The organism is Burkholderia guangdongensis, assembly GCF_013403875.1.
Lineage (GTDB): Bacteria > Pseudomonadota > Gammaproteobacteria > Burkholderiales > Burkholderiaceae > Burkholderia > Burkholderia guangdongensis.
Window position 1 is genome coordinate 1 of the sequence record NZ_JACBNX010000017.1, and the last position, 56,404, is coordinate 56,404.

Annotated in this window: 53 protein-coding genes and 1 pseudogene (1 of these 54 cut by a window edge); 39 read left to right on the forward strand and 15 right to left on the reverse strand. The window is 65.0% G+C overall.

Features of this window, described 5'->3' with window-relative positions:
* The 8 genes from bamA to HZI36_RS16965 form a co-directional block, all read left to right on the forward strand.
* On the forward strand, positions 1-1,476 hold a 1,476-nt coding region (gene bamA / locus HZI36_RS16930; RefSeq protein ID WP_179403812.1), incomplete at its 5' end, for an outer membrane protein assembly factor BamA.
* A gap of 67 nt (positions 1,477-1,543) precedes the next feature.
* A complete protein-coding gene (locus tag HZI36_RS16935; RefSeq protein ID WP_179403813.1) occupies positions 1,544-2,056 on the forward strand; it encodes an OmpH/Skp family outer membrane protein in 513 nt (170 codons plus the stop codon).
* 17 nt (positions 2,057-2,073) lie between these two features.
* A complete protein-coding gene (lpxD, locus tag HZI36_RS16940; RefSeq protein WP_179403814.1) occupies positions 2,074-3,168 on the forward strand; it encodes a UDP-3-O-(3-hydroxymyristoyl)glucosamine N-acyltransferase in 1,095 nt (364 codons plus the stop codon).
* 116 nt (positions 3,169-3,284) lie between these two features.
* Entirely contained in the window at positions 3,285-3,752 is a 468-nt protein-coding gene (fabZ, locus tag HZI36_RS16945; RefSeq protein ID WP_179403815.1) for a 3-hydroxyacyl-ACP dehydratase FabZ, read from the forward strand.
* 62 nt (positions 3,753-3,814) lie between these two features.
* Positions 3,815-4,603, forward strand: a complete 789-nt coding sequence (gene lpxA, locus HZI36_RS16950) for an acyl-ACP--UDP-N-acetylglucosamine O-acyltransferase (RefSeq protein ID WP_179403816.1) — start codon at positions 3,815-3,817, stop codon at positions 4,601-4,603.
* Between the two features lie 3 nt (positions 4,604-4,606).
* Positions 4,607-5,776, forward strand: a complete 1,170-nt coding sequence (lpxB, locus tag HZI36_RS16955; RefSeq protein WP_179403817.1) for a lipid-A-disaccharide synthase — start codon at positions 4,607-4,609, stop codon at positions 5,774-5,776.
* Complete coding sequence (gene rnhB / locus HZI36_RS16960; protein ID WP_179403818.1) at positions 5,773-6,429, forward strand: ribonuclease HII; 657 nt, start codon at positions 5,773-5,775, stop codon at positions 6,427-6,429. Before lpxB ends, rnhB begins: the two co-directional genes overlap by 4 nt.
* Positions 6,426-7,208, forward strand: coding sequence for a TrmH family RNA methyltransferase (locus tag HZI36_RS16965; protein WP_179403819.1), 783 nt, complete (start codon positions 6,426-6,428; stop codon positions 7,206-7,208). The genes rnhB and HZI36_RS16965 overlap by 4 nt, the downstream gene beginning before the upstream one ends.
* 169 nt (positions 7,209-7,377) lie before the next feature.
* Here HZI36_RS16965 and ppsR read toward each other — a convergent pair whose 3' ends face one another.
* Complete coding sequence (gene ppsR / locus HZI36_RS16970; protein WP_179403820.1) at positions 7,378-8,193, reverse strand: posphoenolpyruvate synthetase regulatory kinase/phosphorylase PpsR; 816 nt, start codon at positions 8,191-8,193, stop codon at positions 7,378-7,380.
* A 378-nt stretch (positions 8,194-8,571) separates the two neighbouring features.
* On the opposite strand from ppsR, the gene ppsA reads away from it, so the two are divergent.
* The 3 genes from ppsA (at position 8,572) to HZI36_RS16985 (ending at position 12,575) form a co-directional block, all read left to right on the forward strand.
* Positions 8,572-10,971 carry a phosphoenolpyruvate synthase gene (ppsA, locus tag HZI36_RS16975; RefSeq protein ID WP_179403821.1) on the forward strand — a complete coding sequence of 800 codons (2,400 nt, stop codon included), beginning with the start codon at positions 8,572-8,574 and terminating at the stop codon, positions 10,969-10,971.
* A gap of 181 nt (positions 10,972-11,152) precedes the next feature.
* Positions 11,153-11,593 (forward strand): NfeD family protein, encoded by a 441-nt coding sequence (locus HZI36_RS16980; RefSeq protein ID WP_179403822.1) that lies wholly within the window; start codon positions 11,153-11,155, stop codon positions 11,591-11,593.
* Positions 11,594-11,624: 31 nt separating this feature from the next.
* Positions 11,625-12,575 (forward strand): SPFH domain-containing protein, encoded by a 951-nt coding sequence (locus tag HZI36_RS16985; RefSeq protein WP_179403823.1) that lies wholly within the window; start codon positions 11,625-11,627, stop codon positions 12,573-12,575.
* Between the two features lie 27 nt (positions 12,576-12,602).
* On the opposite strand, the gene smpB is transcribed toward HZI36_RS16985, so the two are convergent.
* Positions 12,603-13,055 carry an SsrA-binding protein SmpB gene (smpB, locus tag HZI36_RS16990; RefSeq protein ID WP_179403824.1) on the reverse strand — a complete coding sequence of 151 codons (453 nt, stop codon included), beginning with the start codon at positions 13,053-13,055 and terminating at the stop codon, positions 12,603-12,605.
* Positions 13,056-13,142: 87 nt separating this feature from the next.
* Here smpB and HZI36_RS16995 point away from each other — a divergent pair, with 87 nt between their 5' ends.
* Both HZI36_RS16995 and HZI36_RS17000 read left to right on the forward strand, forming a co-directional pair.
* Positions 13,143-13,580 (forward strand): type II toxin-antitoxin system RatA family toxin, encoded by a 438-nt coding sequence (locus tag HZI36_RS16995; protein ID WP_179403825.1) that lies wholly within the window; start codon positions 13,143-13,145, stop codon positions 13,578-13,580.
* Between the two features lie 4 nt (positions 13,581-13,584).
* Positions 13,585-13,908 (forward strand): RnfH family protein, encoded by a 324-nt coding sequence (locus HZI36_RS17000; protein WP_179403826.1) that lies wholly within the window; start codon positions 13,585-13,587, stop codon positions 13,906-13,908.
* A 68-nt stretch (positions 13,909-13,976) separates the two neighbouring features.
* On the opposite strand, the gene HZI36_RS17005 is transcribed toward HZI36_RS17000, so the two are convergent.
* Complete coding sequence (locus tag HZI36_RS17005; RefSeq protein ID WP_179403827.1) at positions 13,977-14,945, reverse strand: DMT family transporter; 969 nt, start codon at positions 14,943-14,945, stop codon at positions 13,977-13,979.
* Between the two features lie 285 nt (positions 14,946-15,230).
* On the opposite strand from HZI36_RS17005, the gene guaB reads away from it, so the two are divergent.
* The 3 genes from guaB (at position 15,231) to guaA (ending at position 19,054) form a co-directional block, all read left to right on the forward strand.
* Positions 15,231-16,691, forward strand: a complete 1,461-nt coding sequence (gene guaB / locus HZI36_RS17010; RefSeq protein WP_179403828.1) for an IMP dehydrogenase — start codon at positions 15,231-15,233, stop codon at positions 16,689-16,691.
* 6 nt (positions 16,692-16,697) lie between these two features.
* On the forward strand, positions 16,698-17,321 hold the full coding sequence (locus HZI36_RS17015) for a hypothetical protein (RefSeq protein ID WP_179403829.1): 624 nt from the start codon (positions 16,698-16,700) through the stop codon (positions 17,319-17,321).
* Positions 17,322-17,434: 113 nt separating this feature from the next.
* Positions 17,435-19,054 (forward strand): glutamine-hydrolyzing GMP synthase, encoded by a 1,620-nt coding sequence (gene guaA, locus HZI36_RS17020; protein WP_179403830.1) that lies wholly within the window; start codon positions 17,435-17,437, stop codon positions 19,052-19,054.
* 705 nt (positions 19,055-19,759) lie between these two features.
* Here guaA and HZI36_RS17025 read toward each other — a convergent pair.
* The 3 genes from HZI36_RS17025 to HZI36_RS17035 all read right to left on the reverse strand — a co-directional run bounded on the left by HZI36_RS17025 (position 19,760) and on the right by HZI36_RS17035 (position 23,345).
* On the reverse strand, positions 19,760-21,472 hold the full coding sequence (locus HZI36_RS17025) for a type I restriction enzyme HsdR N-terminal domain-containing protein (RefSeq protein WP_179403831.1): 1,713 nt from the start codon (positions 21,470-21,472) through the stop codon (positions 19,760-19,762).
* A 476-nt stretch (positions 21,473-21,948) separates the two neighbouring features.
* Positions 21,949-22,695 carry a hypothetical protein gene (locus tag HZI36_RS17030; RefSeq protein ID WP_179403832.1) on the reverse strand — a complete coding sequence of 249 codons (747 nt, stop codon included), beginning with the start codon at positions 22,693-22,695 and terminating at the stop codon, positions 21,949-21,951.
* Positions 22,692-23,345, reverse strand: coding sequence for a hypothetical protein (locus tag HZI36_RS17035; RefSeq protein WP_179403833.1), 654 nt, complete (start codon positions 23,343-23,345; stop codon positions 22,692-22,694). Before HZI36_RS17035 ends, HZI36_RS17030 begins: the two co-directional genes overlap by 4 nt.
* 536 nt (positions 23,346-23,881) lie before the next feature.
* Between HZI36_RS17035 and HZI36_RS17040 the strand changes: the two genes are divergently transcribed.
* Positions 23,882-24,220, forward strand: a complete 339-nt coding sequence (locus HZI36_RS17040) for a helix-turn-helix domain-containing protein (RefSeq protein WP_179403834.1) — start codon at positions 23,882-23,884, stop codon at positions 24,218-24,220.
* On the forward strand, positions 24,213-25,460 hold the full coding sequence (locus tag HZI36_RS17045; protein WP_179403835.1) for a type II toxin-antitoxin system HipA family toxin: 1,248 nt from the start codon (positions 24,213-24,215) through the stop codon (positions 25,458-25,460). The genes HZI36_RS17040 and HZI36_RS17045 overlap by 8 nt, the downstream gene beginning before the upstream one ends.
* A gap of 312 nt (positions 25,461-25,772) precedes the next feature.
* Here HZI36_RS17045 and HZI36_RS17050 read toward each other — a convergent pair whose 3' ends face one another.
* Together HZI36_RS17050 and HZI36_RS17055 are read right to left on the reverse strand one after the other, a co-directional pair.
* Positions 25,773-26,786, reverse strand: coding sequence for an aldo/keto reductase (locus HZI36_RS17050; protein WP_179403836.1), 1,014 nt, complete (start codon positions 26,784-26,786; stop codon positions 25,773-25,775).
* Between the two features lie 174 nt (positions 26,787-26,960).
* Complete coding sequence (locus HZI36_RS17055; RefSeq protein WP_179403837.1) at positions 26,961-27,869, reverse strand: LysR family transcriptional regulator; 909 nt, start codon at positions 27,867-27,869, stop codon at positions 26,961-26,963.
* Positions 27,870-28,011: 142 nt separating this feature from the next.
* On the opposite strand from HZI36_RS17055, the gene HZI36_RS17060 reads away from it, so the two are divergent.
* Both HZI36_RS17060 and HZI36_RS17065 read left to right on the forward strand, forming a co-directional pair.
* Entirely contained in the window at positions 28,012-28,749 is a 738-nt protein-coding gene (locus tag HZI36_RS17060) for a carboxymuconolactone decarboxylase family protein (RefSeq protein WP_179403838.1), read from the forward strand.
* A gap of 44 nt (positions 28,750-28,793) precedes the next feature.
* Positions 28,794-29,606 (forward strand): shikimate dehydrogenase family protein, encoded by an 813-nt coding sequence (locus HZI36_RS17065; RefSeq protein ID WP_179403839.1) that lies wholly within the window; start codon positions 28,794-28,796, stop codon positions 29,604-29,606.
* A gap of 14 nt (positions 29,607-29,620) precedes the next feature.
* Here HZI36_RS17065 and HZI36_RS17070 read toward each other — a convergent pair whose 3' ends face one another.
* On the reverse strand, positions 29,621-30,523 hold the full coding sequence (locus HZI36_RS17070) for a LysR family transcriptional regulator (protein ID WP_179403840.1): 903 nt from the start codon (positions 30,521-30,523) through the stop codon (positions 29,621-29,623).
* Between the two features lie 104 nt (positions 30,524-30,627).
* Between HZI36_RS17070 and HZI36_RS17075 the strand changes: the two genes are divergently transcribed.
* Together HZI36_RS17075 and dkgB are read left to right on the forward strand one after the other, a co-directional pair.
* Positions 30,628-31,800, forward strand: coding sequence for an MFS transporter (locus HZI36_RS17075; protein WP_179403841.1), 1,173 nt, complete (start codon positions 30,628-30,630; stop codon positions 31,798-31,800).
* A 16-nt stretch (positions 31,801-31,816) separates the two neighbouring features.
* Positions 31,817-31,897 (forward strand): annotated as a pseudogene (gene dkgB / locus HZI36_RS17080) (2,5-didehydrogluconate reductase DkgB); the annotation flags it as partial.
* Positions 31,898-32,049: 152 nt separating this feature from the next.
* Here dkgB and acnB read toward each other — a convergent pair.
* Positions 32,050-34,635 carry a bifunctional aconitate hydratase 2/2-methylisocitrate dehydratase gene (gene acnB, locus HZI36_RS17090; RefSeq protein WP_179403842.1) on the reverse strand — a complete coding sequence of 862 codons (2,586 nt, stop codon included), beginning with the start codon at positions 34,633-34,635 and terminating at the stop codon, positions 32,050-32,052.
* A gap of 382 nt (positions 34,636-35,017) precedes the next feature.
* On the opposite strand from acnB, the gene HZI36_RS17095 reads away from it, so the two are divergent.
* Positions 35,018-36,709 carry a hypothetical protein gene (locus tag HZI36_RS17095; protein ID WP_179403843.1) on the forward strand — a complete coding sequence of 564 codons (1,692 nt, stop codon included), beginning with the start codon at positions 35,018-35,020 and terminating at the stop codon, positions 36,707-36,709.
* A 26-nt stretch (positions 36,710-36,735) separates the two neighbouring features.
* Here the strand turns inward: HZI36_RS17095 and HZI36_RS17100 are convergent, their stop codons facing one another.
* Positions 36,736-38,118: a YadA-like family protein gene (locus HZI36_RS17100; protein WP_179403844.1), complete on the reverse strand. Its 1,383-nt coding sequence runs from the start codon at positions 38,116-38,118 to the stop codon at positions 36,736-36,738.
* 306 nt (positions 38,119-38,424) lie between these two features.
* A complete protein-coding gene (locus HZI36_RS17105) occupies positions 38,425-39,204 on the reverse strand; it encodes a hypothetical protein (protein WP_179403845.1) in 780 nt (259 codons plus the stop codon).
* 349 nt (positions 39,205-39,553) lie between these two features.
* Between HZI36_RS17105 and HZI36_RS17110 the strand changes: the two genes are divergently transcribed.
* Both HZI36_RS17110 and HZI36_RS17115 read left to right on the forward strand, forming a co-directional pair.
* Positions 39,554-39,763, forward strand: coding sequence for a DUF3311 domain-containing protein (locus HZI36_RS17110; RefSeq protein WP_179403846.1), 210 nt, complete (start codon positions 39,554-39,556; stop codon positions 39,761-39,763).
* A 10-nt stretch (positions 39,764-39,773) separates the two neighbouring features.
* Complete coding sequence (locus tag HZI36_RS17115) at positions 39,774-41,183, forward strand: sodium:solute symporter family protein (RefSeq protein ID WP_179403847.1); 1,410 nt, start codon at positions 39,774-39,776, stop codon at positions 41,181-41,183.
* Between the two features lie 117 nt (positions 41,184-41,300).
* On the opposite strand, the gene uraD (HZI36_RS17120) is transcribed toward HZI36_RS17115, so the two are convergent.
* Both uraD (HZI36_RS17120) and HZI36_RS17125 read right to left on the reverse strand, forming a co-directional pair.
* Positions 41,301-41,825 carry a 2-oxo-4-hydroxy-4-carboxy-5-ureidoimidazoline decarboxylase gene (gene uraD / locus HZI36_RS17120; protein WP_179403848.1) on the reverse strand — a complete coding sequence of 175 codons (525 nt, stop codon included), beginning with the start codon at positions 41,823-41,825 and terminating at the stop codon, positions 41,301-41,303.
* Between the two features lie 155 nt (positions 41,826-41,980).
* On the reverse strand, positions 41,981-42,928 hold the full coding sequence (locus HZI36_RS17125; RefSeq protein WP_179403849.1) for a LysR family transcriptional regulator: 948 nt from the start codon (positions 42,926-42,928) through the stop codon (positions 41,981-41,983).
* 395 nt (positions 42,929-43,323) lie between these two features.
* On the opposite strand from HZI36_RS17125, the gene HZI36_RS17130 reads away from it, so the two are divergent.
* The 14 genes from HZI36_RS17130 (at position 43,324) to HZI36_RS17195 (ending at position 55,776) form a co-directional block, all read left to right on the forward strand.
* Positions 43,324-44,664: an MFS transporter gene (locus HZI36_RS17130; RefSeq protein WP_179403850.1), complete on the forward strand. Its 1,341-nt coding sequence runs from the start codon at positions 43,324-43,326 to the stop codon at positions 44,662-44,664.
* A gap of 1 nt (position 44,665) precedes the next feature.
* Positions 44,666-45,235 (forward strand): hydroxyisourate hydrolase, encoded by a 570-nt coding sequence (locus HZI36_RS17135; RefSeq protein ID WP_179403851.1) that lies wholly within the window; start codon positions 44,666-44,668, stop codon positions 45,233-45,235.
* Between the two features lie 29 nt (positions 45,236-45,264).
* Positions 45,265-45,603, forward strand: a complete 339-nt coding sequence (gene uraH, locus HZI36_RS17140; RefSeq protein WP_179403852.1) for a hydroxyisourate hydrolase — start codon at positions 45,265-45,267, stop codon at positions 45,601-45,603.
* A 227-nt stretch (positions 45,604-45,830) separates the two neighbouring features.
* Positions 45,831-46,232, forward strand: coding sequence for a DnaJ family domain-containing protein (locus tag HZI36_RS17145; protein ID WP_179403853.1), 402 nt, complete (start codon positions 45,831-45,833; stop codon positions 46,230-46,232).
* Complete coding sequence (gene tadA / locus HZI36_RS17150; RefSeq protein ID WP_179403854.1) at positions 46,229-46,900, forward strand: tRNA adenosine(34) deaminase TadA; 672 nt, start codon at positions 46,229-46,231, stop codon at positions 46,898-46,900. Before HZI36_RS17145 ends, tadA begins: the two co-directional genes overlap by 4 nt.
* Before the next feature lie 55 nt (positions 46,901-46,955).
* Positions 46,956-47,894, forward strand: coding sequence for a muramoyltetrapeptide carboxypeptidase (gene ldcA / locus HZI36_RS17155; protein WP_179403855.1), 939 nt, complete (start codon positions 46,956-46,958; stop codon positions 47,892-47,894).
* A gap of 310 nt (positions 47,895-48,204) precedes the next feature.
* Positions 48,205-48,912 carry a GntR family transcriptional regulator gene (locus tag HZI36_RS17160; protein ID WP_179403856.1) on the forward strand — a complete coding sequence of 236 codons (708 nt, stop codon included), beginning with the start codon at positions 48,205-48,207 and terminating at the stop codon, positions 48,910-48,912.
* Positions 48,913-49,131: 219 nt separating this feature from the next.
* Positions 49,132-50,631, forward strand: a complete 1,500-nt coding sequence (locus HZI36_RS17165; RefSeq protein WP_179403857.1) for an NCS1 family nucleobase:cation symporter-1 — start codon at positions 49,132-49,134, stop codon at positions 50,629-50,631.
* A 12-nt stretch (positions 50,632-50,643) separates the two neighbouring features.
* Complete coding sequence (locus HZI36_RS17170) at positions 50,644-51,459, forward strand: aspartate/glutamate racemase family protein (RefSeq protein WP_179403858.1); 816 nt, start codon at positions 50,644-50,646, stop codon at positions 51,457-51,459.
* A gap of 148 nt (positions 51,460-51,607) precedes the next feature.
* Positions 51,608-52,561, forward strand: coding sequence for an allantoinase PuuE (puuE, locus tag HZI36_RS17175; protein ID WP_179403859.1), 954 nt, complete (start codon positions 51,608-51,610; stop codon positions 52,559-52,561).
* On the forward strand, positions 52,558-53,079 hold the full coding sequence (gene uraD / locus HZI36_RS17180; protein ID WP_179403860.1) for a 2-oxo-4-hydroxy-4-carboxy-5-ureidoimidazoline decarboxylase: 522 nt from the start codon (positions 52,558-52,560) through the stop codon (positions 53,077-53,079). Before puuE ends, uraD (HZI36_RS17180) begins: the two co-directional genes overlap by 4 nt.
* Positions 53,080-53,157: 78 nt before the next feature.
* Complete coding sequence (gene alc, locus HZI36_RS17185; RefSeq protein ID WP_179403861.1) at positions 53,158-54,171, forward strand: allantoicase; 1,014 nt, start codon at positions 53,158-53,160, stop codon at positions 54,169-54,171.
* Positions 54,168-54,683: an ureidoglycolate lyase gene (locus HZI36_RS17190; RefSeq protein WP_179403862.1), complete on the forward strand. Its 516-nt coding sequence runs from the start codon at positions 54,168-54,170 to the stop codon at positions 54,681-54,683. The genes alc and HZI36_RS17190 overlap by 4 nt, the downstream gene beginning before the upstream one ends.
* Before the next feature lie 73 nt (positions 54,684-54,756).
* Positions 54,757-55,776, forward strand: coding sequence for an alpha/beta hydrolase family protein (locus HZI36_RS17195; protein ID WP_179403863.1), 1,020 nt, complete (start codon positions 54,757-54,759; stop codon positions 55,774-55,776).
* Between the two features lie 83 nt (positions 55,777-55,859).
* Here the strand turns inward: HZI36_RS17195 and HZI36_RS17200 are convergent, their stop codons facing one another.
* On the reverse strand, positions 55,860-56,404 hold the end of the coding sequence (locus HZI36_RS17200; RefSeq protein ID WP_179403864.1) for a urate hydroxylase PuuD. The gene runs 649 nt beyond the window's last position; the window shows 545 of its 1,194 coding nt (coding positions 650-1,194); its start codon lies off the right edge, out of view; it ends in the stop codon at positions 55,860-55,862.

Genomic DNA, 56,404 nt, shown 5'->3' on the forward strand with positions numbered 1-56,404 from the left:
AAGCTCGGCGGCAACCTGCTCGACCGCGAGGCGGAACTGCAGAAGCTCGTGAAGGTGAAGGCGGGCGACCGCTTCTCGGCCGAGAAGCTGCAACAGACGACGAAGGCGATCGTCGACAAGCTCGGCGAATACGGCTACGCGTTCGCGACGGTCAATGCGCAGCCGGAGATCGATCAGCAGCATCACACGGTCGCGCTGACGCTGGTCGTCGATCCGAGCCGCCGCGTGTACGTGCGCCACGTGAACATCGTCGGCAACACGCGCACGCGTGACGAGGTCGTGCGCCGCGAGATGCGCCAGCTCGAAAGCTCGTGGTTTGATTCGAGCCGCCTCGCGCTGTCGAAGGATCGCGTGAACCGTCTCGGCTACTTCACGAACGTCGACGTGACGACGGTGCCGGTCGAAGGCACGAACGATCAGGTCGACGTGAACGTGAAGGTCGAGGAGAAGCCGACCGGCGCGATCACGCTCGGCGCCGGCTTCTCGTCGACGGACAAGGTCGTGCTGTCGGCGGGCGTGTCGCAGGACAACGTGTTCGGCTCCGGCACGAGCCTGTCGGTGAACGTGAACACCGCGAAGAGCTACCGCACGCTGACCGTCACGCAGGTCGATCCGTACTTCACGGTCGACGGGATCAAGCGGATCACGGACGTCTACTACCGCACGTACCAGCCGCTGTACTACTCGACGTCGTCGAGCTTCCGGATCATCACCGCGGGCGGCAACCTGAAGTTCGGCATTCCGTTCTCGGAAGTCGACACCGTCTATTTCGGCGCGGGCCTCGAGCAGAACCGTCTCGACGTCGATTCCGCGACGCCGCAGAGCTATATCGACTACGTGAACGAGTTCGGCCGCGTGTCGAACACCGCGCCGCTGACGGTCGCGTGGTCGCGCGACGCGCGTGACAGCGCGCTGATCCCGAGCAAGGGCTACTTCACGCAGGCGAACGTCGAGTACGGCGCGCCGATCGGCAAGATCCAGTACTACAAGGCGGATCTGCAGGCGCAGTACTACTACTCGTTCGCGCGCGGCTTCATCCTGGGCCTGAACCTGCAGGGCGGCTACGGCGCCGGCATCGGCAACACGTATCCGATCTTCAAGAACTACTACGCGGGCGGTATCGGCTCCGTGCGTGGCTACGAGCCGAGCTCGCTTGGGCCCCGCGACACGACGACGAACGATCCGATCGGCGGCTCGAAGATGGTGGTCGGCAACATCGAAATGACGTTCCCGCTGCCCGGCACCGGCTACGACCGCACGCTGCGCGTGTTTACGTTCCTCGACGGCGGCAACGTGTGGGGCAACGCGCCCGGCGGCACGAGCACCGGCGCGAACGGCCTGCGCTACGGCTACGGCGTCGGCCTCGCGTGGATTTCGCCGATCGGTCCGCTCAAGCTGAGCCTCGGCTTCCCGCTGCAGAAGCACACGGGCGACCAGTACCAGAAATTCCAGTTCCAGATCGGGACGGCGTTCTGACCGCGCGGCACATCACAACAGCATCGAGAGGGTAATTTTGCGAACCGGTACGTTTTTGAAACGCGTGATGGGTGCGGTGGCCGTGACAGTCGCGCTGGGCGCGTCGGTGGCGCATGCGCAGGACGTCGCCCGCATCGCGGCGGTCAATTCGGATCGGATCCTGCGCGAGTCCGCGCCTGCGAAGGCCGCGCAGATCAAGCTCGAGGCCGAGTTCGCGAAGCGCGACAAGGATCTGCAGGACATGACGCAGCGCCTGAAAGCGATGTCGGATGCACTCGACAAGAACGGCCCGTCGATGTCGGCGGCGGATCGCGCGCAGAAGCAGCGTGACCTCGCGCAGCTCGACACCGATTTCCAGCGCAAGCAGCGCGAATTCCGCGAAGACCTGAACCAGCGCCGCAACGAGGAGCTCGCGGCGGTGCTCGACAAGGCGAACAAGGTCATCAAGCAGATCGCCGAGCAGCAGAACTACGACCTGATCGTGCAGGAAGCGGTGTACGTGAGCCCGCGCATCGACATCACCGACAAGGTGCTCAAGGCGCTCGCGGCGAACGGGGCGTCCGGCGTATCGGCGAACTGAACGGAGCGGATCGAAGCATGGCATTGACGCTTGAGGAACTCGTAGGGCGATTCGGCGGCGAGATCGTCGGCGATCGCCAGTGCCGGGTCGGCGGCCTCGCGCCGCTCGATCAGGCCGGCCCGCAGCAGCTCGCGTTCCTCGCGAATCCGAAGTATCTGTCGCAGGTCGAGACGACCGGCGCCGGCGCGGTGCTGATCGCGCCGAAGGATCTCGAGAAGCTCGGCGCGGCCGCTACCGCCCGGATGGGCGGCTCTCGCAATTTCATCGTGACGCCGAATCCGTACGCGTATTTCGCGCGCGTCGCGCAGATGTTCATCGATCTCGCCACGCCGCCGCGCGCGGCGGGCATCCATCCGAGCGCGACGATCGATCCGGCCGCGAAGGTCGCCGCGAGCGCGGTGATCGGCCCGCACGTGACGATCGACGCGGGCGCGGTGATCGAGGACGGCGTGCAGCTCGACGCGAACGTGTTCGTCGGCCGCGGCACGACGATCGGCGCCGGCTCGCACCTGTATCCGAACGTGTCGGTCTACCATGGCTGCCGGATCGGCCCGCGCGCGATCGTTCACGCGGGCGCGGTGATCGGCTCGGACGGCTTCGGCTTCGCGCCGGACTTCGTCGGCGACGGCGACGCGCGCACCGGCACCTGGGTCAAGATTCCGCAGGTCGGCGGCGTGTCGATCGGGCCGGACGTCGAGATCGGCGCGAACACGACGATCGACCGCGGCGCGATGGCCGACACGGTCATCGAGGAATGCGTGAAGATCGACAACCAGGTGCAGATCGGCCACAACTGCCGCGTCGGCGCGTACACGGTGATCGCGGGCTGCGCGGGGATCGCGGGGAGCACGACGATCGGCCGCCACTGCATGATCGGCGGCGCGGTCGGCGTCGCCGGGCACGTGACGCTCGGCGACTACGTGATCGTCACCGCGAAGTCGGGCGTGTCGAAGTCGCTGCCGAAGGCGGGGATCTACACGAGCGCGTTCCCGGCCGTCGATCACGGCGAATGGAACCGGAGCGCCGCGCTCGTGCGCAATCTCGAGAAGCTGCGCGACCGGATCAAGGCGCTGGAGACCGCGCTCGCCGCGCGCGACGGCGGCGGCGCCTGACGCATTCATCATGAGCCGGGCAGCCACTGCGCGTGCCGTCCGGCCGGACCAGCAGGGCCGCGCGACGGCCCGCATCTGCATCACCACCGCGCAGCCACTGCGTGAGACGAACCATCATGAGCACTGAAAAAATCAATCTCGACATCCACAAGATCCTCACGCTGCTGCCGCACCGCTACCCGATCCTGCTCGTCGATCGCGTGCTCGAACTCGAGCCGCACAAAAGCATCAAAGCGCTGAAGAACGTGACGATCAACGAACCGTTCTTCACCGGGCATTTCCCGAAGCGGCCGGTGATGCCGGGCGTGCTGATTCTCGAGGCGCTCGCGCAGGCGGCCGCGCTGCTGACGTTCGCCGAGGATGACAAGCAGGATCCGGAGAACACGCTCTATTACTTCGTCGGCATCGACGGCGCGCGCTTCAAGCGCGTCGTCGAGCCGGGCGATCAACTGATTCTGAACGTGTCGTTCGAGCGTCACATCCGCGGGATCTGGAAGTTCAAGGCCGTCGCGGAAGTGGACGGCAAGGTCGCGGCGGAAGCCGAGCTGATGTGCACGGTCAAGACGGCCGACGCGGCACCCTGAGCCTGAGCAGCATCGGTATCGGCCAACGCAACGCGACTATTCACACGGAGAGGCAACGGCGCATGAGCAGGATTCATCCCACGGCAATCGTCGAGCCGGGCGCGCAGGTCGACGCATCGGTCGAGATCGGCCCGTACGCGATCGTCGGTCCGCACGTCACGATCGGCGCGCGCACGACGGTCGGTTCGCACAGCGTGATCGAAGGGCATACGACGATCGGCGAGGACAACCGCATCGGCCATTACGCGTCGGTCGGCGGCCGGCCGCAGGACATGAAATATCAGGACGAGCCGACCCGGCTCGTGATCGGCGACCGCAACACGATCCGCGAATTCACGACGATCCACACGGGCACCGTGCAGGACGCCGGCGTCACGACGCTCGGCGATGACAACTGGATCATGGCGTACGTGCACATCGGCCACGACTGCCGCGTCGGCAACAACGTGATCCTGTCGAGCAACGCGCAGATGGCCGGGCACGTCGAGATCGGCGACTGGGCGATCATCGGCGGCATGTCGGGCGTGCACCAGTTCGTGCGGATCGGCGCGCACGCGATGCTCGGCGGCGCGTCGGCGCTCGTGCAGGACGTGCCGCCGTTCGTGATCGCGGCCGGCAACAAGGCGGAGCCGCACGGGATCAACGTCGAGGGGCTGCGCCGCCGCGGCTTCTCGGCCGACGCGATCTCCGCGCTGCGCAGCGCGTACCGGCTGCTGTACAAGAACGGCCTGTCGCTCGAGGAAGCGAAGGCGCAACTGCGCGAGCTGTCCGAGGCGGGCGGCGAAGGCGACGCGCCGGTCAAGGCGCTCGTCGATTTCATCGACGCGTCGCAACGCGGGATCATCCGGTAACCGATGCCGCTTACGTCCAATCAGCTCCGGCTCGCGATGGTCGCGGGCGAGCCGTCGGGCGACCTGCTGGCGGCGTCGCTGCTCGGCGGGCTGCGCGAGCGGCTGCCCGACGACACGCGGTATTACGGAATCGGCGGGCCGCGGATGATCGCGAACGGCTTCGACTCGCACTGGCCGATGGAAACGCTGACCGTGCGCGGCTACGTCGAGGCGCTGCGGCACATTCCGGCGATCCTGCGGATTCGCGGCGAGCTGAAGCATCAGTTGCTCGCGGAGCCGCCCGACGCGTTCATCGGCGTCGATGCGCCGGACTTCAACTTCGGCGTCGAGCACCGGCTGCGCGACGCGGGCATCCCGACGATCCACTTCGTCTGCCCGTCGATCTGGGCGTGGCGCGGCGGCCGGATCAAGAAGATCGTGAAGTCCGTCGACCACATGCTCTGCGTGTTCCCGTTCGAAACGGCGCTGCTCGCGAAGTCGGGCGTGGCCGCGACGTACGTCGGCCATCCGCTCGCCGACGAGATTCCGCTCGAGCCCGACACGCACGGCGCGCGGGTCGCGCTGGGATTGCCGGCCGACGGCCCGGTGATCGCGGTGCTGCCCGGCAGCCGGCGCTCGGAGATCGAGCTGATCGGGCCGACGTTCTTCGCGGCGATGGCGCTGATGCAGCAGCGCGAGCCGGGCGTGCGCTTCGTGATGCCGGCCGCGACGCCCGCGCTGCGCGAGCTGCTGCAGCCGCTCGTCGCCGCGCATCCGCAGCTCGCGCTGACGATCACCGACGGCCGCTCGCAGGTCGCGATGACGGCCGCCGACGCGATCCTCGTGAAGAGCGGCACCGTGACGCTCGAGGCGGCGCTCCTGAAGAAGCCGATGGTGATCTCGTACAAGGTGCCCTGGCTGACCGGGCAGATCATGCGCCGGCAGGGCTATCTGCCGTACGTCGGACTGCCGAACATTCTGGCCGGGCGCTTCGTCGTGCCCGAGCTGCTGCAGCATTTCGCGACGCCCGACGCGCTCGCCGACGCGACGCTCACGCAGCTGCGCGACGACGCGAATCGCCGCACGCTGACCGAGATCTTCACCGAAATGCATCTGACGCTGCGGCAGAACACGGCCGCGAAAGCGGCCGAGGCGGTCGCGAGCGTGATCGAGCAACGCAAGGGGCGCGCATGACGGTTGCTCGCACGACGCGGCGGCGCGCGCCGTCCGCGGCGGCCGCCGCACAGGACGGCTTCGACTTCAGCATGCCCGGCGAGATCGTCTGCGGCGTCGACGAAGCGGGGCGCGGGCCGCTCGCGGGCCCGGTCGTCGCGGCCGCGGTGATTCTCGATCCGGCGCGGCCGATCGACGGGCTCGACGATTCGAAGGCACTCTCCGCGAAGAAGCGCGACGCGCTGTACGAGCTGATCGTCGCGCGCGCACGCGCGTACTGCGTCGCGTCGGCGAGCGTCGAGGAGATCGACTCGCTGAACATCCTGCACGCGACGATGCTCGCGATGAAGCGCGCGGTCGAAGGGCTCGCGGTCGTGCCGACGCTCGCGCAGATCGACGGCAACCGCTGCCCGACGCTCGCTGTGCGCAGCGAGGCGATCGTCGGCGGCGACGCGCTCGTGCCGGGCATCTCGGCCGCATCGATTCTCGCGAAGGTCACGCGTGACCGGATGCTCGTCGAATTGCACGAGCAGTTCCCGGTCTACGGCTTCAACGTTCACGCGGGCTACGGCACCGCGAAGCATCTCGCCGCGCTGCGCGAGCACGGGCCGTGCGTGCATCATCGCCGTTCGTTCGCGCCGGTGCGCGACGTTCTCCATCTTCTGAAACGATGAAAGCCATCACGTCCCGCGACAATCCGCTGTACAAGCGCGTGAAGGCGCTCGCGGGCTCGACGCATCAGCAGCGCAAGAGCGGTCAGGCGCTGCTCGAGGGGTTCCATCTCGCGAGCGCGTATCTTGATACCGGTGCGGTGCCCGAGCTCTGCATCGCGACCGAAGGCGCGCTGAAGCACGACGAGGCGCAGCGAATCGTCGCGCGGATCGACGCGCACCGGCTCGTGACGCTGCCCGATGCGTTGTTCGGGCAGCTGTCGAGCGTCGTGAACGGCGTCGGGTTCCTGCTGCTCGTCGACTGCCCCGAGCACGCGCTGCCCGCCCGCGTGACGGAGACCGCGCTCGTGCTCGACGGCGTGCAGGACGCCGGCAACGTCGGCTCGATCCTGCGCAGCGCGGCGGCGGCGGGCGTCAAGCACGTGTTCTGCGCGCCGGGCACCGCGTACGCATGGTCGTCGAAGGTGCTGCGCTCGGGGATGGGCGCGCATTTTCTGCTGTCGATCCACGAGGACGTCGCCGCCGAGGCGCTCGCCGCGCGGCTCGCCGTGCCGGTCGCGCTGACCGATTCGCATGGCGCGCAGGCGATCTACGACTGCGATCTGTCGGGGCCGGTCGTCTGGGTGTTCGGCAACGAAGGGGCGGGCGTGTCGGCGTTCTGGCGCGACTCGGCGACGCATCGCGTGACGATTCCGCAGCCGGGCGGGATGGAGTCGCTGAACGTCGCGGCCGCGGCGGCGGTCTGTCTGTTCGAGCAGTGCCGGCAGCAGCGGCGGGGCTGACGCCGCAACATACACGTCAAGCGCACGTCGGGCGCGCACGCAAAAAAGGCCGCGTTCGACGCGGCCTTGTCGTTTCCGGTGGATCGTTTCTCAAGAAAACGCCGGGCCGCCCCAAGTTTTCTTGACCCCCTCGGGGGGCCTGACGCGAAGCGGCAGGTCTGGGGGGCGCTCAATACGACTGACGATCGAGCCGGATTTCCTGCAGGATCGTCGTCGCGATTTCCTCGATCGACTTGTGCGTCGACGACAGCCACTTGATCCCTTCGCGGCGCATCATCGCCTCGGCCTCGTTGATCTCGAAGCGGCAATTCTCGGGCGCCGCGTACTTGCTGCCGGGGCGCCGCTCGTTGCGGATCTCGGACAGCCGTTGCGGATCGATCGACAGCCCGAACAGCTTGTCGCGATGCAGCGCGAGCGCGGACGGCAGCTTGCCGCGCTCGAAGTCCTCCGGAATCAGCGGATAGTTCGCGGCCTTCACGCCGTACTGCATCGCGAGATAGAGGCTCGTCGGCGTCTTGCCGCTGCGCGACACACCGACCAGGATCACCTCGGCTTCGTTCAGGTTGCGGTTCGACTGGCCGTCGTCGTGCGCGAGCGAGAAGTTGATCGCCTCGATCCGCGTCTTGTATTCCTCGGTGTCGGCGGCCTGGTGCCCGCGGCCCATCGCGTGGCTCGATTTCAGCTGCAGCTCCTGCTCGAGCGGCTCGACGAAGCGCTGGAACATGTCGAGCACGAGCGCGTTCGAGCGCTTGACGATCTCGTTCGACTCGCCGTCGACGAGCGTCGTGAACACGATCGAGCGCCGGCCGTCGTGCGTGGCGGCCTCGTTGATCTTCTCGACGGTCGCATACGCCTTGTCGAGCGAATCGACGAACGGCACGCGCACGAGCCGGAATTTCTGGTCGAACTGGGAGAGGATCGAGTGCGCGAAGGTTTCGGCGGTGATCCCGGTGCCGTCGGAAACGATGAAAACGGTGGGCAGCATCAATCTGGACGTGGAACGTGAAGGGCGGTTGCGTGGGCGGACTGGAGGCCGCATTCCAGACGCAATCCTCAGGTCGCGCCACATCCGGCAGCCGGCACGGTAGAATAGCGGCAACCTGTTGGATAAGCAATTGCGGCAGGCGGGCCCGACGGCGCCGTCTTCATGTCGCGATCGATCATAAATTCCCGGCAAGTTCGGCGATTCTTCCGTTTTTATCGCCCTTCTGCCGGGATTTTTGTCAATCGGGGGCGGAGCACGCTCCGCGCGCGGCGATCGCTTATCTAACAGGTTGCACAAGACGCGTCGCGCTTTTTTGCAAGCGCCCGCGATCAAGCCCACTTGCGCGATCGAGCATTTTTTTCACACTTAGGGGCTTGTATGACTAACGCAGCAAACGTCGCAAAGGACCTGGCGTATGTAATTCCGTTCGAGCAGTTGCGGATGACCGATGTGGAGATCGTCGGCGGCAAGAATGCGTCGCTCGGCGAAATGATCAGCCAGCTTGCCGAGGCAGGCGTGAGCGTGCCCACCGGTTTTGCCACGACCGCGCTCGCCTTTCGCGATTTCCTCCAGCACAACGACCTCACCGATCGCATCGCCAAACGTCTCGAGTCGCTCGACATCGACGACGTGAAGGCGCTCGCCGAGGCCGGCGCGGAGATCCGCAAGTGGATCGTCGACGCACCGCTGCAGCCGCGCCTCGAGGACGAGATCCGCGCGCAGTTCGAAATCCTGCAGAAGAGCTCGCCGGGCGAGCTTTCGTTTGCCGTCCGCTCGTCGGCCACGGCCGAAGACCTGCCCGACGCATCGTTCGCCGGCCAGCAGGAGTCGTACCTGAACGTCGTCGGCGTCAACGACGTGCTCGACCGCATGAAGCACGTGTTCGCATCGCTCTATAACGACCGCGCGATCTCGTATCGCGTGCACAAGGGCTTCACGCACGCGGAAGTCGCGCTGTCGGCCGGCGTGCAGCGGATGGTCCGCTCGGACGTCGGCGCGGCCGGCGTGATGTTCACGATCGACACCGAATCGGGCTTCAAGGATGCCGTGTTCATCACGTCGAGCTATGGCCTCGGCGAGACGGTCGTGCAGGGCGCGGTGAATCCGGACGAGTTCTACGTGTTCAAGACGACGCTCGCGCAGGGCAAGTACCCGATCATCCGCCGCTCGATCGGCTCGAAGCTGATCAAGATGGAGTTCACGCAGCCGGGCGAGCCGGGCCGCGTGAAGACGGTCGACGTCGCGCACGAGCAGCGCAACCGCTACTCGATCACCGACGACGACGTGATCCAGCTCGCGAAGTACGCGGTGATCATCGAGAAACATTACCAGCGTCCGATGGACATCGAGTGGGGCAAGGACGGCCGCGACGGCAAGCTGTTCATCCTGCAGGCGCGCCCCGAGACCGTGAAGAGCCAGGCGAGCGGCAAGGCCGAGCAGCGCTTCAAGCTGAAGGGCCAGTCGAACGTGCTCGCGACCGGCCGCGCGATCGGCCAGAAGATCGGCGCGGGCCCGGTCCGCGTGATCCAGGATCCGTCGGAGATGGAACGCGTGCAGCCGGGCGACGTGCTCGTCGCCGACATGACCGACCCGAACTGGGAGCCGGTGATGAAGCGCGCGGCCGCGATCGTCACGAACCGTGGCGGCCGCACCTGCCACGCGGCGATCATCGCGCGTGAGCTCGGCGTGCCGGCGGTCGTCGGCTGCGGCGATGCGACCGACATCCTGAAGGACGGCGCGCTCGTCACCGTGTCGTGCGCGGAAGGCGACGAAGGCAAGATCTACGACGGCCTGCTCGAGACCGAAGTCACCGAAGTGCAGCGCGGCGCGCTGCCGGAGATTCCGGTCAAGATCATGATGAACGTCGGCAACCCGCAGCTCGCGTTCGACTTCTCGCAGCTGCCGAACGCGGGCGTCGGTCTCGCGCGCCTCGAGTTCATCATCAACAACAACATCGGCGTGCACCCGAAGGCGATCCTCGAGTACCCGAACATCGACCAGGATCTGAAGAAGGCGGTCGAAAGCGTTGCGCGCGGTCACGCGTCGCCGCGCGCGTTCTACGTCGACAAGCTCGCGGAAGGCATCGCGACGATCGCCGCGGCGTTCTATCCGAAGCCCGTGATCGTGCGTCTGTCCGACTTCAAGTCGAACGAGTACAAGAAGCTGATCGGCGGCTCGCGCTACGAGCCGGACGAGGAAAACCCGATGCTCGGTTTCCGCGGCGCGTCGCGCTACATCGCCGAGGACTTCGCGCTGGCGTTCGAGATGGAGTGCGTCGCGCTCAAGCGCGTGCGCGACGAGATGGGCCTGAACAACGTCGAGATCATGGTGCCGTTCGTGCGGACCGTGAAGCAGGCGGAGCGCGTCGTCGGCCTGCTCGAGAAGTTCGGCCTGAAGCGCGGCGTGAACGACCTGCGCCTCGTGATGATGTGCGAAGTGCCGACGAACGCGATCCTCGCCGAAGAGTTCCTGCAGCACTTCGACGGCTTCTCGATCGGCTCGAACGACCTGACGCAGCTGACGCTCGGCCTCGATCGCGATTCGGGCATGGAGCTGCTCGCGGCCGACTTCGACGAGCGCGATCCGGCAGTCAAGTTCCTGCTGAAGCGCGCGATCGACACGTGCCGCAAGATGGGCAAGTACGTCGGCATCTGCGGCCAGGGCCCGTCCGATCATCCGGACTTCGCGCAGTGGCTGACCGACGAGGGCATCGTGTCGATCTCGCTGAACCCCGACACGATCATCGATACGTGGCAGGCGCTCGCCGCGCGCAAGTAACGGTCGAGTAGCGGCCGAGTAGCGGCCGAGTAGCGGCCAAGGACCGGCGAAGTAACGGCCGGTAACGATTCCCGGTCCGGACCGCCTGCGGCATGGGGTCCGGATGCAGGCAAATCGCAAGCTTCGTGCTATAAACACCCCGGTATGCACCGGGGTGTTTTCGTTTGAAGGGGACTACAAGATGTCCGCGCATCTGTTCTGGTGGATCGGGGTGGGCGTGCTCGTCGTCGCCGAGTTGCTGACGGGCACGTTCTATCTGCTGATGATCGCGCTCGGCTTCGTTGCCGGCGGCGTGCTGACCGTGCTCGGCGCTACGCCGTCCGCGCAGATCGCGACGGCCGCCGCCGTCGCGATCTGCGCGGTGATCGTGCTGCGCCGCTCGGGGCTCGGGCGCAAGCAGAAGCGCGATGCGTCGGAGAATCCCGACATCAATCTCGACATCGGCGCGACCGTCTCGGTCGACGCGTGGCGCGGCCGCCGCGCGCGCGTCCAGTACCGGGGCGCCGAATGGGACGTCGAACTCGCCGACGGCGAGCGCGACGACGCCGGGCTCTACGAAGTGCGCGCGGTGCGGGGAAGCTGCCTCATCGTGGCCGCGGTGGCCGCGAAGCCCGCGCACTGACCTGATCGTCCGTCAACAACAAGGAGGAACAATGGACTTGCTGATCATCTGGGCTGTGCTGTTCTTCATCGCGATCGTGATCGTGATGCAGACGGTGAAGATCGTCCCGCAGCAGCATGCGTGGGTGCTCGAGCGCTTCGGCCGCTATCACGCGACGCTGTCGCCCGGCCTCAATATCGTGCTGCCGTTCGTCGACCGGATCGCGTACCGGCACGTGCTGAAGGAGATTCCGCTCGAGGTGCCCAGCCAGATCTGCATCACGCGCGACAACACGCAGTTGCAGGTCGACGGCGTGCTGTATTTCCAGGTGATGGACGCGATGAAGGCGTCGTACGGCTCCAGCAACTTCGTGTTCGCGATCACGCAGCTGTCGCAGACGATGCTGCGTTCGGTGATCGGCAAGCTCGAGCTCGACAAGACGTTCGAGGAGCGCGATTTCATCAACCACAGCATCGTGTCCGCGCTCGACGAGGCGGCGTCGAACTGGGGCGTGAAGGTGCTGCGCTACGAGATCAAGGATCTGACGCCGCCGAAGGAGATCCTGCACGCGATGCAGGCGCAGATCACGGCGGAGCGCGAGAAGCGCGCGCTGATCGCGGCGTCCGAAGGGCGCAAGCAGGAGCAGATCAACCTCGCGGCCGGCGCGCGCGAGGCGGCGATCCAGAAGTCGGAGGGCGAGCGGCAGGCCGCGATCAACCAGGCGCAGGGCGAGGCGGCGGCGATTCTCGCGGTTGCCGAGGCGAACGCGCAGGCGATCCAGAAGATCGCGCAGGCGATTCAGTCGCAGGGCGGCATGGATGCGGTGAACCTGAAGGTCGCCGAGCAGTACGTCGGCGCGTTCTCGAATCTCGCGAAGCAGGGCAATACGTTGATCGTCCCGCAGAATCTGTCGGATCTCGGCACCGCGATCGCGTCGGCGCTGACGATCGTCAAGCGCGCGACGCCGGGCGCGGCCGGCGTCGCGCCGACCGGCAAGGGTTGACGTGCCGGCGCTCGCTCGGGTGCCTGCTCAGGTGCCCGCGCCCGCGCGCATGATCCGCGCCTTTTCGCGCTCCCAGTCGCGCTTCTTCTCGGTCTCGCGCTTGTCGTGCAGCTTCTTGCCCTTCGCGAGGCCGATCTCGCATTTCACGCGGCCGCCCTTGTAGTGGAAGTTCAGTGGCACGAGCGTGTAGCCGCGCTGCTCGACCTTGCCGATCAGCTTCTTGATCTCGTCGCGATGCAGCAGCAGCTTGCGCGTGCGGACCGGGTCGGGCTGGATGTGCGTCGACGCCTCCGGCAGCGGGCTGATGTGCGTGCCGATCAGGAAGATCTCCGCGTTCTTCACGATCACGTAGCCTTCCTTGATCTGCCCGCGCCCCGCGCGCAGCGCCTTCACTTCCCAGCCCTCGAGCACGAGCCCCGCCTCGTAGCGTTCCTCGATGTGATAATCGAAGAACGCTTTCCTGTTGTCGATGATGCTCATGAAGGGAACTCGTTTAAAATCACGATTCTAGCAAAGCGGGCGGGGGTCGTCCGGCTTGCGTCCTCACCTAAGCGTGCCGCGCGATCTATGGCAGACGTCCAAAAAACCGTGTTGATCCGTCATTCGGCGGAGCAGATGTTCGACCTCGTCACCGACGTCGACGACTATCCCAACTTCCTGCCGTGGTGCGGCGGCGTCGACATCCGGCACCGGGACGACTCGAGCATGGAGGCGCGGATCGACATCAACTTCAAGGGCATCAAGCAGCACTTCGCGACCCGCAACACGCAGGAGCGCCCGACCCGCATCGACATGGAGTTCGCGGACGGGCCGTTCAAGAAATTCACCGGCAAGTGGCGCTTCACGCCGCTGCGCGCCGACGCGTGCAAGATCGAGTTCGCGCTGCACTACGAGTTTTCGAACATCCTGCTCGAGAAGATCATCGGGCCGGTGTTCAGCCACATCGCGAACACGTTCGTCGAGTCGTTCGTGAAGCGCGCGGACCAGCGCTACGGGAAGGGGTGACGCGATGCTGTCGATCGAAGTCTGCTACGCGCTGCCGGACCGCCAGACGCTGATTCCGCTTGAGCTGCCCGATGGCGCGACCGTCCGCGACGCGATCGATGCGAGCGGGATCGCCGCGCGGCATCCGGAAATCGATGTCGCGCACGCGAAGACCGGCATCCACGGCAAGCTCGCGCTCCTCGACGCGGTGCTCGCGGATCACGACCGCGTCGAGATCTACCGGCCGCTGATCGTCGATCCGAAGGTCGCGCGCCAGCGCCGCGTCGAGAAGTCGCGCCGCGAAGGCTCGATCGAGGGCCGCAAGTGGCTGCCGAAGGATTCGCGCTGAGCGGTGCTTCCCTGTTGTTCGGTCTGCCGATATTCGTCCGATGATATTCGTCCGATGAAACGCCGCGCTCAGTGCGCGGTCAGGTTCGCGTCGAGCGGCTCGCCGGCCGCATGCGACGCGCCGTGGCGGCGCACCGAGCCGTACACGCCCGCGAGCAGCAGCGCGAGCGCGACGAGCTCGAGCACGCGCGGTAGCCGGTGGTCGTAGACGAATCCGTACAGCAGCGCGAACACAGTTTCGAACACGATCAACTGGCCGGACAGCGTCAGCGGCAGGCGCTTCGACGCCGCGTTCCACAGCCCGTTGCCGAGCCACGACGCGCCGATCGCGAGCCCGAGATTCAGCAGCCAGAACAGATGCCAGCGCGAGGCGGGCAGCGCCGGTTGCAGCGTGCCGAGCGGCAGCGCGGCGATCGCGACCCAGCAGAGCCCGCCGATCAGCCCGGTGACGACGCCCCACAGCACCGACCATTCGTTGCCGTCGAAATGGTGATGGCGCTGCAGATAGCGCGCGTTCGCGACCGCGTACCAGGTCCAGCTCGCGAGCGCGCCAAGCGCGCACGCAATGCCGCCGAGCTTCTGCGCGAGCGTCGTGTCGTGCGCGGCGGCCGACGTGAACAGGTCGACGTTGATGCATGCAATGCCCGCGACGACGAGCGCGAGCGGGCCGGCGAGGCGCTTCAGCGGTACCGCGCCGTGGTCGCCGAGGCCGGCGAGCGTGACCGTGACCGGCAGCACGCCGACGATCAGCGAGCTCGGCGCGATGCCGATCAGGTGGACCGCGCCGGACAGCAGCATGTAGTACGCGACGTTGCCGATCAGTGCGAGCGTGACGAGCGCGACGAGATCGGCGCGCGTCAGGCGCGCGGCGAGCGAGCGTGCGGCGGGCAGTGCGGCCGCGAGCGCGACGAGGCCGTACATCGCGTAGCGGCCGGCGCTCAGCAGCACCGGCGAGAAGTCCGACAGCAGGCGCGGCACGAGGAACACCATCCCCCATAGGGCGCCCGCCAATACTCCGTACACCACACCGCGCTGCATCGACTTCTCCGGCTGATTCTCGACATGCGCGAATCTTAGCGAGGCCGATGCCGATGCGTCTTGTTCATTCCTGCACTCGGCCGGAATCGACCGGTCAGTCGCGCGGTGCGCGGGGCGCGAACGGACGCAGGCGGACCCGAAACGAAAACGGATCGAAAACGACCCGAGCGAGGAACCGAACGGCGCGGACCGGGCACGCGAGCAAGTGCGGCTAAACCCTTGTTCATGTTGTGAAATTTAATCGAGGTTCGCGTATAATTCGCTTTTGCGCCCATAGGATTTGCCATGCGTCTGATCCAAAAAGCACTCACGTTCGATGACGTGCTCCTCGTCCCGGCGTTCTCCGACGTTCTGCCGCGCGACACCAGCCTCAAAACCCGGCTGACCCGCAACATTTCCCTGAACATGCCGCTCGTGTCCGCCGCGATGGACACCGTCACCGAAGGCCGGCTCGCGATCGCGATGGCGCAGCAGGGCGGTGTCGGCATCGTTCACAAGAACCTGACGCCCGCCGAGCAGGCGCGCGAAGTCGCGAAGGTCAAGCGTTTCGAGTCCGGCGTCGTGCGCGATCCGATCACGATTCCGCCGCAGATGACGGTCCGCGACGTGATCGCCCTGTCGCGCCAGCATGGCATTTCGGGCTTCCCGGTCGTCGAGGGGCCGCAGCTCGTCGGCATCGTCACGAACCGCGATCTGCGCTTCGAAACCCGCCTCGACGAGCCGGTCAAGTCGATCATGACGCCGCGCGAGCGCCTGGTGACGGTCAAGGAAGGCACGCCGCTCGCCGACGCGAAGGCGCTGATGCACAGCCACCGCCTCGAGCGCGTGCTGGTCGTCAACGACGCGTTCGAGCTGCGCGGCCTGATGACCGTCAAGGACATCACGAAGCAGACCGAACACCCGGATGCGTGCAAGGACGAGCACGGCAAGCTGCGCGTCGGCGCGGCGGTCGGCGTCGGCGCCGACAACGAGGAGCGCGTCGAGCTGCTCGTGCAGGCGGGCGTCGACGTGATCGTCGTCGACACCGCGCACGGCCACAGCAAGGGCGTGCTCGAGCGCGTGCGCTGGGTCAAGCAGAATTTCCCGCACGTCGAGGTGATCGGCGGCAACATCGCGACGGCCTCCGCCGCGAAGGCGCTCGTCGAGTACGGCGCGGATGCGGTCAAGGTCGGCATCGGCCCGGGCTCGATCTGCACGACGCGGATCGTCGCGGGCGTCGGCGTGCCGCAGATCAGCGCGATCGCGAATGTGTCGGACGCGCTGAAGGGCTCCGGCGTGCCGTGCATCGCCGACGGTGGCGTCCGCTTCTCCGGCGACGTGTCGAAGGCGCTCGCCGCCGGCGCGAACGCGGTGATGATGGGCAGCATGTTCGCGGGCACCGAAGAGTCGCCGGGCGACGTGTTCCTGTATCAGGGGCGCCAGTACAAGTCGTATCGCGGCATGGGCTCGGTCGGCGCGATGAAGGACGGCGCGGCCGATCGCTACTTCCAGGACAATTCCGCGAACATCGACAAGCTCGTGCCGGAAGGGATCGAAGGGCGCGTCGCGTACAAGGGCTCGGTCAACGCGATCATCTTCCAGCTGATCGGCGGCGTGCGCGCGAGCATGGGCTACTGCGGCTGCAAGACGATCGACGAGCTGCACGACAAGGCGGAATTCGTCCAGATCACCGCGGCCGGGATGCGCGAGTCGCACGTGCACGACGTGCAGATCACGAAGGAAGCCCCGAACTACCACGTGGACTGATCGCCTATGAAACCGCTGCTGCGCGCCGTGCTGATCGTCGATGCGTTGCTGTTGATCGCGGTCGGCGGGCTCTGTCTGCTGTCGCCGTGGCGCGCGCTGTTCGACGCGCTGCAGCTCGCGAGCATCGAACCGCCGATGGTGGGCCAGGCGCTCGGCATCGCGCTCGTCGGGCTCGCGTGGCTCGCGCTGCATGCGGCGATCGACGGCGATCTGACCACCAGCATCGCGCGCGCGGTCAGCCACGTGAACTGGCTGACGGGCGCGCTGATGCTGGTCTGGGTGATCGCGCTGCGCGATCCGTCCCTGTCCGGGCTCGGCCAGCTCGTGTCGGTCGTCGCCGGCGCGGCGCTCGTGATCGTCGGCTTCGGCGGCGCGCGGCTCGCGGCGGCGGTGCGCCGGCGCGAGAGGGCGCAGGCGCTCGATGCGGCGAAGACGGCGCAGGTGGCGAAGGGTGTTAAGGGCGCGAGGGGCGTGAAAGACGCGCCCGAGCCGGCGCTGAACACAGCGCCGCGCGTCGAACCGGGTGTCGAGCCGAGCATCGCGCCTGCTTCGTCGGCGGCGTGGCCCGAGCCCGCGGAGTCGCGCGTCGTCGCCGATTTCGACGCGCCGCGCTCGTCGCAGCAGAATTGACCGGCTTGCCGTCGCATGCGTGCGCGTGGCGCGCGCATGCCGGAATCGCCTTCGACGCAGCGCCTGAGTGCGCTGCTTTTGTTATCCGTTTGTTCTAGTTCTCGTCCGCTGCCATGCACGACAAAATTCTGATTCTCGACTTCGGTTCGCAAGTCACCCAATTGATTGCGCGGCGCGTGCGCGAAGCGCACGTCTACTGCGAAATCCATCCGAACGACGTGTCCGACGACTTCGTCCGCGAGTTTGCGCCGAAGGCCGTGATTCTGTCGGGCAGCCATGCGAGCACGTACGAAGATCATCAGCTTCGCGCGCCGCAGGCGGTCTGGGATCTCGGCGTGCCGGTGCTCGGCATCTGCTACGGGATGCAGACGATGGCCGTGCAGTTGGGCGGCAAGGTCGAGTGGAGCGATCATCGCGAGTTCGGCTACGCGGAAATGCGCGCGCACGGCCATACGCGCCTGCTCGACGGCATCGAGGATTTCTCGACGCCGGAAGGCCACGGGATGCTGAAGGTGTGGATGAGCCACGGCGACAAGGTTGCCGAGCTTCCGCCGGGCTTCAAGCTGATGGCGTCGACGCCGAGCTGCCCGATCGCCGGGATGGCCGACGAGGCGCGCGGCTACTACGCGGTGCAGTTCCATCCGGAAGTCACGCACACGGTGAAGGGCCGCCAGATGCTCGAGCGTTTCGTGCTCGGCATCGCCGGCGCGAAACCGGACTGGATCATGGGCGATCACATCGAGGAAGCGGTCGCGAAGATTCGCGAGCAGGTCGGCGACGAGGAGGTGATTCTCGGCCTGTCGGGCGGCGTCGATTCGAGCGTCGCGGCCGCGCTGATTCATCGCGCGATCGGCGACCGGCTCACCTGCGTGTTCGTCGATCACGGCCTGCTGCGCCTGAACGAGGGCAAGATGGTGCTCGACATGTTCGAGGGCCGGCTGCATGCGAAGGTCGTGCACGTCGATGCGTCCGAGCAGTTTCTCGGGCATCTCGCCGGCGTGACCGATCCGGAAGCGAAGCGCAAGATCATCGGCCGCGAGTTCGTCGAGGTGTTCCAGGCCGAGGCGAAGAAGCTCTCGAAGGCGAAGTGGCTCGCGCAGGGCACGATCTATCCGGACGTGATCGAGTCGGGCGGCGCGAAGACGAAGAAGGCGACGACGATCAAGAGCCATCACAACGTCGGCGGGCTGCCGGAGACGCTCGGCCTGAAGCTGCTCGAGCCGCTGCGTGATCTGTTCAAGGACGAAGTGCGCGAGCTCGGCGTCGCGCTCGGCCTGCCGCCGGAGATGGTCTACCGCCATCCGTTCCCGGGCCCGGGCCTCGGCGTGCGGATTCTCGGCGAAGTGAAGCGCGAGTACGCGGAGCTGCTGCGCCGCGCGGACGCGATCTTCATCGAGGAGTTGCGCAACACTGCCGCGACCGCGCAGGATGCGGCCGCGGGCCTGTGCGGCGAAGCGGACGTCGGCAAGAGCTGGTACGACCTCACGAGCCAGGCGTTCGCGGTGTTCCTGCCGGTGAAGTCGGTCGGCGTGATGGGCGACGGGCGCACGTATGACTACGTGAGCGCGCTGCGCGCGGTGCAGACGACCGACTTCATGACCGCGCATTGGGCGCATCTGCCGTATGCGTTGCTCGGCCGCGTGTCGAATCGCGTGATCAACGAGGTGCGGGGGATCAATCGTGTTGTTTATGACATCTCGGGGAAGCCGCCGGCGACGATTGAGTGGGAATAAGAATTCTCTTTAATTCCATTTAAAATCAATGGCTTATGACGAGTAATAAATAAGCCTCGCCCAATTCTAAATTGGTCGAGGTAGGTCTGTAAGCTCTTGAGAAATATGGGAATTCTTGAAGCACCACTGCCCCTGCGGAGAGCCAAGGCAACCACAATTTGACGGTATTTCTGACGGTATACGCGGGCAGCATGCGCAGCGGCTCGCTTGATACCGTCAGCGGCGTTGACGGTATCTGCAAGCGGTGAGATAGACGCTGGGTGTCTTTCGGATGACTGCGAGAGACCAGAATTGCAGCGATGCTCGGGAGCGCGATCAAGATCTCAACCGGCGGGTACTCAGAATTGCGGCGCAATGAGGGCTTCTCGCGCGGCGATCACCTTTGCCGGACCTCGTGTTCGAACCGGCTTGGGGCATGGGGCAACAACCGGCCGAGGCTGTGTCAAAACGCAAGCCGAACGCTCCGGCCGAAAAACTTGGCTCTTCAGATCGCTCTGTATCGGCTTCGCGGCAGCCCGGGAATGGTAAAGCGACACCCGGAAACCGAGTAGTTTCGCGTTTTCACACAGCCGCGGCCAGCTCCTGCCATGCGCCCTTGCGCTCAGAATGACATTCGAATGTCGGTTCCGCAAACGATAATAGACGCTCGATCCACGTTTCGGCTATTTTCCAGATAGTCTGCAAACCTTACCGATGACGGAGAGCTCAAGTAACTGCGGCTACCGCATTCCCATTGTATCTGGCGCGCAGGAGCCGAAGAGTTTCCACGTCACCGAGGAAAAACCTGTCGGCGAGGAATTGATCATCCGGTGCTTCGATTTGGTCGCTGATATCCATCCCCAACAGTTGCTTCGCGGCCCACGACTGTAGTTTCGCGAGGGCTGTGACCTCTGGAAGGTGATTCTGAAGGATGTATTCCTTCCACTCCGGGAAGGACGGCAAGAGACATAAAACCAGATGACCCAGGAAATCGTATGTGACGCAGCACCACTCGGTCGGGTGCATTTCGCCAAGATCCCGTTCCTTTCTAATCTTTGGGTAGTTAAGAACCTGACCGAGGAGTTTCTTTTCCATATCCCAGATTTGCCGTAGCTGAAGCTTCGCGATTTCGACCTTGAAAGCACTGTCGTCGGGTTGTAGACCATTCACGAACCGATAGGTCGCCATCATTGCGGAAGCGTTGAGCATGCCGAGAGCGTGCCCCTCGGGCGAGCCAACAATTTGACTCCAGGTACGCTCGGGCGTTTCAAACCGCTGAATGAAATGGCGAGCTTCCGCGATGGCCCACTGCGATTCACTCAACATGAGCAGGACCTTGAAGACCCGCCGGTATGCCGTGGCAGCGAGAAGGATCAAGCGCCTAGGCTCGTCGCTGTCGAAATATGTGAGGCAAAGGCGGATGAATCTTCCGATCGCAGCCTTTAAGTCGGCATTCATTTGGGCCCCCGGAGCCAACCAATTCGGCAGGAATTGGACCGTCGCGACACCCCGCCGGTCCAACTCCATCAAATAGGCAAGGGCGTGTCCGACGTAGATGTCGGAGAGATCACGCGCCTTGTCGGGTAACATCCGGTATGGGACGTGAAAGGTATTTGCGGCGCTCTTATCAGCCAGCGCCGCCGTCAGCGCATTGGTTGTGGAGGTGCTGTGCTGCTGGAACATGTGCATTTCGATCAAGTCCTCCATCGAGGCGGACTTGATCAAATCTCTTTCGCCCTGACTGTCCGAGCTAACCTGCTTTCTAAAGTTGTCTAAGATGAGCGTACGCTTGCCGGCTAAGCGGTCGTCAACAAGTTTCTTGAACTCCTCGACGCGATTCATGTTGAATTCGCGGTCGAAAACCTTGTCGATCAGCCGCACGACGCGCCGCTTTTGAAAGAACCACATCTGCCAGGGTTCGAGCAAATGTCGGAGCTTGTCGAACTCGGAGACCAACCGGTCGCGAGGCATACGGATGACGGGCTCGGTCACGCTCATCTCGCGATCGAATACCTCAATCTTTATACCGTCGCAGAGGACAACGAGAGCGGCGTTGATCTTGGGATGACAGGCGTACTCAATGGCTTGCGCGAGATCTTCGTAACCGAACGCCTCGTTGGTACGCGGGCGCTTGGCCTCGATCAGCCAAAAATCTTCCTGCCAAAGATTGAGCTTGTAGTCGGGAAACTTGTTCTTCCCAAGGAATTCTATCTTGCGCTCCAGGTCGACCGAAAAATCCGTGCCTTTTGCATAGCCGAGAGCACGGACAATGGGGTCGATGACGTAGGCGCGAACCTCAGCTTCCGTGAAACCTGATACATCCAATCGCTCGATCTGCCGCAAGGTCTCCATAACGTCGTGGGCCAGAGGCTCCAACCGTTTGTAGAGTTGAAGTGTCTCGAACGCGATCGGCTGCGCGAAGATGTCAGTTGGGCTCATGTTTGACTCTACGATCACTCAAGTTTGATGTTACGCGGCGGTGGAGGCACGAGTAATGAGTTAGCCCAACTGCAGCTCCGCCTCCACATCATCGACCTGCTGTCTGCTGAAGCTTTTGAGATTCTCCTCGATCTTCTCTTGCTGTTGCCTGGGTTCCTCAGCGCCCGGTAGGTGCACGTTGATGTGCTGACTGACCGCGAGTATTGCGAACTTCGTTTTTGAACTTGCGAAGCTCTTCCTTCACGGCTGTGGCTTCCTTTTTTGCTTCCTTGATCTCTCGCTCTAACTCGATAAATGAGTCGATCTGAATCGCCCCGACTGAATCTTGCTGAAGAAGGGTAGGAAAAGGAGGGTGAAGCCGACGAAAAGTGCGTCGCCGATAAGAAGGTCAGTCTTGGTCGGAAAGCCAGCCTTCGCGACAAAGCCTATACCGAAGTAAAGCGCCGCAATCCAAGAGGGGACTGTGAGCCACCAGTTCATAGTCTTGAGTTCAATAAAACGTTGTTCACGAGATCAGTGATTAAGTCCTCGGCCTGCGATGAAGTGAAGAGCACTGCGGACGGGTGCGCGGCCATGTTGCGCCGGTCAAGTCGTTCTTGAAGTATCTTGTATATTGATTTGTCGACGATGTTGGCGATCCTACTGACTTCGATAACTTGTCGCTCGCTATACTCCTGAAAATCGGTGCGCTTGACGATTTCCGGGAGCTTCGGATGGGCCTTCGTTCTATTTGCGTTGAACGCCGCCAAGTGAGCATCGAAGATTCGGTCGCACAAGTGCGAATACGCCAGATTCCAGCCCATCACGATCGCGGCGCGATGGGCCTTGCCGTTCCAGCAGGCAATTGTTTCGTCGAGGAATGTCTGCTGATCTTTATTCGTAACGGACGACAGCAGACCAGTCAGTAACGCATTCACCGCCGTGTTGGATTTGCGACCGACAAGCTTGCCAACCTGTTCGCGTACCGTTGCAGACAGTCGGTAGCCTTGGCCATCCTTCAGCAAGCGAGCAGGACGCTCCGTCGACAGCCGATGCACGATGGAGTGAATGTTGCTCGGCTTCGATTCGTGAACCGCCTCGAAGCACCGCAATAGATCGGTGGGGCCGAACTTCGGCCTTCCACCGTTCTCGTGCAAATACCAGCCGAAGATTTCAACTTTGTCCGTGAAGCTCTTCCCGCCGAAGCCGTTAATTCGACTCACGAACTCCAGAAGATCGCTCACTGGCCGTTGCCCATCTTTGTTGTTACGAAGCCCTCGCCGACGTGGTTGATGGCGTAGTGACCTTTCTCGGCACCTTTACTGAATCGCTTGTCGCGAGTCGCCGCAAGTTCCCTCATTGGCTGGACAGGCGTAGTCGGCAGCGCCCATCCCATCACCTTATATGCGGTGTACATGTGGTCGATGCTGACCTCGTTGACGCTCTTGTAGGTCTTTAGCCAGTATGCTGCGCAAAGGTACTTCTGCATATCGTTCTTTGGGTCCTTTTGCTCGACGAATTCTGCGAAGGTGGGCTTCTCGTCATCAAATCTGATGTCGACAAGGCTTGGCGTTGCCATCTTCGGCGGCTTTCTCTGCTTTTTGGGTGCGGGAGGAGCAGAGGCAGTGGGCTCTTCTTCCTGTTCGATCTCTTCGACATGGTCAAGATCTTCCGACGGCTCGCCAGAGTTATTCACTACGACCTCGGCAGCGCTTCTCGTCGTGCCGAGGCGTTGCTGCAGGCGCGGAGCGGTGACAACAGTCGGCCGGGAAAGCGCGGCTGTGATGCTCTTGAGGCTTTCCTGCAGCGACATGTCGCTGCCTTCCAGTTCGAACTCGATGATCCGAACCTTCATCTTTCCGTTCTGATCGGCCTTTGGCGGCTGCTTTCCCATGGACCCCCCTTACATGGACATGCGCCCAAATATTATATGTGTGATGACATATTTTGTTACACACCAGAAAGAAATGTGTATGAGAGGTGGCGGTGGGACCGCATAGTCTCGGGAAGATGGCCAAGGGCGGCGCAATGTTTTTGCGTTCGTCATCCTCGTCAGCGGACTCAATTCCTGGTGCTGTAGAGCAGTCACTCAATCTGTGTGGTACGAATAGCTGCGACGGATCGACAAGACTCATTCGCCGTTCGGGTGGGCGGACCATTCCCTCCCGTCCTTAGCGCAAGCCGTGTTTGCTGTGCAAGGGCGGCCGACGAGCATCGGCGGGCTTACCCGGGACTTCACAAGGGCGGGACGGGAGGCCAACTATGGCCAGAGGCCCATTACACGCGACTCGTGGTCATCAAAATTCACTCGCGGTGACTTGCGATCCATGTCCGCACGGCGTCGAGTTGTTCAGCCAGTTTAGGCGAACTAGGTAGAAATGCAATCTTCATGATACATTAATCGACATAGAGACTCAGGAAGATAGCAGAATGCCAACCCCCCACGCTCCTTCCGCCGGCGTCCGGCGGGCGCTGCGCAAATTGGGCGCAGATATTCACGACGCACGTCGCCGCCGCCGCTTGACCATGGCGGTGATTGCCGAGCGGGCGTTCACGTCGAGAGCGACTTTGCAGCGCGTCGAGGCGGGAGATCCGAGCGTGAGCATTGGCATCTACGCGGCCGTGCTACAGGCGCTTGGGCTTCTGGATGGACTACAGGAGATTGCCGACGCCGCCCGGGATACCGTAGGGCAGTCGCTGGCAACCGCCGCATTGCCTCAGCGCGTCCGGATGCGCCGTGGTGGCGGAGGGAAGGGTGACCATGGCTGATGTCGAGGTATATATCGATCTCGACGGCTCGCCGCGACCGGTAGGTCTGCTCAGGCGTCATGCGTCGCGTCGGGAAGAAACGGTCACGTTCGAATACGACGAGACCTGGCTGTCCGACGACGAGCGCTTTTCGATTGAGCCTGCGCTGGCGTTGACGCGAGGTGTCTTCCCACCACCGCCTGACCAACCCATTTTTGGTTCGATAGGCGATTCGGCGCCGGATACCTGGGGGCGCCGTCTCATGCAGCGTGCCGAACGTCGTCAAGCAGAACGGGAAGGACGGCGCGTCCGTACACTCGGCGAACTGGATTATCTGCTGGGCGTAGCGGATGAAACACGCCTGGGTGCGCTGCGATTCCGCTGGAGCGGAGAAGATGAATTCCAGGCGCCCGTGCCCGCCGGTGTCCCCGCGCTGATCGAATTGGGGCGGCTGCTTCAAATCACCGAGCGCATCCTGCGGGACGAAGAAACCGATGAGGATCTGCAACTGATCTTCGCGCCTGGGTCATCACTTGGTGGCGCGCGTCCCAAAGCATCGATCACCGACCAGTACGGGCATTTGTCGATTGCCAAGTTTCCGAAGGAGACCGACGAATACAGCATCGAGGCCTGGGAGGAAGTCGCCCTGCGATTGGCTGAACGTGCTGGTATCTCGACCCCGCATCACGAATTGCTCCAGATAGCGGGCAAGGCTGTCCTGCTGTCGCGTCGTTTCGATCGCACTGGGAGCATTCGCACTCCCTTTCTCTCGGCCATGTCGATGACGGGATCGCGGGACGGCCAACGAGGCAGTTATCCCGAATTGGTTGACGCACTGACGCAACATGGTGCGAAGGCGCGGGTCGATGCTGCACAGTTGTATCGGCGTGTGACGTTCAATGTGCTGGTTTCCAATGTCGACGACCATCTACGCAATCACGGCTTCCTGTGGGCGGGGCACGATGGGTGGGTACTCTCACCGGCCTATGACCTCAATCCCACGCCAACCGATGTCAAGGCGCGTATCTTGACGACTAACATCGATCTCGACGAGGGAACTTGTTCGGTCGGCCTCCTCGAGAATGCGGCGGAGTTTTTCGGCTTGTCGCTGAAACAGGCTCGGGCCACGATTCGGGAGGTGGCAGACGTGACCCGGACATGGCAAGCGGTTGCTCAGGAAGTCGGTTGCAGGCGCGCCGAGATCGCCCGCATGGCGAGTGCCTTCGAGCACGACGATCTTGGTGCGGCATTGCGGTTGTGACGGTATCAAGGACCGCGTTCGAACGAGCCTGACGGTATCAGTGACGGTATCGCGCTCACAAATCGTCCTGAGACGGCCAGTGTTAGCGATTTTTCAAACAAGGCGGGTGCTGATCCTCCAGTTTGTTCCGACGACAGCCGTCAACTGCCGGTCATGATTTTCGGCATCGCTGACGGTATCGGCGCCACATGACCAAGCGGAAACACCGTCCTCACAAGGTTCCAACCGTCTGGTTGACAATCGAGTGGGAGTGATGGTCCATAGAGAAGCCGCGCCGTTCGCCGGAACCAGAGTAGCGCGCATACTGCCCGGTCAACCGTTTACGCGTCGGCCTTCGACAGGATAGTTCGGATCCGTATAACCAGGCGTCGATGCATGGCCAGGAGGAACCAGACTGTCGACAAATTTTTCGTCGTCCGGCCCCAGTTGCAGCGTCAGCGCATCCATGTAGCTGTCCCATTGCGCTTCCGTGCGCGGACCAGCGATCGCAGCGCTCACGAGCTTGTTCCTGAGCACCCATGCGATCGCGAACGCAATCGAGGTGGTGCCGCGTTCAGCGGCATACGCCGCGACTTTCTCTGCGATGGCGAGAGATTCCGGACGCCATTCAGTCTGCTGGATACGTTTGTCACCGCGCGCAACACGGGAGTCGGCAGGCGGTGCGCCATCGAGTGCATATTTTCCGGTCAATACACCTCGCGCGAGCGGACTGTAGGGCACGACGCCAATGCCATAGTGCCCGGCAGCAGGCATCAGTTCGACTTCGGCCGTGCGGTCGACCATGTTGTACACCGGTTCGATTGCAACGGGACGATCCATGCCGAGCTGATCGGTCAGGCGCACGATCTCCGCTATACGCCAGGCGCGGAAGTTGGACAGGCCGAAGTAACGCACCTTGCCCTGGCGAATGAGGTCGCCGATGGCACGAACCCCTTCTTCGAGCGGAGCGTCAACCAGGGAGCGGTGAAAGTAAAGCACGTCGATGTAGTCAGTGCCGAGGCGCTTCAGGCTGGCGTCGACCGCCTGGCAAATCCATTTGCGTGACTGCCCCTGTTCGTTTGGACGGGCAGTTGCCGACGAAGGGTAGCCAAACTTCGTGGCTACGATCCAGTCGTCGCGTCGTTCCATGATGGCCCGACCGACGATTTCTTCAGACCGGCCTGCGTGATAGACATCGGCGGTGTCGAGAAAATTGACGCCCTGGTCGAAAGCCTTGTCGATGATCCGGCGGGCGGTCGCTTCATCCGTTTCGCCCCCAAACATCATTGCACCCAGGCACAGGGACGAAACCTTGAGGGCGCTGCGCCCCAGATACCGATAGTCCATTCTCATTATCTCCATGCAGGCCGGGCCCGCGATTAGCCAAAACGGTCACGCCGGAAAAGGCGTGTCAGCCGGCGCTTCAATCGCCGTCCGCAGGGAGGATGATAGGTCGATGGCATCTAGTGATAAAGCCAGTAAAACAGCAAACCAACATGAACTGAATTCATGAATCGCATGTCAGGTCCCGGGCTTTTCTTCACGATAACGGATCGCATCGATGATCACGGTCATCGCTCGCGAGAACTCGCGTCGGGTCGCATAGCAGGCGTGCAGCCCCGGAAAGGTGGGGCACCAGTCTTCCAGCACCTTCACAAGGCGACCTGCTTCGACATGAGGCTGGGCAAGGTCTGCCGGAACGTAAGCCAGGCCGTATCCCGACAACGCGGCAGCCAGCATCGGGTAGGTTCCGTTGAAAGCGAGTTGTCCGTCGACGCGCACCTGCACTTCTCGACGGCCTTTCTTTAACTCCCATGCGTAAAAGCCGCCCAACGTCGGCAAACGCAGATTGATGCAGTTGTGCGCAGTCAGATCCTGGGGCTTCTTTGGAATCGCACGCGTTTTCAGGTACTGCGGCGCGCCGACGATTGCCATGCGCATCTCGGGCGCGAGGCGGACGGCGATCATGTCCCGGGCGACCTGATCGCCGTGGCGAACGCCGATGTCGTACCGGTCGGCCACGATGTCCGAGAGGCCGTAGTCAGTGATGATCTCGACCTTTAGATCGGGATAGGCATGCAGTACCGGTGACAACCTGGGCCACAAGACCGTCTCGGTCGCGTAATCGGTTGCAGTGATGCGAATCGTGCCGGCAGGTTTCTCCCGAAACTCCGTCACGGCCGCCAGTTCGGAATCGATCTCTTCAAAACGGGGGGTGATGACCCGAATGAGGCGTTCGCCAGCTTCCGTTGGCGCGACGCTGCGCGTGGTTCGGGTCAGCAGTCGCATCCCGAGCCGGGTTTCGAGTGCGCGAATCGTATGGCTCAAAGCCGATTGCGATACGCCAAGCTGAGCGGCGGCACGCGTGAAGCTGCGCTCGCGCGCAACGGCGATCAGGGCAAGCAGGTCGTTGTAGCTTTCGCGACGCATTGATGAACTCGCTTCATAGGTGTTTGCCGATTCTAGCGCCTAGTCGATGATGGGCGGGCACGTTAGATTTCATACGCGGCGCATCGCCTGGCCATCCTGGCGCCGCACCGCAGCCTGTTCGCAGTTCGAAAGGAAAACTGGTATGGAAAATCCGGATCACGCGTCCTCCGTCAACCTGCTCGCCGGAATGGACACCGTTTCACCCGCCCTCGCGCGCTATACGAACGATGTGGTGCTGGGCAACCTGTGGAAACGTCCGCCGCTCTGCGCACGGGATCGCGGCATCGTCACGCTGTCAGTATTGATTGCGCGCAATCAGAGCACAGAGTTGCCGTTCTATCTCGATCTTGCCCTCGACAGCGGCCTCAAGCCCGGCGAGATTTCGGAAACCATCGCGCATCTCGCTTTCTACTCCGGATGGGCCAATGCGACCGCGGCCGTGAAGGTGACGAGCGCCGTTTTCGACAGACGTGGGATCACGTTGACTCAACTCCCGCCTGCGACAGTCGAACTTCTGCCTGTCGACGAGGCGGCAGAAGCCCAGCGTGAAAGCGCAGTGCAGCAAAGTTTCGGTGCCGTCTCGCCCGGGGTGGTTCAATTCACCCGGGACGCACTGTTCAACGACCTGTGGCTGCGACCAGGTCTTGCGCCACGCGACCGTAGTCTCGTCACGGTCAGCGCATTGGTCGCGACTGGACAGGTCGCACAACTGACCTATCACCTGAACCGTGCAATGGATAACGGACTGACCCGAGCGCAGGCCGAGGAAGTGATGACGCAACTGGCGTTTTACGCAGGCTGGCCAAATGTATTTACGGCACTTCCGGTCGTCAAGGATGTACTTGAAAAGCGACCCGGCCAATCCGCTTCCACGGCCTGAGTCCCGCGGGAGCGTCCCTATTGATTCGGCGCGAGATCAATCAGATGCCTGAAAGACTGGATGGTGCCACACGGCTGTTCCCCATCATCGGCGACCCGATCAAATTCGTAAAATCGCCGCAGCGGTTGACCGATGGCTTTGCGGCACGTGGCCACAACGCCTTGTGCGTCCCCATGCAGGTAGCCAAAGATGACCTGGGCGCGGTCATGCATGCCCTGACACTGACTGGAAACGTTGACGGCCTGCTTGTCACCATGCCGCATAAATTCTCGGCATTCCGTTACTGCGCGACCCGCTCGGATACTGCGGGATTGCTCGGTGGAGTGAGTGTCATGCGCCGCAACGCGGATGGTCGTTGGCATGGCGATATGCTCGACGGCCTCGCGTTTGTGAAAGCGCAGATCGACCACGGTGCATGTGTGAACGACGGTCGCGCATTGCTGATCGGCGCCGGGGCAGCGGGTAGCGCGATCGCGATCGCTTTGCTTGAAGCCGGTGTACGCGAACTCATCATCCACGATGCCGACGTATCACGTTCGATTCACCTCAGTGAGCGCGTTGCCAATTTGGGCCGGGGGCGCGTGCGCGTTGGGCCGGCCGATCCGGCGGGATGCACGATGGTGTTCAACGCGACGCCCATGGGTCTGGCCGATGACGACCCGCTTCCAGTCTCCGGCGACCTGCTCGATTCGTCGATGTTCGTTGGCGATGTGATTGCCGGGCACGGTGTGACGCCGCTTCTGCGCGCGGCCCAGTCCGTGGGCTGCAAGACAGCGAACGGCGTCCAGATGGTCGAAGCAGTGCAAGAAATGATGCTTGATTTTTTCCTCGACCCGAAAGCCGGCACCAGCGTTTAACCGCTTGTCGTCAGTCACGCATCGAATGGCCGCTGGCCCAACACCTCGGCCACATGGTCCACGAAGCAGGTGATCCGCGCAGCCAGCGCGGTGTTGCGGTAGTAGACCGCATTGATCGATTGACGCACGTCCAGCGTCTGCTCGGGAAACAGCGGCACCAGCCTGCCGCTGCGGCGGTCTTCGCGCGTCATGAAGTCCGAGAGGCAGACGATGCCCAAGCCTGCCAACGCCATGTGGCGAAGTGTTTCGCCGCTGGATGCGGCGATCGTCGGCTGGATGCGCAGGACATTGCCGCCCGCGTCGCGTAGCGGCCAGTCGTTCAGCGTTTCAGGCTGGGTGAAGCCAAGCAGCGCATGCTGCCCGAACGGATCGGGCCCGGTCGGCGTGCCGTGACGCTCGAGATAGGCGGGGCTGGCGAGCACCCGTATGCGGCTGGTGCCCACGGGGCGGGCGTGTAGCGTGGAGTCTTTCAGCACCCCGATGCGAAACGCCACGTCGGTGCGTTTTTCGATCAGGTCGATGATGCCTTCGTTCGAGTTCAGCTCCAGCTCCACCTCGGGGTAGCGCGTACGGAAACCGTCGAGCAGCGGCACCAGCACATGCAGCATAAAGGGCGTGGCGGCGTCGACCCGCAGCCGCCCGGCCGGTCGCATGCGCCGCGCAGCCATCTGTTCCTCGGCTTCGTCGACCGACGCCAGGATGGCGCGAGCATGGTGCAGGAAAGCCGCGCCTTCGTCGGTCAGCTCCAGCCGCCGCGTCGTGCGGCGCAGCAGCGTGGTCTGCAGCTTGTCTTCCAACCGGCCTAGCGTGCGGCTGATGGCCGAGATCGTCAGCTCGAGATGCGCCGAGGCTGCCGTGATGGAACCCGTGTCCACCACGGCGACAAATGCCTGTAGTTCATCGAGTGTCGTCTTCATATTTGAATTTTAATCAAAAGAATTTGACCGATACAGGGCTTAATAAACAAATGTAGACATCGCACACTGCAGCCCATCGGAAACCCAATCAAGGAGAGGCTGCGATGAAGTCATCGGCCGCTTTGCTCGCCCTGGCCATTGGCGCGTTTGCCATCGGCACCACCGAATTCACCCCGATGGGCCTGCTGCCCGTGATCGCCGACGGCGTGCAGGTCAGCATTCCCGCGGCGGGCATGCTGGTCTCCGCCTACGCGGTGGGCGTCATGGCCGGTGCGCCGGTGATGACCTTGCTGTTCAGCCGCTTCGGCAAGCGCGCTGCCCTGATGTCGCTGATGCTCATCTTCACCATCGGCAACCTGCTGTCGGCGTTTGCGCCGAGCTATACGACGCTGCTGCTGTCGCGCCTGATCACCAGCCTCAACCACGGCGCCTTCTTCGGCGTCGGCGCTGTCGTGGCCGCCAGTGTCGTGCCCAAGGAAAAACAGGCCAGCGCGATTGCGGCCATGTTCATGGGCCTGACCGTGGCCAACATCGGCGGCGTGCCGGCAGCGACCTGGATCGGGCAGCAGGTGGGCTGGCGCCTGGCCTTCGGCGGGACGGCCATGCTGGGCCTGATCACCATCGCCGCGCTGTGGCTGGCGCTGCCCAAGGGCGAACGCGGCACGCGCCCCGACGTGCGCCGCGAACTGAAGGTGCTGACTCGCCCCGAAGTGTTGTTGGCCATGGGCACCACGGTGCTGGGCGCCGGTGCGATGTTCGCGCTCTATACCTATGTGGCGCCGGTACTGGCCGACATCACCCATGCCAGCCCGAGCTTTGTGGCCTTCGCGCTGGTGCTGATCGGCGTCGGGTTCACGCTGGGCAACAGCCTGGGCGGCCGCCTGGCAGACTGGTCGCTGGATGGCGCAACCAAGCTGATTCTTGCGGCGCTCGCGATCGTCATGGCCTTGCTACCGCTGGTGATGACCACGCATGTGGGGGCGGCCATCGGGCTGGTGGTCTGGGGCGCTGCTGCCTTCGGCATCGTGCCGCCGGTGCAGATGCGCGTGATGCGGGCGGCGGCCCAGGCACCTGGCCTGGCCTCGTCCGTCAACGTCGGCGCGTTCAACCTGGGCAACGCGGTCGGCGCCGCCCTGGGCGGTGCGGTCATCGGCCAGGGGCTGGGTTATGCCGCCGTGCCCTGGGTGGGCGCGGCGCTCGCCGCTGGCGGCCTGGGGCTGGTCTGGCTGAGCAGCGCCGGCCGCCGCCGTGTCTCGGTTTCCTCTTCGTCCATCTAACCCAGGGAGTTTTTCCATGAGCACCATCCCTTCTTTTGGCGTCGGCACCTTCCGCCTGGCGGGCCAGACCGTGATCGACTCGGTGCGCAATGCGCTGATCGCCGCGCTGGAGCGCAACGGTCGCGAGGTCAACCCCGAGGGCCTCGCCCCGGTGTGGAACTGACAAAAAAATAGCGCCGCAGGCATTCAGCTTGCGGCGCCATTCCGTGGCACTACGACGAGAACGACACGCCGTAGCCCGACAGCACGTTACATCTGCACGGTGTCGGCCACTTCCTTGAAGTCGTCGATCTGGTCGAAGTTCATGTACTTGTAGATCTGGTCGCCGTTGGCGTTGATCACGCCGATGTCGGCCATGTACTCGGCTTTGGTCGGGATCTTGCCCAGGCGCGAGCAGATCGCCGCCAGTTCCGCCGAGCCGAGGTACACGTTCGTGTTCTTGCCCAGGCGGTTCGGGAAGTTACGGGTCGAGGTCGACATGACCGTCGCGCCTTCGCGCACCTGTGCCTGGTTGCCCATGCAAAGCGAGCAGCCCGGCATTTCGGTACGGGCACCGGCCGTGCCGAACACGCCGTAGTGGCCCTCTTCGGTCAGCTGCTTCTGGTCCATCTTGGTCGGCGGGGCGACCCACAGCTTGACCGGGATGTCGCGCTTGCCTTCCAGCAGCTTCGACGCGGCACGGAAGTGACCGATGTTGGTCATGCACGAGCCGATGAACACTTCGTCGATCTTGGCGCCGGCCACGTCCGACAGCGTCTTCACGTCGTCCGGATCGTTCGGGCAGGCCACGATCGGCTCGTGGATGTCGGCCAGGTCGATCTCGATGACGGCCGCATACTCGGCATCCGCATCCGGCGACAGCAGTTGCGGGTCGGCCAGCCACTGCTCCATCGCCTTGATACGGCGCTGCAGCGTGCGAGGATCGTGGTAGCCCTCGGCGACCATCCACTTCAGCAGCGTGATATTGCTGTTGAGGTATTCGATGATCGGTTCCTTGTTCAGGTGGACCGTGCAACCGGCGGCCGAACGCTCGGCGGACGCATCCGACAGTTCGAAGGCCTGCTCGACCTTCAGCTCGGGCAGGCCTTCGATTTCGAGAATGCGGCCGGAGAAGATGTTCTTCTTGCCTTGCTTGGCGACCGTCAGCATGCCTTGCTTGATGGCGTACAGCGGGATCGCGTTGACGAGATCGCGCAGGGTCACGCCCGGCTGCATCTTGCCCTTGAAGCGGACCAGCACCGATTCCGGCATATCCAGCGGCATCGTGCCGGTGGCTGCCGCGAAGGCGACCAGGCCCGAACCGGCCGGGAAGCTGATGCCGATCGGGAAGCGGGTGTGAGAGTCGCCGCCGGTGCCCACGGTGTCGGGCAGCAGCATGCGGTTCAGCCACGAGTGGATCACGCCGTCACCCGGGCGCAGCGCGACGCCGCCACGGGTGCTGATGAAGTTCGGCAAGGTCTGGTGGGTCTTCACATCCACCGGCTTCGGATAGGCGGCGGTGTGGCAGAACGACTGCATGACGAGGTCGGCCGAGAAGCCGAGGCACGCCAGGTCCTTCAGTTCGTCGCGGGTCATCGGGCCGGTGGTGTCCTGCGAGCCGACCGAGGTCATCTTCGGTTCGCAATACGTGCCCGGCCGGACACCCTGGCCTTCCGGCAAACCGCAGGCGCGGCCGACCATCTTCTGGGCCAGCGAGAAGCCCTTGCCGCTATTGGCCGGCTGCTGCGGCAGGCGGAACTGGGTCGACGGGGCCAGGCCCAGCGCTTCACGTGCCTTCGCGGTCAATCCGCGGCCGATGATCAGCGGGATGCGGCCGCCGGCGCGCACCTCGTCGAACAGCACGTCGGACTTGACCTGGAACTCGGCGATCACTTCGCCGTTCTTCAGCGCCTTGCCTTCGTACGGGCGCAGTTCGACCACGTCGCCCATTTCCATCTTCGACACGTCGAGTTCGATCGGCAGCGCGCCGGCATCCTCCATCGTGTTGTAGAAGATCGGAGCGATCTTGCCGCCCAGGCACACGCCGCCGAAACGCTTGTTCGGAATGAACGGGATGTCTTCACCCGTGAACCACAGCACCGAGTTGGTGGCCGACTTGCGCGACGAGCCGGTACCGACCACGTCGCCCACGTAGGCGACCAGGTGGCCTTTTTCCTTCAGCGACTCGATGAACTTGATCGGGCCACGCTTGCCGTCTTCTTCCGGGGTGATGCCGGGACGGGTGTTCTTCAGCATCGCCAGCGCGTGCATCGGGATGTCCGGGCGCGTGGTGGCATCCGGGGCCGGCGACAGGTCGTCGGTGTTGGTTTCGCCCGTCACCTTGAAGACGGTGATGGTCAGGCTTTGCGGCACTTCCGGACGGCTGGTGAACCATTCGGCGTCGGCCCAGCTTTGCATCACGGCTCGCGCGTTGGCGTTGCCCTTGTCGGCCAGTTCCTTGACGTCGTGGAACTGGTCGAACATCAGCAGGGTTTTCTTCAGCGCGTCGGCGGCCACGGCGCCCACTTCGGCGTCGGACAGCAGCTCGATCAGCGGCTGGATGTTGTAACCGCCCAGCATCGTGCCGAGCAGTTCGGTGGCATGGGTACGCGAGATCAGCGCGCAGGCGGTCTGGCCCTTGGCCACGGCGGCCAGGAAGCCCGCCTTCACGCGGGCGGCTTCGTCCACGCCGGCGGGCACGCGGTGGGTGATGAGGTCGAGCAGGGTCTGCTCTTCGCCGGCGGGCGGGTTCGTCAGCAGTTCCACCAGTTCGGCGGTCTGCTGAGCCGTCAGCGGCAGGGGGGGAATGCCGAGCGCGGCACGTGCGGCTACGTGAGCACGAAAATTTTCAAGCATGGGGCACCTGCTGTATCGCGTTTCAGGGGAGGGCTGTCCAGGCACGCCGAGGCTGTCCCTGGTGCTGCTTTGACCGCGATTTTAGTGGCAATCCACTGTATCGTCAAATGTCTTATGTCTTATATAAGAGTGTGAGGGCCGCGAGGATCCCGGTCGCCGATTGACAACACGGATGGGCAGAGCGAATCCCTGATTGTGCACGTCGGCAAGGCGGCGCTCGACGAGACGTTCGCCTGATCCCACGCCGTGCGCCGCGACACCTTCCCCTGCGCCGTTTTGTCGAAAAACGGCAATCAATTCGTCATCGACGCCCTTTACGCTAGCGCGAGTGTCATGCAGGTCAGTCTTACGAAAAGTTGTCCAATCCGTCTGGAGACCGCATATGAAGACCGCGCCGATTCATCCCGAGCATCACCGTCGTTTGCCCGCCCGCCGCATCGCGCTTTCCGCGCTCGCACTGGCGATCGCCAGTGTCGCCGTTCATGCGGAGCAATCCGACTCTCCCGCCGGCCATCGCTTTTACCCCGGCTTCCTGGTGGTCAGCCGCAGCGTCTACGACAACCTGTCGAGCACCGTTCGAGTCGGCGAAGTCCTCCCGCCGAATTGCGCGAGCACCAAGGGCGGCTGCGGCGCATCGACCGGCGCGCTGGTGGACGGCACGTACCCGTACGTGTGGAACAACGATCTTTATGACGGCAGCTTCGGCATCACGTCGCGCATTCTGCTCGATCAGATCACCCCGGCCGGGGCTCTCGTCAGCACGCTCGAGGTGCCGAACGGTTTGCAGAACGGCTCGGGACATGACCAGCTCGTCACGAGCTTCAGCTCGAAATCGGAACTCGGGCTGCACCTGTCCACCGACCACCGGTATCTGACCTTCATGGGCTACGTCGCCCCGGTCGACACGCTCGACGTCTCCAACTCGAACACCCCGGGCGCGATCGATCCGACCAATCCCGTCGGCGAGGCGGTTTATCGCGCCGTCGCGCGAATGGATCGCGATGGACATTTCCGCTTTACCGAAACGAACGCATACAGCGGCAACAACGGACGCAGCGCGATTCTGAACGACCGCGACGGCAACGACGTGTTCTACACCGCCGGCAATGCGGGCAACGGCGCGAATCCTCAGCCGAACGGCGTGATTCTCGGCGCCGGCGCGCAATTCATCGCCCCGTCCGATCAGCATGAAGCGCAGCAGAACCCCGGCACGCCGACGCCGGTCGGCAGCTTCTCCGTGACCGAACTCGGCGCGAAGGCCGACAAGATCGGCAAGGACGACAACTTCCGCGGCATGGCCGTCTACCACAACGTGCTGTACTTCACGAAGGGCAGCGGCGGCAACGGCGTCAATACGGTCTACTTCCTCGATACGACGGGCAGCGCCTGCCCGAACGGCGTGGGCGTGCCGTCGCCGAACGCGACGCTGCCCACGACGCCGCTTGCGTACGATCCGGCCACGCTGCAAACGTCCGGCTTGCCGAGCAACATGTGTATCCTCGCCGGCTTCCCGTCCACGCCGAACAAGACGGCCACCCAGCTTTCCTATCCGTTCGGTCTCTGGTTCGCCGACGCCAATACGCTCTATGTCGCCGACGAAGGCGACGGCTACGCGGGCGGGGCGGATCTGTACACGCATGCCGCCGCGCAAACGACGGCCGGTCTGCAGAAATGGATCTACAACGCGGGCACGAAAACCTGGGCGCTCGCCTATACGCTGCAGGCGGGCTTGAATCTCGGCACCCAGTACACGGTGCCGGGCTATCCGATGGGTTACAACTCGGCGACCGGGCTGCCGTGGGCGCCGGCAACGGACGGTCTGCGGAACCTGACGGGGCGTGTCGAGAACGATGGCACGGTTACGATCTGGGCGATCACGTCGACGGTCAGCGGCAACGGCGATACGGGTGCCGATCCGAACAAGCTCGTTGCGATTCGCGACGTGCTGAAGAATGCGAGTGCCGCCGGCGCAGCCCAACAGAAGTTCGTGACGCTGCGCAGCGCGGGGTTCGCCGAAGTGTTGCGCGGCGTGTCGTTCACGCCGGGCACGGATGTCGATCGTCGCGCCCGGTAGTTTCTTGTCGTTTCCTGTCGTGCCGGCTACCAGCCGTAGCCGGCACCCATGCCCACGCTGTACTCCGCGCTACCGGCCGTCGAGCCGCTGATCGTCACGGCCATGCGGCCGGCAATCTTGCGCTGGTAGCCGATCGCCAGCGCCGCCTGGCCGCGATACAGGCCCGTGCCGATCGCGACGCTGTTGTCCGTCCTGAGCGCAGCCGCACTGGCCACCATCGTCGACATCGCCGCGTTCATCGCGCCGAGGCGGTTCATGCGGCCGTTCATCTGGTCGAAGCGCCGGTCGACCTGGCTCTGCAGGTTGTCGACGCTCTGCCGGATGCCCGCCACCTGCGATTTCACGCCGTTGAGCTGCTGCACGTTGACGGCGTCGGTGTCCTGCGCGCCGGCCATCACGTGGGTGAGCACGCGCGGCTGCGGCGGCGACGAATCGACCGGAGCGATGTCGGCGCGGTCCGCTACCGGGCGTTCGCGTGGTGCCGCCGGTGGGTGCTCGGGATGCGGCTCGGGATCGGTCGCCACGTGCGGCGGCGTTTCGCTACCGGCGCCGGAATCCGGCGCCGTGGCGACGGTTCCGTCGAGCCGGTCGATGCGGTGGTCGATGCCGGTGATCCTGCCTTGCAGATCGTCGAGCGCGGTGCGGTTTTCCTGTACGCGCCGGTCGACCGCTTTCAGCTGACTGATGTTGACGGCGTCCGTGTCGGCCGCGCCGGCGGCAACGTGGGTGATGCGGCGCTCCTCTCCCGGGTAGCCGACCGACACTTCCGCGAACGGCACCGCCGCCGCGATCGCGTGCACGTTCGCGCCCGGCGCATACGCGCGAGTCGAGAGGTCACTGTCCGCCACCGATTCATAACCGATCGCGACGCTTTTGTCGTTGAACACCGCCGTGCCGGAACCGATCGCGATACTGCCGTTCGTGTATGCAGCCGCATGGCGGCCGATGGCGACGGCGTCGTCGTCGCCGGTCGTTGCGCCGAGACCCAGCGCGACGGACCCTTCGCCCGCCGCGTAAGCGAAACTGCCGAGCGCGGTGGATTCTTTCCCGTCCGCCCCGGATGCTGCGCCGAACGCCGATGCATCGCGTCCCGTCGCGCGCGCGCCGACGCCGATGGCGGAAGACGCGATGCCTTCAGCGCCGGCTCCGTCGCCGATCGCCACGGCACGCGTTCCCGATGCCGACGCGGTCGCGCCCAGTGCGATCGAGCCGGCCGCCGCGGACGCGGCATCCAGGCCGACGGCCACCGCACCCGGCGCGCCGGCGCGGGCGGCGGCGCCGATGGCAATGGCGCCCGCGCCGTCCGCTTCGGTCTCGGCAGTCGCCGCCGAGTCCGCGTCGATGCGCAGGGATGCATCGAATGCCGCGTACGCGGTGAGCGGGTTGCAAGCCGCAATCGCAACGGCCACGCGCAGTGTTCCCGAACGTCGGCTGCCTCTCTCCCGGGCATGGCCGCGCGCGATGGGGGAGCCGGCGGCCCGCAAGCCGGCCGCGTTGTGTCGAGTGATGCGATGAGTCGTGTGCATAGGGAAGGGCAGGTGACTGAATCGGACGGACAAAAAACGGCTGGCAGCGCGCGCTGCCGGCCGGGCTCGAACGTTTACCGATTCTAGGGATTACCCTTTGTCCGTTAAATCAGACTGGTCCTAAAAATGGCGACCGGATAGGCGAAACGCATCGCAGTTTGCGCGTCGTCATGGTCGAGCGCATCGTCCTCAGGCCCCGGCCCCGAACTGCATCACGTGCGCCGCGCGCAGCGTGTCGCCCAGCAGCTTGCCCATCGCTTCGCCGCACTGGTATGCGAGACCGTCGGAGTCGAGGCACGTGTCGCCCTCGGCGCGCGCCTTGTAGATCGGCTTGAGGGTGAAACGCGTACCGGCGGGTTTGCCTTCGGTGGCGGGAATCGCCGCCGTCGTCACGCTCGACACGTCCATTTGCCACGTCGCGTGGATCGGAACGTCCGCTCGCCGCAGGTCGGACACCGTATGGACGCGGATCGCGTGGCTCGGCTGCAACGCCTGCAGCGCGGGCGGCACCGGGTTGGTGAACGCCATCGCATCCACCTCGACGACTTTCGACGGCACGTCGGCCAGCGCGTGTTGCAGGCCCGAGCCGAGCCCGGACATGTAGGCGCGCCCTTCGGTGCCGTACGGCGGGTTGCCGAACAACCTCGAATCGACGACGACCAGAATCCGGTTCGCGGCCGTCGGCGGGGCGCCGGCGCTGTTCTGTTCGAGCAGGTCCGGTTGAATGACGCAACCGGCCAGCGCGGCTGCAACGGCACATGCGGTGAAACCGCGCAGTAATCTCATCGCCCCCCCGTTTGTTGGACGTTTGTCGGATTGTCGTCGCCGGCGCTCGATATGCCGAAGCCGTTCGCGAGCCCGTACCCGGCATGATTTTGTTGCACGCGGGAAGGTTTGCCAATGCCCGATCTGCCGGCGTGGGCCGGGAAGCCATTGCGTATTCCACTGGCAGCCAGTGACAAATTTCATTTTCATCCTGGCGCGGGTGCGCCTACTCTTCTGGAATCCGACTACCCGTCGCGCGGGCGCCTCGTGGCGGAGAGGCGTCGCGCGATGCGACTCGAAACGATGCCCGAATACCCGTTACGAATATCGAATATTCGTAATGGGTATTTGCGTTTATTAAAAATAAAATAAATTGGTATTAATAATATTGGCGAATATCAAAAAAACTTGTCCATGATTCTCCTGTCGAGTGATTGGACTCATCGATATCCGGCGACTGGCACTATCGCATTTATTTTTAATTAACAAATATTGAACTGAAGAGGAAATCCAGCACGCGACTCATCTCGCCACTACCCAGAAGGGAGACAACATGCTCAAGCTGTTCATCGGGATCGGCATCCCCTACATCGGCGTCGTCGGCCTGCTGCCGAAGGTCGCGTCCGTCGACCTGTTCATGTTCGGCGTGCCATTCGTCTATGCATGGATCTTCGCCTGGTTCGTCCTGACTTCCGGCTGCCTGCTGGCGTGCTGGCGCCTGTTCGACCGCCTTCCCGCGAAGGCGGACGCGCAAGCGCGCTAAGGAGATACTGATGGCTACCGCGGTCTTCCTCGGCTTCATACTTTTTTCCCTCTATCTCGCGATCCGATCGAAAAAAGGGAGCAGCAAGCAGGACGTGCACGATTTCTTCTGCGCTTCAGGGCAATTCGGCGCGTGCCTGGTGTTTTTCCTGACCGCCGGCGAGATTTACAGCATCGGCACGATGGTCGGCTTTCCGGGCGGCATTTATGCGAAAGGGCCGACGTACGGCGTCTGGTTTCTCGGCTACATATTGCTCGCTTATCCGCTCGGCTATTTCATCGGACCGAGAATCTGGGCGGCCGGCAAGCGATACAACGCGATCACGCTGCCCGACCTGTTCAAGGGCCATTACGGCAGCCGCGCGCTCGAACTGCTGGTCGGCACGACGGCGATCCTGTTCCTGCTGCCGTGGGGCGAGCTGCAGTTCACCGGCCTGATCGCCGCGTTCAAGGGGCTCGGCTGGAATTTCCCGCCGACGTTCCTGATCCTGATCGCCGCGGCGCTCGCGTTCACGTACATCGCGATCTCGGGCGTGCGTTCGTCGGCGTACATCGCGGTGCTGAAGGACATCCTGATGGTCGTCGCGATCGTCGTCACCGGCGCCGCGGTCGTGTCGCAAGCCGGCATCTCGCACGTGTTCCACGTCGCGAGCCAGCACGTCAGCAACACGATGAACACGCGGCAGCTCACGTTCTCGATGAGCACGATGCTGTTCCAGTCGCTCGGGTTCTACATGCTGCCGGTCGGCGTGCAGTTCTTCTTCACCGCGAACAGCGGCGATACGATCCGGCGCACGCAGATGGTGATGCCGCTGTACATGCTGATGTATCCGTTCCTCGTGCTCGCGTCGTACTACGCGCTGAGCCAGCACCTGCATCTGGCGTCGCCGAACGAGGCGTTCTTCGCGGCCGCCACGCGACTGCTGCCGGAATGGCTGCTCGGGCTCGTGGCCGCGGCGGCGTCGCTGTCGGGACTGCTGGTGCTCGCGGGCCTGTGCCTCGCGATCGGGCCGATCGTCACGCGCAACCTGCTGCCCGGCATGCCGGAGAGCCGGCAGAAGCGCGGCGCGAAATTCGTGATCGTCGTCTATCTGGCGATCTCGATCGTGATGACGCTGCTCACGCCGAACCTGATGCTCACGCTGATCAACACGACGCTGTACGGCGTCACGCAGTTCTTCCCCGGCGTGCTGGTCATCCTGCTGTCGCTCAGGGTCCGGGCCGTGGCGGTCGCGCTCGGCATCCTGACGGGCCAGGTGCTGGCGATCATCCTTTATACGTGCCAGACGGATCTCGGCGGCTTCAACCTGGGCCTGCTCTGCCTCGTGGTGAACGTGGCCGTGATGATCGGCGTCAACGTCGCCGCGAAACTGGGCGGTGTCGGCGCGCTGCGGCATTCGTCGCCGCACGGGCGGGCATGACGCCGACGGCGGCTGCCGCCCGACATCGGGCGGCGGGCAAGCAAGAGGGCGGCGGGGCCGGAGCCATCGGCTTCGCCGCCTTAGTCTTGGGCGCTTAGTCTTGGGCGGTGCGCAGCCTCAGCCCAGCGCGGCGACGCGCGCATCGAGCCGGCCGCGCGTGATCGCCGCGATCTGCGCAAGCGCTTCGTCCAGCTCCTGCTGCGTGCCGCGGCCGATCCGGCGCTCGAACGACGCGAAGATGCCTTCGCGCGTGTAGTGGCGCACGCAGATGATGAACGGAAAGCCGTGCCGTTCGAGATAGGCCGCGTTCAGCCGGTCGAGCGCGGCTTCCTGCTGCGCCGACATCGCGTCGAGCCCGGCGCTCTTCTGCTCCGCGTTCGAATCGGCCGTCATCGTGCCCGCGCGGACGTTCGCGGCGGACAGCAGCGGGTGCAGGTTCAGGAAGTCGCGCCGATCGCGCTCGTCGAGCTGCCGGATCACGTTCATCATCGCGTCATGCAGCGCGCCGATCGACGCGAACGGCTGCTGCGCCCACGCGCGCTCCGCCGCCTGCGGAAAGTGTTCGAACACGCTGCCGAACGCGCTCACGAACGCTGCGTGATCGAGTGCGTTGACGGGCGTCGGATGGATCGACTGTGACATGCGCGGCCTTGCTCCCGTGAGGCCCGCCGTATCGGCGGGCGTGGACGACGAATACGGGCCGAGTATAGAAAGCGCGCGCGGCGGCAGCGACGCGCGCGGTCCTATAGGTCGCATAACAGAACGCGATACGGCAGTCCGGCGCGAGGCCGGCGCGGCTAGGTCCGATGCATGTCGCGCAGGTCGCGCAACGATTGCGCGGCCGCGCTCAGCATGCCGCGCAGCCAGACGTGCGATGCCGAGCGATGGCGCGACGGGTGCCAGAGCTGGTAAAAGCGCATGAACGGGAAATCGATCGGCGGATCGACCACCGCGAGCGGCACGTGCTGCGCGTGGTAGTTCGCGAAGTGGCGTCCGGTGGTCAGGATCAGGTCGGTGCCCGGGATCAGGCTCGGCGCGAGATTGAAGTACGGGCAGCTCACGCGGTTGTCTCGATGCACGCGCATCGTGCTGAGGCCCGTGTCGACGACACCGCGCTGGTCGCGCGAATACGGTGTCGGCACGATGTGCGACGCGCTCAGATACGCCTGCGTGGTGAGCTTGCCCGGCTGCGCGTGGAGGCTGTCCTGCGCGACGACGCAGACCACGTCGTCCTCGAGCAGCACCGACAGGTGCAGATGCTCGGGCGGGCTCGGCCAGTTGCCGATCACGATGTCGGCCGAGCCGTCGGACAGCGCCTGCTCGTAATCGAACGTCGCGCTGAGCGGCACGGCCGCGATGCGCGCGTTCGGCGCGGCGCGCCGGCACTCGCGCACGACGTGCGCGAAGAACGGCGGCGCGAGATAGTCGGGCATCGCGACCGTGAAGCTCTGCTGCGTGGTGGCGGGATCGAAGCGCTCGTCGGACACGAGCAGGTGGTCGAGCGCGCTCAGTGCGGCCTGCGCGCTGCGCACGAGCCGCAGCGCGCGCTCGGTCGGCACCATCACGTTCTTTTCGCGGGTCAGCAGCGGATCGTTGAAGATCGCGCGCAGCCGCTTCAGCGCCGCGCTGATCGCGGGCTGCGACTGGTTCATGCGTATCGCGGTGCGCGACACGCTTTGTTCGGCGATCAGCGTGCAGAGCACGCGCAGCAGGTAGGTGTCGAACGGATCGTCGGCGCGAATCATCGGGCGTCCCGTGCAGAGTGAGCGGAGGCGGGCGGTGCGCGCCGCCGGCGAATGGTGACGTTGTAGCGTGTCGCACGCAACACGGCAACACGGCGGCGCGCTCGAATCCGCGCGCGCACGGGTCGGGCAGGCGGCGCCCAGGCGTGCCTGCGCGACGAAAGCGGGCGGGCTAGGGAAATCCATAGGCGCGCCGGCGCGCCCGTCGATCTTGCGCAAGCCTTTGTCGCACAACGCGTTTCTCCGTATATCGATGTTGCTATTGGCCCTATACCAGCGGTCCCGTTCCGCAGCGGGCGGCCATTCCTATACTTGCTCCCTACCGAACGGACCGCCACCGTCGGCGCCCGTCGCGGCGCCCCGGTCGCGCGGCGTCGACCGATCAGACAGGAGACAGCATGTCCATCACAGAACAGCGCGTGCCGGCGTTCGCCGGCCGCGTCGACGACGAGCAGGCGAGCGTCTATCGCAAGGTGTCGTGGCGGCTGCTGCCGTTTCTCGGCGTGCTGTGGGTGCTCGCGTGGCTCGACCGCGTGAACATCGGCTTCGCGAAGCTGCAGATGCTCGATACGCTGCATTTCAGCGAGGCGGTGTACGGCCTCGGCGCGGGCATCTTCTTTCTCGGCTACTTCCTGTTCGAAGTGCCGTCGAACATGCTGCTGCAGCGGATCGGCGCGAAGAAGACGATCATGCGCATCACGATCTGCTGGGGCGTGATCTGCATGCTGCAGACCCACGTGTCGTCGCCGACGCAGTTCTACGTGCTGCGCTTTCTGCTCGGCGCGTTCGAGGCGGGCTTCTATCCGGGCGTGATCCTTTATCTGACCTACTGGTATCCGTCGCAGCGGCGCGCGCGCGCGTTCGGCACGTTCATGTCGGCGTCCGCGATCGCGGGCGTGCTCGGCGGCCCGATCGCGGGCTGGATCATGACGTCGATGGGCGGTCTCGCCGGGATGCACGGCTGGCAGTGGCTGTTCGTGCTCGAAGGCGTTCCGTCGGTGCTGGCCGGCGTCGTCGCATGGTTCTACATGACGGACCGGCCGGAGCACGCGCACTGGCTCACCGACGACGAAAAGCGCGTCGTGCTCGACGCGCTGCGCCGCGACGACGCCGCGATGGGCGAGCGCGGCCACGACTGGCGCGCGGTATTCGTGAACCGCAACGTATGGATGCTGATCGCGATCTTCTTCTGCCTGCTGTGCGCGAACTCGACGCTGACGTTCTGGATTCCCACGATCATCAAGGACGACGGCTTCGCGACGCCGATGGCCATCGGCTGGATCGCGGCGGCCGCGTATCTGTGTGGCGCGATCGGCATGATCGCGAACGGCGCGCATTCGGATCGCCGCAACGAAGTGCGCTGGCACTTCAGCGGCGCGGCGCTCGCGGGCGGCGTGTCGATGGCCGTGCTCGCGGCGCTGCTCGGCGCGAAGGCGCTGCCGCCCGCGGCCGCGCTGCTTGCGATGACCGTGTCGCTCGTCGGCACGATGAGCGCGATTCCGGTGTTCTGGCAGTTGCCGAACCGCTACCTGACGGGCGGGGCGGCGGCGGTCGGCGTCGCGCTGATCAATTCGGTCTCGAACCTGGCCGGCTTCGGCGCGCCGTACGTGATGGGGCTGATCAAGAACGCCACCGGCAAGGTCGATGCGGGCCTTTACGTGGTGGCGGCGATCGAAATTCTGGCCGCGGTGCTCGTGCTCGTCTGCATCCGCCGGCTTGGCAACCCGCAGGAGAACTGACATGAGCGACAACCCGAAACCGTTCGACGCGAGCCGGCGCCGCTTCGCGCTGCAATCGATGACGCTCGGCGGCAGCGTGCTGCTCGCGGGCTCCGCGCGCGCCGCGAGCCCGAGCCCGAGCCCGAGCCCGAGCCCGAGCCAGGAAGCTGCGGCGGTCGCGCCGAACCAGACCGCGGGCCCGGTCCAGCAGGACGGCCTGAGCCCGCGCCTGACGATGCACGGGCTCGACACGTGGCACGGTGTGCCGGCCGCGGGCCTTCGCGTGGAGCTGTTCGGCATCGAGGGCGGCGCGGGAGGCGAGGGCGGCGAATTGCGGCATCTGCGGACCGTGACGCTCGCGCCGAGCGGGCGCAGCGAGCCGCCGCTGTTGATCGGCGACGCGTATCGCGTCGGCACGTACGAACTCGTGCTGCATGTCGACGAGTACTTCGCGCAGCGCAACGCGAGTCTGCCCGAGCCGCCGTTCCTGTCGAAGATTCCGGTGCGCTTTCGCGTGACGGACGCGACCCAGCGCATTCACCTGCCGGTGCTGTTCGGGCCGTGGAACTACAACTACTACCGTGGCAGTTGAACGATACGGACGAACCGGAGACATTCATCATGGCAGCAGGCATCACCACGCACGTGCTCGACGTTTCGACCGGCAAACCCGCCGCCGGCATGCAGGTCGAGCTGTTCGACCTGAGCGCGCAGCCGCCGAAGCTCGTCGCGCGCATGAAGACGACCCACGACGGACGCACCGAGACGCCGATCCTGCCGCCCGCGCAGGCGCGCGCCGGCAGCTTCGAGCTGCGGTTCTGGGTCGCGGACTATTTCCGGACGCCGGACGTGTTCGCGGACGTCGTGCCGGTGCGCTTCACGGTTGCGGACGCGGCGCAGCACTATCACGTGCCGCTGCTGTGCTCGCCGTGGAGCTTCGGCACGTATCGCGGCAGTTGATCGATCGGGGCGGCGGAATCGAGCCGTCCCCGGCACGGGTGCGGCGCGCGATGTGGCGCGATTAAATGCGATGTACGGCATCGCGCGACCAGAAAGAGGGGGCGATCGCAAGCGGCGAAGACGATGCGCGAATCGCGCGACGAATGATGTCGAGCGTTCGCTCGAACGCGCTGCCACACGCGCGTCACCCTGCTAGAATGCGGCTGCCGCATTGTTTCGATTGACTAATGAGATTGCTTGACGCTCTGGTCGAACAGCGTATTGCCGCCGCCGCCGCGCGGGGCGCGTTCGACGATTTGCCGGGTGCCGGCCTGCCACAGAATCTGGATGACGACCTGCTCGTGCCCGAGGAGGTGCGTGTGGCCAACCGTATCCTGAAGAATGCGGGCTTCGTGCCGCCGGCTGTCGAGCAACTGCGCGCGCTGCGCAACCTGCAGGACGAGCTGCGCGCGGTCGACGACCGCGCGACGCGCTGCCGGCTGCAGGCGAAGATGCTCGCGCTCGACATGGCGCTCGAATCGCTGCGCGGCGGGCCGATGGTGATGCCGCGCGAATACTGCCGGCGGATTGCCGAGCGCCTGTCCGAGCGCGTGCTCGACGACGGCCCCGCCGAAGCGGGGACGACGTGAGCGCCGAACCGCGGCCGCCGGCGTCTGCCGATCCAGTCGATTCCGTCGATCCCGCCGTTTCCTCCGATCCCGCGAACGGATCCACTACCGAATCCGCCGACGCTCGTGCGGTATCGGCGCGCGACGCGCATTTCATGCGTCTCGCGCAGGCCGCCGCGCAGGAGGCGCGCGCCGCGGGCGAAGTGCCGGTCGGCGCGGTGCTGGTGCGCGGCGACGAGGTGATCGCGCGTGGTTTCAATCACCCGATCGGCGGCCACGACCCGTCCGCGCACGCCGAAATGGCTGCGCTACGCGCGGCCGCACAACACCTCGAGAACTACCGGCTGCCCGGCTGCGAGCTGTACGTGACGCTCGAGCCGTGCCTGATGTGCGCGGGCGCGATCATGCACGCGCGGATTGCGCGCGTCGTTTTCGGCGCGGCCGACCCGAAGACGGGCGCATGCGGCAGCGTGATCGACGCGTTCGAGAACCGGCAGCTCAACCACCATACCGAAGTGATCGGCGGCGTGCTCGCCGACGAATGCGGGGCGGCGCTGAAGTCGTTTTTCGCGGAGCGCCGCCGCGCGCTGCGCGAAGCCCGGCGCGCGCGCGATGCCGACGCGAACACCAAAGCCGACGCAAACACCAAAGCCGGCGCGAACACCAAAGCCGACGCCGCCGCGTCGTGAACCTGGCGCGGTTCGGGCCCTCTAATCCGGTTTCCTCTTCCGATTCTTCCCGACCATGTCCTTTGAGCCGACCGCGCCCCGCACGATCCGACTTCTCGCTCCGTCCGGCTATCCGCACGATCCCGTGGCGATCGATCGCGCGCTCGAGCGGCTCGGCGACGCGCAGCACCGGATCGAGAACGTCGAGGCGACGCAGCGCCGCTACCAGCGTTTCGCCGGCACCGACGGCGAGCGGGCGGGGGACCTGAACCGGCTCGCGGATCCGGAGCGGCCGCTGCCCGACATCGGGCTCGCGGTACGCGGTGGATACGGCGCCGCGCGGATCCTGCACGGTCTCGACTATCGGGGCCTCGAGCGCCGGCTGCGCGATCGGCCGATCGTGCTGGTCGGGCACAGCGACTTCACCGCGATCCAGCTCGCGCTCTATGCGAAGGCGGGGATCCGGACCTTCGGCGGCCCGATGCTGTCCGCCGATTTCGGCGCCGAGGCGCCGAGCGAATTCACGATGAGCCACTTCTGGCGCACGATCTCGGCGCCGAGCGCGACGATCGTCGCGGAGGCGCCGCAGGTGCAGAGCGTGAACGTGTCCGGCACGCTGTGGGGCGGCAACCTCGCGATCCTGACATCGCTGATCGGCACGCCGTACCTGCCGGACGTCGACGGCGGGATCCTGTTCGTCGAGGACGTCAACGAGCAGCCGTTCCGGATCGAGCGGATGATCTACCAGCTGCATCTGTCGGGGCTGCTCGCGCGCCAGCAGGCGCTCGTGCTCGGCCAGTTCACCGGCGCGCGGCCGTTCGACTACGACAACGGCTACGACATGCAGGCGATGATCGAGCAGGTGTGCGAGGTGGTCGGCATTCCTGTCGTCACGGGGCTGCAGTTCGGCCACGTGCCCGACATGGTGACGCTGCCGTTCGGCGCGCACGCGCAGCTCGTCGCGAATGCGCACGGTTTCCGGCTGACGATGTCCGACTATCCGCATCTCGGCTGACGCGCGCACGGATGCGAACACAAAGGCGGGGTTCCGCCTTTTTTCTTGTTCAATAACGCAACTAACGGTCAAGCGTAGTCGCGCCAGAAGATAGGGATTTTCACTAATCTCCGCCTTGATTGTCGACAAAAAATTCTGGCGTTGTGGACATTAAAAACACCCGGTTGGGCCGATAAAAGCTAGCTGAACCTCGAATTTACGTGCTTTCGCACCAGGTTGGTGCCGCAATATGCCCCCTCTATCCTGCGGACTAACCCAAATGAATTGTTGACAATTTTTATGTCCGAACTACGATAAGGACCATCAAGCCATGCAGATCATGAACGAACCCGATTCCGTCCTGCCCGGTTCGCCGGGGCCCGAAGCGATCGCCGAGCGGATCCGGACCGCGATCCTCGAGCATCGGCTCGCGCCCGGCGCGAAGCTGACCGAGGCGCAGCTCTGCGACGTGTTCGGCGCGAAGCGCGGCGCGATCCGGCAGGCGTTCGCGCTGCTCGCGACCGACAAGCTCGTCGAGCTCGAGCCGAACCGCGGCGCGTTCGTCGCGAGCCCGACGCTGCAGGACGTGCACGAAGTGTTCGAGATGCGCCGGATCATCGAGCTCGCCGTCGTCGAGCGGCTCGCGGGCGGCCCCGGCGCGCGGCGCCTGAAGGGCATCGCGGCGCTGATCGACAAGGAGCGCAACGCGTTCGAGCGGCGCGATTTCCCGTCGTGGATCCGCCTGTCCGGCGAATTCCACACCGAGCTCGCCGCGCTGATGGGCAACGCGACGCTCAGCGAGTGCCTCGACGGGCTCGTCGCGCGCTCGACGCTGATGTCGTCGCTGTACGAATCGCACGGACGCAGCGCGTGCTCGTTCGACGATCACGCCGACATCGTCGCCGCGCTCGAGGCGGGAGAGGCGAAGCGCGCGATGGAACTGATGTCGCACCACCTGCAGCACGTCGAGTTGAGGATGCTCGACCGGCCCGCGCAAGGGGCGGTCGATTTGCGCGAAGTATTCGGCGGCGGCGCCTGACGGGCGACACGGCGATACGCGACGACACGCGACAACACGCGACAACACGCGGCGACACGCGACGGCAAGGATACGCAGCCGCGCACGACGCGGCAAAGAACTGAAGCAATCCCGAGCCGCAGCCGCGTGCTGCGACTCTCAGGTGCGACCCCTGGCGAAGATCCGGGGCGCGATTTTGGTGACGATCAGCGGTTGTCCAGCCGCAGTCAAGGAGATGTCATGGCTCAGTTCGGTGCCGCGCAGGACGGCGCGTATTCAATCAACGACGCTGTCAACGGCGCGGCCGGCGACGCAAGGGGCGGCAGCCCGTCGCTGCCGGCCGGTTTCAGCGAGCGTCTGTACAACGAGGATCTGGCGCCGCTCGCGGATCAGAGCTGGGGCGCATACAACATCTTCGCGTTCTGGATGTCGGACGTGCACAGCGTCGGCGGCTACGTGTTCGCCGGCAGCCTGTTCGCGCTCGGGCTGACGAGCTGGCAGGTGCTGATCGCGCTGCTGATCGGCATCGGCCTCGTCAACGCGTTCTGCAACCTGATCGCGCGGCCGAGCCAGCAGGTCGGCGTCCCGTATCCGGTCGCGTGCCGCGCGACGTTCGGCGTGCTCGGCGCGAACGTGCCGGCGGTGATCCGCGGGCTGATCGCGGTCGCGTGGTATGGCATCCAGACCTATCTCGCGTCGAGCGCGCTCGTGATCGTCGTGCTGAAATTCTTCCCGCAACTGTTGCCGTATGCGGACGTGCACCGCTACGGCTTCGTCGGTCTGTCGGCGATCGGCTGGGCCGGCTTCATGCTGCTCTGGGTGCTGCAGGCGCTCGTGTTCTGGCACGGGATGGAGACGATCAAGAAGTTCATCGACTTCGCGGGCCCGGCCGTGTACGTCGTGATGTTCATCCTCGCCGGCTACATGATCTGGCGCGCGGGCTGGCGCAACATCGGCATCAACCTGGGCGGCGTCAAGTATCACGGCGCGGAAGTGATTCCGGTGATGATCACCGCGGTGTCGCTCGTCGTGTCGTACTTCTCCGGCCCGATGCTGAACTTCGGCGATTTCTCGCGCTACTGCAAGTCGTTCCGCTCGGTGAAGCGCGGCAACTTCTGGGGGCTGCCGGTCAACTTCCTCGCGTTCTCGCTCGTCACCGTGATCACGACCGCCGCGACGCTGCCGGTGTTCGGCCAGCTGATCACCGATCCGGTCGAGACCGTCGGCCGCGTCGACCAGCCGACCGCGGTGATCCTTGGCGCGCTGACGTTCACGATCGCGACGATCGGCATCAACATCGTCGCGAACTTCGTGTCGCCGGCGTTCGATTTCTCGAACGTCGCGCCGCGCCTGATCAGCTGGCGGATGGGCGGGATGCTCGCGGCGGTCGCGTCGATCTTCATCACGCCGTGGAACCTGTTCAACAACCCGGCCGTGATCCACTACACGCTCGACGTGCTCGGCGCGTTCATCGGCCCGCTGTACGGCGTGATCGTCGCGGACTTCTACCTGATCAAGCGCGGCAAGCTCGTGCGCGACGATCTGTACACGCTGTCGGAGAAGGGCGCGTACTGGTACACCGGTGGCGTGAACCGTCGCGCGCTGCTCGCGCTGTTCCCGGCCGCGATCATCGCGACGCTCTGCGTGATGGTGCCGGGCTGGCAGGCCGCCGCGAACTTCTCGTGGTTCATCGGCGCGGCGCTCGGGCTGGTGTTTTATCGTCTGCTCGTGAAAGCCTGAGGAACGTCGATCATGAAAATCAAGCTGATCAACCCGAACACGACGCAGCGAATGACCGACGCAATGGGCCGCTGCGCGCGCGAGGTCGCGGGCGCGGGCACGTCGATCGTCGCGGTGAGCCCGACGATGGGCCCGCCGTCGATCGAAGGCTATTACGACGAGGCGCTCGCGACGCCGGGCCTGCTCGCCGAGATCGCGGCCGGCGAGCGCAGCGGCTTCGACGCGTACGTGATCGCGTGCTTCGGCGATCCCGGCCTGTACGCCGCGCGTGAGCTCGCGCGCGGCCCGGTGATCGGGATCGCGGAGGCGGCGATGCACGCGGCGAGCGTGCTCGCGCCGGGCTTCTCGGTCGTCACGACGCTCGCGCGCACCTGCGGGATGGCGTGGCACCTGGCCGAGCGTTACGGGATGAAGCGGTTCTGCCGCAACGTGCGCGCGACCGACGTCGCGGTGCTCGAGCTCGACCGGCCGGGCTCGGCCGCGCGGCGGATCATCGTCGACGAATGCCGGCGCGCGCTCGACGAGGACGGCGCCGACGCGATCGTGCTCGGCTGCGCGGGGATGGCGGAGTTTGCGCACGAAATCGAGGACCAGATCGGCGCGCCGGTGGTCGAGGGCGTGACGGCGGCGGTCAAGTGGGCGGAGGCGCTCGTCGCGCTGCGGCTCGCGACTGCGAAGCGCGGCGACTTCGCGCGGCCGCTGCCGAAGCGCTATGACGGCGAGTTCGTGCGCTTCAGCCCCGGCCAGGCGCCGACCGACGCGGTTCCCGGCGCCGCGTCGCCGGCGCTGGCCGAGTCCGTTCCGCACCCGCACATACATTCCGCGTGAGTTCAACTATCTGTGCCGGTATATGGGCGCTTCACGGGCTTTTCGCTACACTGGGCCACCGTCGCACAGGTCCGCGCGCATTGGCCGGCAAGGTTTCACGCTGGCCGATGCGAACCCCATTTCCCTGACTTTCGCGCACATCGAACCCATGTCACTCGATTCCAACTACCCACGCGATCTGATCGGCTACGGCCGCCATCCGGTGCAGGCTAACTGGCCGGGGCGCGCGCGCGTCGCGGTGCAGTTCGTGCTGAATTACGAAGAAGGCGGCGAGAACTGCGTGCTGCACGGCGATCCGGCATCCGAGCAGTTCCTGTCCGAGATCGTCGGCGCGGCGGCCTATCCGGACCGCCACATGAGCATGGAATCGATCTACGAGTACGGTTCGCGCGCGGGCGCCTGGCGCATCCTGAAAGAATTCGAGAAGCGCGGGCTGCCGCTGACGGTGTTCGGCGTCGGGATGGCGATCGAGCGGCATCCGGAGCTCGCGCGCGCGTTCGTCGAGCTGGGCCACGAGATCGCCTGCCACGGCTACCGCTGGATCCACTACCAGAGCGCGACGCCGGAACTCGAGGCCGAGCACATGCGGCTCGGGATGGAAGCGATCGAGCGCGTGACCGGCGAGCGGCCGCTCGGCTGGTACACCGGCCGCGACAGCCCGAACACGCACCGCCTCGTCGCCGAATACGGCGGCTTCCTGTACGACTCCGACAATTACGGCGACGATCTGCCGTTCTGGATGGACGTCGAGGTGTCGGGCGGCGGCACGACGCCGCAACTGATCGTCCCGTACACGCTCGACACGAACGACATGCGTTTCGCGACCCCGCAGGGCTTCAACACCGCGGATCACTTCTTCCACTACCTGCGCGACGCGTTCGACGTGCTGTACGAAGAGGGCGACGAAGCGCCGAAGATGCTGTCGATCGGCATGCACTGCCGGCTGCTCGGCCGTCCGGGCCGGGTCCGCGCACTGCAGCGGTTCCTCGATCACATCGAGAAGCACGACCGCGTGTGGGTGACGCGTCGTGTCGACATCGCGCGCCACTGGCGCGAGCATCATCCGTATCAGCCCAATCATCGAAACGAAGGGAAAGCATGAAGGCGATGCGTTACACGTTGGATCAACTGAACACGATGGCGGTCGACGGGTTCGTCACCGCGCTGGCAGGCATTTTCGAGCATTCGCCGTGGGTGCCGGAGACGGCGGCGGGCCAGCGCCCGTTCGCGAGCATCGATGCGCTGCACAAGACGATGTCGCAGGTGGTCGAGGAGGCCGGCGAGGCGCGCCAGCTCGCGCTGATCAACGCCCACCCGGAACTCGCGGGCAAGGCCGCGGTGCGCGGCGAGCTGACCGCCGAATCGACGCGCGAGCAGAGCGGCGCGGGGCTCGGCCAATGCACGCAGGAAGAGTTCGACAAGCTGCAGCGCCTGAACGCCGAGTATCGCGAGAAGTTCGGCTTCCCGTTCATCCTCGCGGTGCGTGGCTATGACCGTCACGGCATCATCGCGAACTTCGAGTCGCGCGTGAACCATACGCGCGACGAGGAAATGCGCGCGAGCCTCGACCAGATCTACCGGATCGCGCGCTTCAGGCTCGACGAGCTGATCGGCGCCTGAGCCCGGATTTTCCGCCGCCGCATCGCGGCGGCTTCATCGCTGTGCAGTACCGAACAGAATAGAGACAAGGACGACATCATGGCATTACCGCTTCTGGATCCGAACGCCCCCGAATTCACGCGCCGCTACGTGAACCTCGCCGACCCGCGTCTCGGTGCGCAGGCGCTCGAGGCCAGCGACGACTTCTTCGCACCGAAGGAGCGCATGCTGAATCCGGAGCAGGCCGTGTTCATTCCGGGCAAGTACGACGACCACGGCAAGTGGATGGACGGCTGGGAAACGCGCCGCAAGCGCACGACCGGCTACGACTGGTGCATCGTGAAGCTCGGGCGTCCGGGCGTGATCAAGGGTTTCGACGTCGACACGAGCCACTTCACCGGCAACTTCCCGCCGGCCGCGTCGATCGAGGCCGCATACGTGCCGGACGGCGCGCCGGGCGCGTCGACGCAATGGGTCGAGATCGTCCCGTCGACGTCGCTGCAGGGCAACACGCATCACTACATCGACGTGACGAACGCGAACGCGTTCACGCACCTGCGCGTGAACGTGTATCCGGACGGCGGCATCGCGCGCCTGCGCGTGTACGGCCAGCCGCAGCTCGACTGGGCCGGCGCGAGCCGCACCGAGCTGTTCGACCTCGCGGCGATGGAAAACGGCGGCTACGTCGTGGCCGCGAACAACCAGCACTTCGGCGTCGCGTCGAACATCCTGCTGCCGGGCCGTGGCGTGAACATGGGCGACGGCTGGGAAACGCGCCGTCGCCGCGAGCCGGGCAACGACTGGGCGATCGTCGCGCTCGCGCAGCCGGGCTCGATCAAGAAGATCGAAGTCGATACCGCGTTCTTCAAGGGCAACTTCCCGGACCGCTGCTCGATCCAGGCCGCGTACGTGTCGGGCGGCACCGCCGATTCGCTGATCACGCAGTCGATGTTCTGGCCGGTGCTGCTCGGCGAGCAGAAGCTGCAGATGGACAACCAGCACTACTTCGAGGCGGAGATCGCGGCGCTCGGCCCCGTCACGCACGTGCGACTGAACATCATTCCGGACGGCGGCGTGTCGCGGCTGCGTCTGTGGGGTACGCTCGACAAATGAAAACGCTCACGATCGAACCGCTGACCAAGGCCGCGTTCGCGCCGTTCGGCGACGTCGTCGAAACCGAAGGCGCGAAGCAGATCCCGATCAACCTCGGCACGACGATCCGCTTTCACGATCTCGCGAAGGTCGACGTCGAGGAAGGCGGCGGTCGCACGCTCGTCAACCTGTTCCGTGGCCAGCCGCGCACGCTGCCGTTCGAGGTGAAGATGCTCGAGCGGCATCCGCTCGGCAGCCAGGCGTTCATTCCGCTGAACGACAAGCCGTACATCGTCGTCGTCGCGCCGGCGGGCGATCTCGATCCGTCGAAGATCCGCGCGTTCGTGACGAGCGGCTGGCAGGGCGTCAACTATGCGAAAGGCGTCTGGCATCATCCGCTGATCGCGCTCGGCGAAGTCAGCGACTTCATCGTCGTCGACCGCGGCGGCGAAGGGGTCAACTGCCATGAGCAGGACCTGCCGGAATCGCTGTGGCTGACCGAGGACGCGCTGGCGGCCACGACGGCGGCCTGACGCGGTTTCGAATCGTCGAACGGGAAAAGCCCGCGCCGTCAAAAGCGCGGGTTTTTTCGTTGTAGGATGGCGCATGACCGACACCGACGCGAGCATCGCCGAGCCCGAGCCGATCGCGCTGAGCACGGCCGACGGCTATCCGATCCGCGGTTTCGTCTGGCGCCACTGCGCGGCGCCGGCCGACGGCGCGCCGCGCGCCGTCGTGATCGTCAACGCGGCGACATCGGTGCGCTGCCGCTACTACTTCCGTTTCGCCGCTTATCTGCACCGCCACGGCTGCGACGCGATCGTCTACGACTATCGCGGGATCGGCGAGTCGCGGCCCGACAAGCTCGCGCGCCTGAACGCGACCTGGCTCGACTGGGGCGAGCGCGATTTCGAGGCGGTGCTGCGTTATGCGCGCGACACGTTCCCGGGCCAGCCGATTGACGTCGTCGCGCACAGCATCGGCGGCTTCGTCGTCGGGCTCGCGCCGTCGAACGCGCTGATCCGCCGCGTGTTCACGATGGGCGCGCAGTACGCGCACTGGCGCGACTACGCGCCGCGCCAGCGGCTGTCGATGCTGTGGAAATGGCATGTCGTGATGCCGGCCGTCGCGGCGCTGGTCGGCTATTTCCCGGCCAAGCGGCTCGGCTGGATGGAGGATACGCCGAAGGGCGTCGTGCTGTCGTGGAGCCGCAGCCGGCCGGATTTCGAGGATACGTACCGGCGCGGCCCGATCGCGCGCGAGCTCGCGCACCGGCACGCGCTCGTGCGCCGCTTCGCCGCGCTGCGCGCGCCGGTGCTGGCCGTCAGCGTCAGCGACGACGCGTTCGGCACGGTGCCGGCGATCGAGCGCCTGCTGCGCTATTTTCGCGGCAGCCGCGTCGTGCACTGGCGGATCGCGCCCGACGCGATCGGTGTCGACGCAATTGGCCATTTCGCGTTTTTTCACAGCCGCTTCGAGCCCAGCCTGTGGCCGATCGCGCTGCACTGGCTGAAGACCGGCGAGGTGGCGCCACATGCGCCGGGCCGGATCGTGTCGCAGCGGGGCGGGGCCGGCGCCGCGCAAGCGGCCGATGGGCCCGATGGGCCCGATGCCCGGCACCCATAAAAGAAACGGGCCCGCCGAAGCGGGCCCGTCTTCCATTCGCATCCCCGCCGTCGCCGGCGGGTGCATCATGCGTTACTTCGGCGTTACTTCGCGGCGCCGCCTTCGAACCATGCGGCGATCTTCTTGCGCTCGTCGTCCGTGATGTGCGTGACGTTGCCGAGCGGCATCGCCTTCAGCGTCACAGCCTGCTGATAGATGCGCTGCGCGTTCTGCGAGATCTCGTCCGGCGTATCGAGCAGCACGCCGGCGGGGGCGCTGCCCATCAGCGTCGGGTGCGCGGAGTGGCACTGGACGCAGCGCTGCTGCAGCACGGGCGCGATGTCGGCCACCGTGACCTTCGGCGCGTTCGCGGCTTGCGCTTCCGGCGCGACCGGCTTCGGCAGCGTCCAGGCGAGTGCGCCGAACATCAGCGCGACGCCGCCGAGCGGCAGATACCACAGCACTTGGCCGCGGTGGCGCATCACGAAGAACTGACGGATCAGCGCGCCGGCCAGCATGATGAACAGCAGCACAACCCAGTTGTACTTGTTCGTGTACGTCATCGCGTAGTGGTTCGACAGCATCGCGAACACGACCGGCAGCGTGAAGTACGTGTTGTGCACCGAGCGCTGCTTGCCGCGCTTGCCGT

Bases quoted from the DNA above. Each gene is read 5' to 3' on its own strand.
- HZI36_RS17170 (WP_179403858.1), top strand. From the start codon at position 50,644: ATGAAAATCAAGCTGATCAACCCGAACACGACGCAGCGAATGACCGAC.
- HZI36_RS17105 (WP_179403845.1), bottom strand. From the start codon at position 39,204: ATGAAATTTGTCACTGGCTGCCAGTGGAATACGCAATGGCTTCCCGGC.
- HZI36_RS17045 (WP_179403835.1), top strand. From the start codon at position 24,213: ATGGCTGATGTCGAGGTATATATCGATCTCGACGGCTCGCCGCGACCG.
- HZI36_RS17125 (WP_179403849.1), bottom strand. From the start codon at position 42,928: ATGATTCGCGCCGACGATCCGTTCGACACCTACCTGCTGCGCGTGCTC.
- HZI36_RS17195 (WP_179403863.1), top strand. From the start codon at position 54,757: ATGACCGACACCGACGCGAGCATCGCCGAGCCCGAGCCGATCGCGCTG.
- fabZ (WP_179403815.1), top strand. From the start codon at position 3,285: ATGAGCACTGAAAAAATCAATCTCGACATCCACAAGATCCTCACGCTG.
- lpxB (WP_179403817.1), top strand. From the start codon at position 4,607: ATGCCGCTTACGTCCAATCAGCTCCGGCTCGCGATGGTCGCGGGCGAG.
- HZI36_RS17160 (WP_179403856.1), top strand. From the start codon at position 48,205: ATGCAGATCATGAACGAACCCGATTCCGTCCTGCCCGGTTCGCCGGGG.
- uraD (WP_179403860.1), top strand. From the start codon at position 52,558: ATGAAGGCGATGCGTTACACGTTGGATCAACTGAACACGATGGCGGTC.
- alc (WP_179403861.1), top strand. From the start codon at position 53,158: ATGGCATTACCGCTTCTGGATCCGAACGCCCCCGAATTCACGCGCCGC.
- HZI36_RS17130 (WP_179403850.1), top strand. From the start codon at position 43,324: ATGTCCATCACAGAACAGCGCGTGCCGGCGTTCGCCGGCCGCGTCGAC.
- HZI36_RS17065 (WP_179403839.1), top strand. From the start codon at position 28,794: ATGCCTGAAAGACTGGATGGTGCCACACGGCTGTTCCCCATCATCGGC.
- guaA (WP_179403830.1), top strand. From the start codon at position 17,435: ATGCACGACAAAATTCTGATTCTCGACTTCGGTTCGCAAGTCACCCAA.
- HZI36_RS17025 (WP_179403831.1), bottom strand. From the start codon at position 21,472: ATGAGCCCAACTGACATCTTCGCGCAGCCGATCGCGTTCGAGACACTT.
- guaB (WP_179403828.1), top strand. From the start codon at position 15,231: ATGCGTCTGATCCAAAAAGCACTCACGTTCGATGACGTGCTCCTCGTC.
- HZI36_RS17070 (WP_179403840.1), bottom strand. From the start codon at position 30,523: ATGAAGACGACACTCGATGAACTACAGGCATTTGTCGCCGTGGTGGAC.
- HZI36_RS17060 (WP_179403838.1), top strand. From the start codon at position 28,012: ATGGAAAATCCGGATCACGCGTCCTCCGTCAACCTGCTCGCCGGAATG.
- HZI36_RS17145 (WP_179403853.1), top strand. From the start codon at position 45,831: ATGAGATTGCTTGACGCTCTGGTCGAACAGCGTATTGCCGCCGCCGCC.
- HZI36_RS17075 (WP_179403841.1), top strand. From the start codon at position 30,628: ATGAAGTCATCGGCCGCTTTGCTCGCCCTGGCCATTGGCGCGTTTGCC.
- HZI36_RS17050 (WP_179403836.1), bottom strand. From the start codon at position 26,786: ATGGACTATCGGTATCTGGGGCGCAGCGCCCTCAAGGTTTCGTCCCTG.
- HZI36_RS17040 (WP_179403834.1), top strand. From the start codon at position 23,882: ATGCCAACCCCCCACGCTCCTTCCGCCGGCGTCCGGCGGGCGCTGCGC.
- smpB (WP_179403824.1), bottom strand. From the start codon at position 13,055: ATGAGCATCATCGACAACAGGAAAGCGTTCTTCGATTATCACATCGAG.
- HZI36_RS16980 (WP_179403822.1), top strand. From the start codon at position 11,153: ATGTCCGCGCATCTGTTCTGGTGGATCGGGGTGGGCGTGCTCGTCGTC.
- HZI36_RS16935 (WP_179403813.1), top strand. From the start codon at position 1,544: ATGGGTGCGGTGGCCGTGACAGTCGCGCTGGGCGCGTCGGTGGCGCAT.
- uraD (WP_179403848.1), bottom strand. From the start codon at position 41,825: ATGTCACAGTCGATCCATCCGACGCCCGTCAACGCACTCGATCACGCA.
- HZI36_RS16965 (WP_179403819.1), top strand. From the start codon at position 6,426: ATGAAAGCCATCACGTCCCGCGACAATCCGCTGTACAAGCGCGTGAAG.
- ppsA (WP_179403821.1), top strand. From the start codon at position 8,572: ATGACTAACGCAGCAAACGTCGCAAAGGACCTGGCGTATGTAATTCCG.
- HZI36_RS17115 (WP_179403847.1), top strand. From the start codon at position 39,774: ATGGCTACCGCGGTCTTCCTCGGCTTCATACTTTTTTCCCTCTATCTC.
- ppsR (WP_179403820.1), bottom strand. From the start codon at position 8,193: ATGCTGCCCACCGTTTTCATCGTTTCCGACGGCACCGGGATCACCGCC.
- ldcA (WP_179403855.1), top strand. From the start codon at position 46,956: ATGTCCTTTGAGCCGACCGCGCCCCGCACGATCCGACTTCTCGCTCCG.
- HZI36_RS17095 (WP_179403843.1), top strand. From the start codon at position 35,018: ATGAAGACCGCGCCGATTCATCCCGAGCATCACCGTCGTTTGCCCGCC.
- HZI36_RS17190 (WP_179403862.1), top strand. From the start codon at position 54,168: ATGAAAACGCTCACGATCGAACCGCTGACCAAGGCCGCGTTCGCGCCG.
- acnB (WP_179403842.1), bottom strand. From the start codon at position 34,635: ATGCTTGAAAATTTTCGTGCTCACGTAGCCGCACGTGCCGCGCTCGGC.
- HZI36_RS17005 (WP_179403827.1), bottom strand. From the start codon at position 14,945: ATGCAGCGCGGTGTGGTGTACGGAGTATTGGCGGGCGCCCTATGGGGG.
- lpxD (WP_179403814.1), top strand. From the start codon at position 2,074: ATGGCATTGACGCTTGAGGAACTCGTAGGGCGATTCGGCGGCGAGATC.
- HZI36_RS16995 (WP_179403825.1), top strand. From the start codon at position 13,143: ATGGCAGACGTCCAAAAAACCGTGTTGATCCGTCATTCGGCGGAGCAG.
- HZI36_RS17165 (WP_179403857.1), top strand. From the start codon at position 49,132: ATGGCTCAGTTCGGTGCCGCGCAGGACGGCGCGTATTCAATCAACGAC.
- HZI36_RS17000 (WP_179403826.1), top strand. From the start codon at position 13,585: ATGCTGTCGATCGAAGTCTGCTACGCGCTGCCGGACCGCCAGACGCTG.
- HZI36_RS17135 (WP_179403851.1), top strand. From the start codon at position 44,666: ATGAGCGACAACCCGAAACCGTTCGACGCGAGCCGGCGCCGCTTCGCG.
- HZI36_RS16985 (WP_179403823.1), top strand. From the start codon at position 11,625: ATGGACTTGCTGATCATCTGGGCTGTGCTGTTCTTCATCGCGATCGTG.
- puuE (WP_179403859.1), top strand. From the start codon at position 51,608: ATGTCACTCGATTCCAACTACCCACGCGATCTGATCGGCTACGGCCGC.
- HZI36_RS17035 (WP_179403833.1), bottom strand. From the start codon at position 23,345: ATGGGAAAGCAGCCGCCAAAGGCCGATCAGAACGGAAAGATGAAGGTT.
- HZI36_RS17015 (WP_179403829.1), top strand. From the start codon at position 16,698: ATGAAACCGCTGCTGCGCGCCGTGCTGATCGTCGATGCGTTGCTGTTG.
- HZI36_RS17110 (WP_179403846.1), top strand. From the start codon at position 39,554: ATGCTCAAGCTGTTCATCGGGATCGGCATCCCCTACATCGGCGTCGTC.
- uraH (WP_179403852.1), top strand. From the start codon at position 45,265: ATGGCAGCAGGCATCACCACGCACGTGCTCGACGTTTCGACCGGCAAA.
- lpxA (WP_179403816.1), top strand. From the start codon at position 3,815: ATGAGCAGGATTCATCCCACGGCAATCGTCGAGCCGGGCGCGCAGGTC.
- HZI36_RS17055 (WP_179403837.1), bottom strand. From the start codon at position 27,869: ATGCGTCGCGAAAGCTACAACGACCTGCTTGCCCTGATCGCCGTTGCG.
- rnhB (WP_179403818.1), top strand. From the start codon at position 5,773: ATGACGGTTGCTCGCACGACGCGGCGGCGCGCGCCGTCCGCGGCGGCC.